At 40.1% G+C, this 57,671-nt stretch carries 52 protein-coding genes and 1 pseudogene (1 of these 53 running past the window's edge); 11 read left to right on the top strand and 42 right to left on the bottom strand.

Features of this window, described 5'->3' with window-relative positions; genetic code table 11:
• Positions 1 to 112 precede the first annotated feature (112 nt).
• The 12 genes and pseudogenes from R7190_RS20335 to R7190_RS20390 all read right to left on the bottom strand — a co-directional run bounded on the left by R7190_RS20335 (position 113) and on the right by R7190_RS20390 (position 13,212).
• Positions 113 to 565, bottom strand: coding sequence for a hypothetical protein (locus R7190_RS20335; protein WP_031847834.1), 453 nt, complete (start codon positions 563 to 565; stop codon positions 113 to 115).
• Positions 537 to 2,651, bottom strand: a complete 2,115-nt coding sequence (locus R7190_RS20340; RefSeq protein WP_083135615.1) for an integrase — start codon at positions 2,649 to 2,651, stop codon at positions 537 to 539. The genes R7190_RS20335 and R7190_RS20340 overlap by 29 nt, the downstream gene beginning before the upstream one ends.
• A gap of 9 nt (positions 2,652 to 2,660) precedes the next feature.
• Entirely contained in the window at positions 2,661 to 4,349 is a 1,689-nt protein-coding gene (locus R7190_RS20345) for a hypothetical protein (protein WP_083135616.1), read from the bottom strand.
• Positions 4,346 to 5,551, bottom strand: a pseudogene (locus R7190_RS20350) (site-specific integrase). The gene R7190_RS20345 and the pseudogene R7190_RS20350 overlap by 4 nt, the downstream one beginning before the upstream one ends.
• Before the next feature lie 118 nt (positions 5,552 to 5,669).
• The gene (locus R7190_RS20355; RefSeq protein ID WP_025634133.1) at positions 5,670 to 6,020 is read right to left on the bottom strand and encodes a hypothetical protein; all 351 of its coding nucleotides are present in this window, start codon (positions 6,018 to 6,020) and stop codon (positions 5,670 to 5,672) included.
• Positions 6,021 to 6,030: 10 nt separating this feature from the next.
• Positions 6,031 to 6,426: a hypothetical protein gene (locus R7190_RS20360; protein ID WP_206946967.1), complete on the bottom strand. Its 396-nt coding sequence runs from the start codon at positions 6,424 to 6,426 to the stop codon at positions 6,031 to 6,033.
• A 91-nt stretch (positions 6,427 to 6,517) separates the two neighbouring features.
• Positions 6,518 to 7,531 (bottom strand): recombination-associated protein RdgC, encoded by a 1,014-nt coding sequence (gene rdgC / locus R7190_RS20365; RefSeq protein ID WP_206946969.1) that lies wholly within the window; start codon positions 7,529 to 7,531, stop codon positions 6,518 to 6,520.
• Positions 7,524 to 8,522 carry a hypothetical protein gene (locus tag R7190_RS20370; RefSeq protein WP_054574958.1) on the bottom strand — a complete coding sequence of 333 codons (999 nt, stop codon included), beginning with the start codon at positions 8,520 to 8,522 and terminating at the stop codon, positions 7,524 to 7,526. The genes rdgC and R7190_RS20370 overlap by 8 nt, the downstream gene beginning before the upstream one ends.
• 13 nt (positions 8,523 to 8,535) lie before the next feature.
• Complete coding sequence (locus R7190_RS20375) at positions 8,536 to 11,097, bottom strand: DotA/TraY family protein (protein WP_206946971.1); 2,562 nt, start codon at positions 11,095 to 11,097, stop codon at positions 8,536 to 8,538.
• 8 nt (positions 11,098 to 11,105) lie between these two features.
• Positions 11,106 to 11,726 carry a hypothetical protein gene (locus R7190_RS20380; RefSeq protein ID WP_025634142.1) on the bottom strand — a complete coding sequence of 207 codons (621 nt, stop codon included), beginning with the start codon at positions 11,724 to 11,726 and terminating at the stop codon, positions 11,106 to 11,108.
• Between the two features lie 2 nt (positions 11,727 to 11,728).
• A complete protein-coding gene (locus R7190_RS20385; RefSeq protein WP_025634143.1) occupies positions 11,729 to 12,877 on the bottom strand; it encodes a hypothetical protein in 1,149 nt (382 codons plus the stop codon).
• A gap of 11 nt (positions 12,878 to 12,888) precedes the next feature.
• Positions 12,889 to 13,212: a hypothetical protein gene (locus tag R7190_RS20390; protein ID WP_025634145.1), complete on the bottom strand. Its 324-nt coding sequence runs from the start codon at positions 13,210 to 13,212 to the stop codon at positions 12,889 to 12,891.
• Between the two features lie 75 nt (positions 13,213 to 13,287).
• Between R7190_RS20390 and R7190_RS20395 the strand changes: the two genes are divergently transcribed.
• From R7190_RS20395 to R7190_RS20410, 4 genes are read left to right on the top strand one after another with little or no spacing between them, the layout of a single operon-like run.
• On the top strand, positions 13,288 to 13,806 hold the full coding sequence (locus tag R7190_RS20395) for a hypothetical protein (protein ID WP_025634146.1): 519 nt from the start codon (positions 13,288 to 13,290) through the stop codon (positions 13,804 to 13,806).
• A complete protein-coding gene (locus R7190_RS20400; RefSeq protein ID WP_025634147.1) occupies positions 13,799 to 14,590 on the top strand; it encodes a hypothetical protein in 792 nt (263 codons plus the stop codon). The genes R7190_RS20395 and R7190_RS20400 overlap by 8 nt, the downstream gene beginning before the upstream one ends.
• A 1-nt stretch (position 14,591) precedes the next feature.
• Positions 14,592 to 15,911: a toprim domain-containing protein gene (locus tag R7190_RS20405; RefSeq protein ID WP_025634149.1), complete on the top strand. Its 1,320-nt coding sequence runs from the start codon at positions 14,592 to 14,594 to the stop codon at positions 15,909 to 15,911.
• A 2-nt stretch (positions 15,912 to 15,913) separates the two neighbouring features.
• Positions 15,914 to 17,221, top strand: coding sequence for a hypothetical protein (locus R7190_RS20410; RefSeq protein WP_025634150.1), 1,308 nt, complete (start codon positions 15,914 to 15,916; stop codon positions 17,219 to 17,221).
• Between the two features lie 90 nt (positions 17,222 to 17,311).
• Here R7190_RS20410 and R7190_RS20415 read toward each other — a convergent pair whose 3' ends face one another.
• A complete protein-coding gene (locus R7190_RS20415; RefSeq protein ID WP_025634152.1) occupies positions 17,312 to 17,818 on the bottom strand; it encodes a hypothetical protein in 507 nt (168 codons plus the stop codon).
• A 72-nt stretch (positions 17,819 to 17,890) separates the two neighbouring features.
• Here R7190_RS20415 and R7190_RS20420 point away from each other — a divergent pair, with 72 nt between their 5' ends.
• The 6 genes from R7190_RS20420 to R7190_RS20445 are packed head-to-tail and all read left to right on the top strand — an operon-like array spanning position 17,891 to position 29,092.
• Positions 17,891 to 18,520 (top strand): hypothetical protein, encoded by a 630-nt coding sequence (locus tag R7190_RS20420; RefSeq protein WP_025634154.1) that lies wholly within the window; start codon positions 17,891 to 17,893, stop codon positions 18,518 to 18,520.
• A complete protein-coding gene (locus tag R7190_RS20425; RefSeq protein WP_025634155.1) occupies positions 18,517 to 19,542 on the top strand; it encodes a hypothetical protein in 1,026 nt (341 codons plus the stop codon). Before R7190_RS20420 ends, R7190_RS20425 begins: the two co-directional genes overlap by 4 nt.
• Positions 19,532 to 20,653, top strand: coding sequence for a hypothetical protein (locus tag R7190_RS20430; RefSeq protein WP_025634156.1), 1,122 nt, complete (start codon positions 19,532 to 19,534; stop codon positions 20,651 to 20,653). Before R7190_RS20425 ends, R7190_RS20430 begins: the two co-directional genes overlap by 11 nt.
• Before the next feature lie 2 nt (positions 20,654 to 20,655).
• A complete protein-coding gene (locus R7190_RS20435) occupies positions 20,656 to 22,140 on the top strand; it encodes a hypothetical protein (protein ID WP_025634158.1) in 1,485 nt (494 codons plus the stop codon).
• Between the two features lie 8 nt (positions 22,141 to 22,148).
• Entirely contained in the window at positions 22,149 to 28,313 is a 6,165-nt protein-coding gene (locus R7190_RS20440; protein WP_077202327.1) for a hypothetical protein, read from the top strand.
• A 2-nt stretch (positions 28,314 to 28,315) separates the two neighbouring features.
• The gene (locus tag R7190_RS20445; RefSeq protein WP_025634161.1) at positions 28,316 to 29,092 is read left to right on the top strand and encodes a prepilin peptidase; all 777 of its coding nucleotides are present in this window, start codon (positions 28,316 to 28,318) and stop codon (positions 29,090 to 29,092) included.
• A 66-nt stretch (positions 29,093 to 29,158) separates the two neighbouring features.
• On the opposite strand, the gene R7190_RS20450 is transcribed toward R7190_RS20445, so the two are convergent.
• The 3 genes from R7190_RS20450 to R7190_RS20460 are packed head-to-tail and all read right to left on the bottom strand — an operon-like array spanning position 29,159 to position 32,176.
• The gene (locus tag R7190_RS20450) at positions 29,159 to 29,602 is read right to left on the bottom strand and encodes a hypothetical protein (protein ID WP_025634162.1); all 444 of its coding nucleotides are present in this window, start codon (positions 29,600 to 29,602) and stop codon (positions 29,159 to 29,161) included.
• Positions 29,595 to 29,912 (bottom strand): hypothetical protein, encoded by a 318-nt coding sequence (locus tag R7190_RS20455; protein WP_025634163.1) that lies wholly within the window; start codon positions 29,910 to 29,912, stop codon positions 29,595 to 29,597. Before R7190_RS20455 ends, R7190_RS20450 begins: the two co-directional genes overlap by 8 nt.
• A 20-nt stretch (positions 29,913 to 29,932) precedes the next feature.
• Positions 29,933 to 32,176 carry a hypothetical protein gene (locus R7190_RS20460; protein ID WP_025634164.1) on the bottom strand — a complete coding sequence of 748 codons (2,244 nt, stop codon included), beginning with the start codon at positions 32,174 to 32,176 and terminating at the stop codon, positions 29,933 to 29,935.
• Positions 32,177 to 32,348: 172 nt separating this feature from the next.
• On the opposite strand from R7190_RS20460, the gene R7190_RS20465 reads away from it, so the two are divergent.
• A complete protein-coding gene (locus R7190_RS20465) occupies positions 32,349 to 33,068 on the top strand; it encodes a hypothetical protein (protein ID WP_025634165.1) in 720 nt (239 codons plus the stop codon).
• A 70-nt stretch (positions 33,069 to 33,138) separates the two neighbouring features.
• Here R7190_RS20465 and R7190_RS20470 read toward each other — a convergent pair whose 3' ends face one another.
• From R7190_RS20470 to R7190_RS20595, 26 genes are all read right to left on the bottom strand, one after another.
• Positions 33,139 to 33,795, bottom strand: a complete 657-nt coding sequence (locus R7190_RS20470; protein WP_025634166.1) for a hypothetical protein — start codon at positions 33,793 to 33,795, stop codon at positions 33,139 to 33,141.
• A 9-nt stretch (positions 33,796 to 33,804) separates the two neighbouring features.
• A complete protein-coding gene (locus R7190_RS20475; RefSeq protein ID WP_025634167.1) occupies positions 33,805 to 34,890 on the bottom strand; it encodes a ParM/StbA family protein in 1,086 nt (361 codons plus the stop codon).
• 1,873 nt (positions 34,891 to 36,763) lie between these two features.
• Positions 36,764 to 37,189, bottom strand: coding sequence for a hypothetical protein (locus R7190_RS20480; protein ID WP_025767165.1), 426 nt, complete (start codon positions 37,187 to 37,189; stop codon positions 36,764 to 36,766).
• Positions 37,190 to 37,712: 523 nt separating this feature from the next.
• Positions 37,713 to 37,958: a hypothetical protein gene (locus tag R7190_RS20485; RefSeq protein ID WP_025636793.1), complete on the bottom strand. Its 246-nt coding sequence runs from the start codon at positions 37,956 to 37,958 to the stop codon at positions 37,713 to 37,715.
• Positions 37,959 to 38,030: 72 nt separating this feature from the next.
• Entirely contained in the window at positions 38,031 to 38,471 is a 441-nt protein-coding gene (locus tag R7190_RS20490) for a hypothetical protein (RefSeq protein ID WP_025636794.1), read from the bottom strand.
• A 540-nt stretch (positions 38,472 to 39,011) separates the two neighbouring features.
• Entirely contained in the window at positions 39,012 to 39,386 is a 375-nt protein-coding gene (locus R7190_RS20495) for a hypothetical protein (protein ID WP_025636800.1), read from the bottom strand.
• A 10-nt stretch (positions 39,387 to 39,396) separates the two neighbouring features.
• A complete protein-coding gene (locus R7190_RS20500) occupies positions 39,397 to 39,735 on the bottom strand; it encodes a hypothetical protein (protein WP_025636798.1) in 339 nt (112 codons plus the stop codon).
• Between the two features lie 579 nt (positions 39,736 to 40,314).
• A complete protein-coding gene (locus R7190_RS20505) occupies positions 40,315 to 41,496 on the bottom strand; it encodes a DGQHR domain-containing protein (RefSeq protein ID WP_025636717.1) in 1,182 nt (393 codons plus the stop codon).
• A gap of 468 nt (positions 41,497 to 41,964) precedes the next feature.
• The gene (locus R7190_RS20510; protein ID WP_025636817.1) at positions 41,965 to 42,495 is read right to left on the bottom strand and encodes a hypothetical protein; all 531 of its coding nucleotides are present in this window, start codon (positions 42,493 to 42,495) and stop codon (positions 41,965 to 41,967) included.
• A 737-nt stretch (positions 42,496 to 43,232) separates the two neighbouring features.
• Entirely contained in the window at positions 43,233 to 43,544 is a 312-nt protein-coding gene (locus R7190_RS20515; protein ID WP_025636688.1) for a hypothetical protein, read from the bottom strand.
• 179 nt (positions 43,545 to 43,723) lie between these two features.
• Entirely contained in the window at positions 43,724 to 43,921 is a 198-nt protein-coding gene (locus tag R7190_RS20520) for a hypothetical protein (protein WP_025636691.1), read from the bottom strand.
• Complete coding sequence (locus R7190_RS20525; RefSeq protein WP_077202324.1) at positions 43,918 to 44,508, bottom strand: hypothetical protein; 591 nt, start codon at positions 44,506 to 44,508, stop codon at positions 43,918 to 43,920. Before R7190_RS20525 ends, R7190_RS20520 begins: the two co-directional genes overlap by 4 nt.
• Before the next feature lie 475 nt (positions 44,509 to 44,983).
• Positions 44,984 to 45,193, bottom strand: coding sequence for a hypothetical protein (locus R7190_RS20530; RefSeq protein ID WP_025636820.1), 210 nt, complete (start codon positions 45,191 to 45,193; stop codon positions 44,984 to 44,986).
• A 36-nt stretch (positions 45,194 to 45,229) separates the two neighbouring features.
• Entirely contained in the window at positions 45,230 to 45,523 is a 294-nt protein-coding gene (locus R7190_RS20535) for a hypothetical protein (RefSeq protein ID WP_025636822.1), read from the bottom strand.
• Positions 45,524 to 46,311: 788 nt separating this feature from the next.
• A complete protein-coding gene (locus R7190_RS20540) occupies positions 46,312 to 47,832 on the bottom strand; it encodes an LPD25 domain-containing protein (RefSeq protein ID WP_138058894.1) in 1,521 nt (506 codons plus the stop codon).
• 692 nt (positions 47,833 to 48,524) lie between these two features.
• Positions 48,525 to 48,956: a hypothetical protein gene (locus R7190_RS20545; RefSeq protein ID WP_025636572.1), complete on the bottom strand. Its 432-nt coding sequence runs from the start codon at positions 48,954 to 48,956 to the stop codon at positions 48,525 to 48,527.
• Positions 48,957 to 49,140: 184 nt separating this feature from the next.
• A complete protein-coding gene (locus tag R7190_RS20550) occupies positions 49,141 to 49,272 on the bottom strand; it encodes a hypothetical protein (RefSeq protein ID WP_254919935.1) in 132 nt (43 codons plus the stop codon).
• Positions 49,273 to 49,360: 88 nt separating this feature from the next.
• Positions 49,361 to 50,551 carry a class I SAM-dependent methyltransferase gene (locus tag R7190_RS20555; protein WP_025636575.1) on the bottom strand — a complete coding sequence of 397 codons (1,191 nt, stop codon included), beginning with the start codon at positions 50,549 to 50,551 and terminating at the stop codon, positions 49,361 to 49,363.
• 501 nt (positions 50,552 to 51,052) lie between these two features.
• The gene (locus R7190_RS20560; RefSeq protein WP_025636763.1) at positions 51,053 to 51,487 is read right to left on the bottom strand and encodes a hypothetical protein; all 435 of its coding nucleotides are present in this window, start codon (positions 51,485 to 51,487) and stop codon (positions 51,053 to 51,055) included.
• A 26-nt stretch (positions 51,488 to 51,513) separates the two neighbouring features.
• Complete coding sequence (locus tag R7190_RS20565; protein WP_025636765.1) at positions 51,514 to 51,906, bottom strand: hypothetical protein; 393 nt, start codon at positions 51,904 to 51,906, stop codon at positions 51,514 to 51,516.
• Between the two features lie 465 nt (positions 51,907 to 52,371).
• Positions 52,372 to 52,665, bottom strand: coding sequence for a hypothetical protein (locus R7190_RS20570; RefSeq protein ID WP_025636768.1), 294 nt, complete (start codon positions 52,663 to 52,665; stop codon positions 52,372 to 52,374).
• Positions 52,665 to 53,309 (bottom strand): hypothetical protein, encoded by a 645-nt coding sequence (locus R7190_RS20575; RefSeq protein ID WP_025636769.1) that lies wholly within the window; start codon positions 53,307 to 53,309, stop codon positions 52,665 to 52,667. The genes R7190_RS20570 and R7190_RS20575 overlap by 1 nt, the downstream gene beginning before the upstream one ends.
• Before the next feature lie 441 nt (positions 53,310 to 53,750).
• Complete coding sequence (locus tag R7190_RS20580; protein ID WP_025636716.1) at positions 53,751 to 54,446, bottom strand: hypothetical protein; 696 nt, start codon at positions 54,444 to 54,446, stop codon at positions 53,751 to 53,753.
• Between the two features lie 71 nt (positions 54,447 to 54,517).
• Positions 54,518 to 55,003 carry a hypothetical protein gene (locus tag R7190_RS20585; protein WP_025636715.1) on the bottom strand — a complete coding sequence of 162 codons (486 nt, stop codon included), beginning with the start codon at positions 55,001 to 55,003 and terminating at the stop codon, positions 54,518 to 54,520.
• Between the two features lie 514 nt (positions 55,004 to 55,517).
• Positions 55,518 to 56,591, bottom strand: coding sequence for a hypothetical protein (locus tag R7190_RS20590; protein ID WP_025636739.1), 1,074 nt, complete (start codon positions 56,589 to 56,591; stop codon positions 55,518 to 55,520).
• Positions 56,592 to 57,075: 484 nt separating this feature from the next.
• Positions 57,076 to 57,671, bottom strand: the end of a protein-coding gene (locus tag R7190_RS20595; RefSeq protein WP_025636632.1) for a DNA cytosine methyltransferase. Its footprint extends 1,261 nt past the window's final position; only the last 596 of its 1,857 coding nucleotides appear in the window; the start codon falls outside the window, past its right edge — the gene reads right to left on this strand; its stop codon occupies positions 57,076 to 57,078.

Genomic DNA, 57,671 nt, shown 5'->3' on the forward strand with positions numbered 1-57,671 from the left:
GCTTTATGATTATGTTCGAAGACCGACTCACTGAATACATGTAACCCCGACAGTTACACAGAATTATTTACAGGGTCGCACAATTAAGTAGTGAGAATACTTGATAACTATATCAATCGGGGTCACGATATTCTTTTGACGTATTTGATAGTTGAACGGTATCTGTAGATTCTAATTCAGCAACTTTGTATTGGTATTGCTGAATGATTAGGGCGAGTTGGTTATGCTGACTTGCCATATCAGCTAATTGAGTTTTGTACTCTTCGACTTGAGAACGATACTTCTCTTTTAACCTAGATTCATTTGCTAAACGCTCTCTTAGCTTTGATAGTTTTTCTTCAAACATGTTCTCAAGATTGTTCTTGGGAGAGCGCTTTGAGGCCGATTTTTTTATCTCATCAATGACTTCTTTGTAGTAGTAGGCCGAGCCATCACCTAGCCCTGCTTCTTCCTCTACCGCTTTGACAGAAATTTTTCTATTTGGAGCTATACGTTCGGTTTTCCCACTCAGAATACGCTTTAATGCATTTTCCAGCTCAACCCTCGTAATTTGGGACTTGCTCATACTGGTCGCTTCCTATGTCGAACTTTTCGAATGGAATTTTAAATCGGTGTAGTACTTTTTCTGCTGCTCTAATCTGCGTTATGAAATGAGAGTACATTGAGCTAGTTAAGGTACCGATAGCATCCATGTCTTTTACTTGTTGAGAGACCCAAGCATGACGCTTTTGCCAATTTTCAACTTGCTCTTGGCCAATGAGTTGGTTTTCACAATTCATGCAGTTTGCGGGTGAACTTATCTTATGCATCTGGCACTCATATCCAGCCATGCAATATGAGTGTAGCGTACCAACTAGAGTTAGACGACCGGCCTTGACGTGGTCATTTATCGAATCCCAAGCTTTATATTTTTTAGGGAGGGCCAACCGGTTCTTGTTGATAGCCCCAGCCATATGCCCCATAAGGTTGTTAGACTCCTTTCCTTCGTACCATTCGTGGATTTTTTGTGTTGTAGACTCTTGAATAACATCGTTGATGAATGACTTGAGTTCAGTATCGATCTGCAGTGCTTTGATTTTACTGGCAAGGCCTCCTTCTCCATACCATTCTGATGTGGGGAGATCTAAGTGCTTAAATTGTTGTTTTATTGCTATGTCGTGACAAAGGTTGTGTCGTTTGGAAAACACAGCAAATGTTCTCCTTAACTGATGAGTGCTTAGCGGCCAAATATTGCCAATTTTTAAAATTTCAGCTGCTTTCTTGGGTTCTCTATTAGGGTTAATAAGACGAAATTCATTTAGGTCATCTTCGGTGATTTTGGCATCTGCTTTTTGACATATGCGTCGAAAATGCCTTCTCATACTATTGTCTTGTATAATTACTGGTTTTAAGGATTTACGCCCTTGTCCCAACCACAAGCAAGATGAGTTATATTCGCTCATTGGGTCTTCATCTTCTAACAGTTGAATTCGCATATGCCGTGAGAGAGCTTCCGCAATATTGATGGCTTTTTCTGCAAGTTTGGTTGTTACCCACTCTGCTGGTTTTCCTTTCCCTTGAGCAAATTTGTGGTGTTCTGAGCGGAGAACATAGTATTTTCTACCATATACCTCTTTTTCTCGAAAGCTATTGGAGTTTAAGCAATATAGCTCAGAACGACGCATTCCTGTAAGGGCGCCACAGGTGATGAAGCAAATAGTTTGTAACTCAATGATTGCACTGTGGAAATTACGTATATCGTTGGGCAACTTGCTGCTTAGAGGAGTGTTTTCTAAATGAGCACTAATTATGGACTTATACTTAGAAGGCATGTGCTTGTTGACTTCGACTCTATAGTCATAAGATTCTTTATTCATCCATTGCCAAGTTCCACTTTCTATTTTCTCATCAACACGTCTTTTTCCTTCTACGTAGTTTTCTCTTAGGTCATGCAGTAATTCATGGATAGCTTCTCTATGTGGGTAGTACTCGTCAATTTTTCTAAAGCAATAACCGTAAACCCTTTCCATTATTCTCGTCGGCATAGCATAAAACTGATTAGTACCTTCCTCTTTAGTCTTACCTGTTAACTCAAAAGAGAACTTGGCTGAAGTTTGATCGGGTGGTATGGAAAAATTGATAGGAAGGTACTTGGCAACTCTTTGTATACTTGTCAATGTATTGTAAATAGCTTCCACTTGGGCGTTTTGATAGTCTTGGGCTTTAAGGTGGTTACGAAACTCAAGGAAGACAATATTAGACGAAAGGTCTCCAATAGAAGAAAACCCATTTTTTTCAAGAAATTTGTATACTTGAGCTAGTTTTGAAAAACGTGCGAGAAGGGTTGTTGGTTTAATCACTGCGCCTTTTCTGTGATGGCCTGAAATGTAGAGCCATGAGAAACAAATTAGTTTCATTTCTTTAGCCAAATTTTCGTTTGAAAATGAAGAAAAAATAACCTGCTTTTTGTGGACTATTCTGGTGTCTAAGTATGCAGAAAAGTTCCATTCCTCATCCCCAAAGTAGCTTTGAGCACTACCATCATACTTTTTTGTCACAACTACATTATTTAACTCTATAAAATGGTTGTTTACATATAAGTCGAGCACTCTTTTATATTCGGAAATATTTTCCTTGAGAATATTCTTAGGTAGTTCAAATAATGGAGTCATAGAGTGCCCTTAGAAATCTAAGTTAATGCCTTCAGGCCATAGAGGGTGTCTTCCTTCATTCTGTAGTTTTTTCTCTGCTAGTCTTTTTACTTTGGGGTGTATGGTAAACATTATTCGATTGATAGAGCTTAAAAGCTCAGAATAGTTTTTATTAAAGTGTTGTTCATTGAGATGGTGAACTTTGGAGTCAACGATGGAATCCCGGTAGCTCAATAGACACCAGATGTCTTCGATACTTTCAATGATGACTTGATTTTCACAGTTGAAACAATTCTGAATGTCAGAACATGCTAGGTGGTCGACGAGAAAGTCTTTAGGACTGAAATTATTCCTTCGTCTATATTTATCAGCTTGGTTGGAATAGACATCTTTACAACCAGTTCCAATGATCGTCTTTTGACTATGTTTATCTGCATATTTGTTAAGAAAATCCTCATAGGGAAGAACTTCTAGTCCTAGTTCTTTTTTTGCAAACTCTTTTGCATTGTTTATATCTGAGCATCTAGCTGCCCCTTCAATAGTGTGAGTTGCTGCAAGTAGTTGTTTCTGGTTTTCAACCTGATTACCTGAGGAGTAGTGTTTTGATAGTGTGTAAGGAGTATTACCTAAGAGCAACGCTGTTTCTGTGGCATTTCCGGTTTTCGATAAATATCGATAACTGCCACTGGCACGAAACTTTGACGCCATAGGGCGTAGTGGCTCACCTTCATCAGATTTGATAGCGAATGTTTCTTGCAGCCATTTTGAGAAGTTTTGTATGTGCCCTTGTTCCAAGGGAGCTATGTTTCCTTTTTTAGCACGCCAAAGGAGGTGAGGTTCTGAAGATATAAGACTACTCAGTTTCAACAACTGTTCAAAAAATCGAAGGGCAATCTTGGGAACATGGAATGTACCGTTATCACCAATAGATATAGATACGTATTTATTTGCTCGTGGCTTTAACACGCTTTGTTCAAACCACTTGCCACCTTCAAACACTTTTTCTTTAGGTTTTGTCATATTTAGCAGGACAGTCGTGTTACCCCATGTGTAATACGACAGCATGAAATAGGCAGCACTAAAACATTTTGTTATTGGGGAGGCAATCTCATGTGTATGTTGGTTATAGGTAAAGGATGCTGTTCTTTGATTGCCGGATGCATTTAAGTGAACTTCTGGACTATCCATTATTTGTTTGGAGATCTGTCTGAAAAAGGAGTGGATAATTTTGATCAAGGAAGATAGCTCTCTATCCGAGTAGCCTTGAGTTGGATTGGGTTCGGATCGAAATAAACTGTAAGGGGAAAACCACTCAGCGCTTGGGTTACCAAACATTTCCAAACATTTTTTAGAGCAAGAAATCATTTTTCTTGCAGAATTGACATTCATTGAAGAGATTCGAACTTGCTCTATTAAGTGTCGTTCCCATGATTCGACAGCTGTTGAGCTTTCTGGATTAAGTTTTTTCGAATCACAAAAACGAACGTACTTTGCAAAATCTCGCAGGTAGCTTTGTTTTGTTAGATCCGAGTATTCATTTGTCTCGCTGAATATTCGGTACCATCTAATAACATCGGAATCTCGATTTGCAGGTTCTGCGTGTTGTAAATTTCTTTTAAAAGCAACACCTTTGTAGAAAAAACGAGTGAAGTCATACGTGAACGTTTGTTTGACCCCGGTGCGAAGTTTTATGGTTAGTTGCGGAGGAGAATAAGTCATAGCATTGCTTCCTCTAATATTTGATCTAACATCACCATGGCGCTCTGGTTTGCTTTTTCTTTTCTTAGGTATCGGATGTACTTCCATGTTGTTTTATCATCTTTGTGTCCCATCCACCCCATAAGTAAAGCCATCGCATCTCCAACATCCGGATAATGTTCAAGTAATGAATCAAGACGGTAGGTGCCATAAGTCGCTCTTAAATCATGAGTTCGATGATTGAACCGGATATGGTGTTTGTCTTGGATACGATGTTTTAAGCGCCGAAAGTGCTGCTGGATGTTGTTACTGCAAAGAGGGTTACCTAAATTGTTGAGAAGGAGTGTTTTGTATTCTTTTTCAGACTTTTGGCTGCGTCTTAGTCGACGTTCACTAACTGAGTAATCATACATTTTACGCATTAATTGGTTGGGTATTTCTACTTTACGAGTTCTATTGAATTTTGTGTGTACGCCGTTGTGAACACCGATTTCAACTTCGTATCTATGAATATGTTGTCTAGGCATTTCAACAACCGACAACGGAAATGTACAAGCCTCTTCAACGCGCAACCCCGACTGAACTTGAAGAAGTTGATGAATCATGAATTCTTCAGAGCTTTCTAAAAGGCAATCCGCGAAGAAAACTAACTCTTGTCTAGAGAGTGGGTTAAGTTTTTGTTGTTCATTTCTTGTTGGCTTTCTGATCCTGAGATCAGTTGAGCGTATTGCAAACTTAGGTTTGTTATGACTCATCATTCCTGAGTTAGCAATATGGACTATTTGGTAGTTAAAGGGTTTATTCTCTTCAGTGAACGTTATGAATCTCTCATGAGCAGCCCATTCATAAAACTTGATGACATGAAGAATCTACATAGACGCTGTAGAAAAGGCGATCTCACCACACCTCGCTGCTTTTAATAGGTCATCATTTCGAAAGCGGTAGGTAGGTTTTAGGTAGTCGTTTACTGGGAAATTGTCCCAAGAGTAATTATTCGTTTCTAAGAATTGCCAATATCTTTTAAGAGCACGAACACTTGCTGTTATGTCGGCTGCTTTTCGAATGTTAACCAAATAATTGAACCAGAGATTAACCGGAAGCAGATATTCGTTGTCTTTAGAGTAGAACGTAGGAAACCCACTCAGATGAATGGAGGTTGATTTATATGACGTTGGGTATATTCGGGGAACATCAAAACTTTTCGAGTTTACAACGGTAACCATACTAGCCTCCATATGTACTAGATATACAGAGGCTAGTAGGTTTTCCAGACTTTACAAATCTACAGGGTGGATTTTCCAGACCATGATCTACATGGTAACAATATTTTCCCCTTGGTCGTTATACAGTTCCAATTTTCTTGATTTTAAAGTGTGGATTAGTTGCCAGCTTTTTATCTAGTCGAGGTGCTAACCACTCTTTAAACGCTTTTTTCCGTTCAGCTTTTCTAACATCTTCCACAGCAAATACTTTGTATTTTGCTTGGTTTTTTGGCTCGCCAAGCCACTTCTTGATAGCTGAATCTGTCCACAATCGATCTGTTTTTAGTCGAGTTACCGTAATCCAGTTTTTCGACCACTCAACAAAACGCTTTCGCTCTTTGATAGCTCGAATCTCTTGTTGGCTTTTAACCCAATTGGGATCGACAGCAAACTGCTTGTGGCCGATAAACCTACCGCGAGGCTTAGGCATCCTTTTCCCCCTACGACTGGTTAGATGGTTCACGGACTTTGAAGCCGTTTGGTCTAGTTAGTGAAACGGCATCACCAACCCTAGATACATTCCATGTTTCAATTAAGTTAACTTGGTCGTTTATAACTCGCACTTTGATGTTTTCATTTTCAGGATCTATTTTGATGCAATTATTGCCTCCAACTGAATGAGAGTACCCAAACAACCAATTTACGGACTCGTTGGGGCACTCTTCGAATCCATGAACATAACCAATTTCACTATCATCAATCTGTAGCTCAGCTACAGGTGAGATGTAGATAGTAATATCAGCCATTTGCTCATTGACCATTTCGTTATAATCATCTACTAGGTCACAAGCACTCAAAAGAGGCAGTGCGATAGCTAATGTTAATATGCTTTTCAATTTCATCATTTCCCCTTAAATTACGTTTCTTGTTTTCAGCTCATCTACGTGGCGTTCTTCACGATAAACACGAGATCATGGCCCTTATACATCAATCAATGCTTTCAACAAATCCCTCTATTAGCTCAGATGTATTCGATTGTGCACCACCAGCGAATCCAGTTGAGCTATTTAATGAAGGTAAGATTTCTTTTATAAGGTTCAATATTGACAGTCGAGTTAAAGTGTAGGAGGTCATATCTTTAACTCTTTTTGCTTCCATCTCCTGGGCGGGATTATTGATCTCCATTTCCTTATTGGCCGTTTTTATTTTCTCTTTTAACAGCCCTAGTTGCTTGATCTTAGAAAACTTTAATTCGTTATTAACAGTAAACCCTAAAGTGGCGTTCCATTCGCAAGATAGTTGAAGTGGGCGCTTTTGCGCTAGTAAATTAGCATTGATTTCATCTGACTCAATATCCTGGTTACTGTATCTCACCTTGTTCGCACCGTTCGCTCTATTCTCAAATGCAATATCACCATTTTTAATTGCCAACGTAGGCGGTAACTCCAGGCTGCTAAGCCAACTAGTAAATACACTCGAAACATCATTATTAACTGTTAGCGGGCTCGCAGGAAATGTTTTGAATGTAAGCCTGAATAAATCAATAATCGCTTCAACTTCTTTGTTTCCACTTGAACCGATAAAAAGAAACTTTAGCTCAGTATTAAACCAAACAATGATATCTTTGAAACGTGTAAGCGATTTCGGTATAAGAAGGTTTTCACACATTTCACGTAAATTCTTGACATCTTGTGAAGAAACCTTGGCATTTACTCCCCATGTCCTGGGGGAATCTTGTGCAAGCTGAATCATTTTCTGCCTGACAGCTTCATCCAATGTACTAGATGCAACAGACCTAAAGCGCTTTTCTATACGAAAAATGTAATCGTTTTCCAGCTTAATGTAAGGTTTATTTGATTGCAGTAACTCAGCCCAACCATATTTAGTCTTAATCGCACCAGTCAAAGGTTTAGCCTTCAACCTTTCAAACATTTCAGAGTGCAGATTTGGGTCCAAGTTGAAGTCTTCAGGTAACTTGTAAATCACAAAGGTTTTAAACATGATTTACCTCGGCTTTATTGGAAAGTGGCAGTAAACGCATAGGATCTTTTTTGATGGCAACTAAAAATGAATACACAGAACCAAAGCGATTGGTGTCATATTGCCAATATAAATGCAGGTAATGAAAATAGATAAAGGAAGTAAATGCACTTAGCAAGGTCAAATACATGGATGTCATTAGGTAACTAAATTGAACCTCCGAGGTTACTATCGTTACAATAATAAATTTGGCAACACTGTTTACAGCGAAGAAGCAAAAAGCCAATACGAAAAATAGCGTTAGCCAAATAGACAGCTGTAGGTTTCTGGCTTTGCCTTCAACCTGTTCATCATTCATGTCGAAACCAGCTTTAACAACCTCATCGAAAGGTACAAGATTGAAGTGTACGGGGGTCTCCATGAACGGAACCATTTTCATATGGGCGGGGACAGCTCTAACAAGTTCCATGTACGTAGTTGGCTTCACTTCGGTACGCTGAATGGTTAAATCATACCGTCCATCTTCCCCTTTTTTTAAAATCAAACGGTTCGCTGATTCAGAGGCTGTCAACTGAGGTAGATGAGGGCTAATTTCAAGCATATCGTTTGCTAGCTGCTCATTAGAATCACTGGGACGCTCCTCGTGTTTTAGAACCAACAAACGATTACTGTCTTTCTTAAAATCAGGAACACTTCCATTAGCCTCTGAAAGCACACTCGATTCAAACAAGCTATAACCATGTTTCAGTAGGTACTCTCTATTGACTTCGGTGTATGAGTCTAGATAAGGCAGGGACGTTAAAGGGTCAAAAGATTGCTGATAATCTCTTGCAGACTTTATTTCATTTAGTAGGCCTCCAGGGAGCCTGTATTCATTATGAATACTCTCCAGAGCTCTATCTATAGGGGTTATATGAACCCACTCAGTCCAAAACCTCAGTCTAAACATATTCCATGTCCAATCATTTGGGGTCTTGCTTGTGGCGTTTTTAAAAAAAGTTGAAAGTATCATAGATTACATAGTCCTATTTGCTTGCACTTGGTGGTCGTTCAGACTTTTCGCCATTTCCTGTGTTTCCATTTCCGTTATTACCACTGCCATTATTACCATTGCCTTGCTGATCCTGTTGAGGTTGTTGTTTCTGAAGTGAACCATTAAAAGCATCAGACATTTTGTTGAAGGTACCATTCGTTGCTGATAGGTACTGATCAGAATCACCAAATTGACCAATAGCATCTGTAGCAACCCAAGACATTAAATTGTTGGCAAATAAGTTCGGAGCTTTTAGACAATAAACAAGTAAACCAAATAGAACGATTGGATATCCTCCTGTAAGCATCACTAAATCAAAAAGATCCCAAGAGGAGGGTAGGTTAACTCCAATGGACTTCCACCAAACGCTATTAAGGAAAGCTAAGCTGAGGTTACACATTGCAAAACCAAGCATTAATCCAATTACATGAAGAGTCGGCCTCAGGAATATGGCTCCGTAGAGAGCTGCCATTCTTAGACCATGAACAGCCATTAGCCCTTCACCTGCAGCAGAGGATAATAAAGCACTGCCCAGGGCAATGCCTGCCAGAGCTTCGGCACAAATGATGAAAAAAGCGGTAACAACAAATAGGAATGTAATTATTGGCACCATTGGCAATACATTTCCTAGAATAAAAGCACCGATAAGGCTAGATACAACCAGTGGAGCGACTGTTTTAACGAAGAAGGCCAAAGGTATAGCGAATGGAGCTGACAAAGCAGAACTCTCGAGGGCACCTTTGATGACATCTGCGCCTTCAGTTGCCAATACAACGATGTACCAAATGTTCTTAAGCGCTTCACCTAACGTAGATAATAACGCCAAAGCATTTGTAGACCCTGTAACGTCGAATAGAGCTCCATCATAGTCAATGCCGCTCATCCCTGGCGTTTCTATTGCAGATGCCAGATTACCATTATAATTACCAAGGCTTAGAGCTGAGCTTAATATTCCGGAAGCAACAGATACTATTGCAGACTCGTTGCCAGTCGCCGCTGCTTTTGCGTTTTCATTTGTCGAGTGAACGGCCATTAGTGCGGACCAGTTATTCAACTTCTGCGCCTCAGGCCAATCTGATTTTATGTCTCCACTCATTGCAAGTTGTTCAGTTAAGTTCCAAGTGAACTTTGGAAAATTGCTTGCCAGCCAATACGTCTTACATTCGTTTGCTTCATCTATTTCATCATCAAGAGAGGAATCGAAAAGGTTTATACTTGGAATCCATGAGAATACAGAACGGCAAAAACTGGTTCTTTCCGGTATATTTGTACTCATTACATTGTCTAATGAAAAACCTACTCCAGATGAAGCTAATTGCATCATTCCATTCATACGACTAAACGCTAGAGGAGCCATCATCCAGCCCCCTTCTGTTAACTCTTCGACCAGCGAGGATGAGCCTGATATGCTGATATTCGCTTTAGAACTACCGCAACGACTTGCTTCATATTGACCCTGCCAAGACTGAGATAACTCCCCCATATAACCGCGCTCTACAACTTTAGACTTACACATTGCTAAATCAACGTGCGCTTTGAATAGGTTTTCAGCTAACTCTTTAGAGCCTAATTCATTGAGTAAATATTCACGATAATAAGAGTCATCACTTCTTCGCATTGCCGTTACATATTTTGATAAATCTGCGTTCTTCAGCCGCGATAACATACTCGATACAAGCGTGTGTAATTCTGACATGAAAGTGAACGTAGCCTCTGTACCGTAGTAGTTCGAGTAATATGCAAGCTTTTGCTCCACTGATGAGCTAGCTGTAGGTTTACGGGCGAAATCAAACCTGATTGAACCACAGGCTCCTCCACGAAATTCTAAAATAGCGCCAGTATTTTCAGCCCCATTCTTTCCTATAGGCTCATCGACATAATTAAGAGAAGAAGAAGACCCGCTTGAATTAGGGTACATTGAGCTGATTCGTGAAAATGATGGAAATGAGTCGGTTGGGAATATGCTAGATGTCCCATTTGAATTAATCGATTTTAAAGTGAATTTTCTATCATTTGAGCTTTCAAACAACTCAGCACAAGAAAGCATAGAAACCATAGTTTCTCCAACTGAGAACACTTCACCTACATTCGTAGACGCTATTTGCGCTCCAGTATGATTCACATAATCATTTACTCCAGCTTTCCAGAATACATCAGCTGCTCCCGCACCATGGACGATTACATACATCCCAGAAGCTTGTCCTACCGACACAAAGGAACCAGCAGCATGAATCATAGGCGCCAATGACCCCAACGCTATTGCAATTCTTAATGGAACGTATGGTGACATTTTCCCAAAGACATGACCTGTAGCAGCAGCATTCATCATGATGTGACCAGAGTTATATATTACATTTATTGATCCATAGAGTAGGGCTAAGAAATTGAGCCCCCCCAACATGACCATTAAAGGCGTCAATGTCGCTTCTACACTCTGATTACCAAAAAGGTGATGTACCCAACCACCGAATAAAATTGCTAAAAAGTTTGTTGTCGACCCTGTCTGAACATGAGCCTCTATACAAGTAAGAGTAAAATCTGCACAAGTTGCCATAGGGGACCTCAGTTCATGGTTGCAGCTGTGATAGTGTTGCTCAGTGATTGATAGAAGAAATCGATGTACACAAGGAAAATTCCGAACCCCATATGAACAACAATATGACTAAACTTAATTTGTCCTGACATCTGTGGATTGGCTAAGAGAGTTATTCCCATCACACCTCTGAAGTAAGATATAACTCCGTAAATAGACATGACCGCAAAACAAGCTCGTATAGCAATAGAACGAGTTTGCATCCCCGTTCCTACGGTAGAAACATTGACTAGGTTAGTAGCTCGCTGACTTATGTCATCAAACATTGCCGCAGAATAGGGAGTGCTAAAATCTAATCCTGAACCATGCCAAAATAGACTCCCCCAAGCAGCTATTCCTTCTCCAAATTTCCACATAAATGCTGAAGCTATAAAAACTGCCATTATCAATTTAGGTGAGGGAGGACTTCCATACATTTGGCTAACCATGGGGGACGACGTTCTTGTCCTCATGAGGGCAAGCCATAAATAGACACCCTGGACAAATAGATATAAACCCAGCCCCTGAGCTACTAGGATTATTCCATCAACTAAAATGACAAATTCATGCGTCAGAAACCGCTCTAGAACGTCAGTGACCTCTACAGCCATAATTAGTATTTCCTTGCATTTCCAGCTATTTCATTTAGCAGTTGAGTTTGTAAGCCTAAATTGAATTCGCTTGATAACTGGGAATCCAGTATATGACCCAGCAGAGCAAGGACCCTTGCATCAATTTGAGCGTTCATTCTTTGGACTTGTTCCACAGTGGTAAAATTAGCCTTGCAAGCTTGACCAGCTGGTGTGTTTAACCAATCATCCATTTCACGCTGGGTATTTACCATTGCGGCTTTGCGTGAATAACAAGACTTGTCACCACCATTTCCGTAGAGCTTTATTTGCTCAGGAGAGTTATAGAAATCAATATCAGCCTTTATTTGCTCAAGAATAGATTGAATAGGGCGCCCATTTTCATCACGAGGGTTGGTGAGCCCGTTAACTCTAAGAGCTGTATTAAATCCAGCTGTAGTTCTTAGATGACGTTTAAGCCATCGGTTGTAAGCCATCTTTGCATCTGCACCCGAGTTTTCATTGATAACTTGGTTATTCTCACCGCGGGGCATTTTATTTATTTCACCGGAGCTAAAAAGTACTTTAAGCATGGTGTCAGTGCGCTCTTTCTCATCAGTTGATTTGGAGTAGCCACCTTCACCCATGCCGGGTAAAACACCTTTTATATTTAATAAATCGAGTTCAACAGTATCTCCATGCGTAACGCCCTCTAAAAGTGATACAGACTCATCTGCTAATGATTGCAGCCCTGTTTCACATCTATCTCCTTCACAATCAATTTCATCTGAAAGCTGCACAGCAAAATCAAGGCTATTTGTCTGGGCTTCGCAATAAAAGTCATCTGTAGCTTCATAAAGTGCAGACACCGCTGCTATGCCATCACACATCAATGGTGAGGGTTCCATCTTTGCTTGAAGCTCAAGGTTAGAAGTTTCCGAAACACTGTTAGAAATGGCCTGTGTTGATGCGAGTTCGCGCATCGTATCTTGAGATGCTTTCCATTCCTCCATTAGTTCTGTCATTGTCATTTCAGAAATCTTTAAACCCTTTTCTTCAGCCCATAACATCGCATCTTGAGCACTTTGGCTGATTATCTGACCTAAGCCTGTTGGGTCTGTACAGATTACGGCGTTTGCTGTCCCTGGCAATAAGACCGCCAGGGATAAACTTAATAACGTTTTCTTAAACATTAGCGTGCTCTCTATAAATCAAACCCACCAATATCAAATGATAGGTCTTGAGTTGGTTGAGACGGTGAGTTTCCATCATTTGATGGTTTGGATGGAGTTGCTTCGTTGAATAGTTCGGAGAAGTCGAGTTCAGGCACTTGTGTATGTTCAATAGAATGACCAGTCTTCAACGCCCTATCCGTATTCAATGCGTATTCTGAAACACCAATTTGCAGACACATATGTTCGAACTTTGCATCGTTTAGTCCAACCTCGCGATTCGAGGCAGGGTGGTTTCTTAAGATATGCATTTGTGGGTCGACCAATGGGCCGATAATTGAGTTATTGAATTTCATTTCAACCTCTAATAGACTCGAAACTAATGTCATATTACAATAAAAAACAACATCAGCAAAACCCAAAAGTCACCTATGATTAGACTAACGTTCGATAAAAAATGGATAGATGAATACTGGCAAGAGGTTGAGCCAAAAGTAATGAGCAGCATTTCATCCTTTGAGGCCAGAGAAAGCTGGGTTGTTGAGGATCAGTCTCCATCATTAAGAGAACTTAATCGCATTGCTGAAAACCTACCTCAATTAGCAAATTTCCCATTGAATCAGGATGTGCAAGAGCAAGCCGATCGGTTACTCGTAATTTTGGGGTGCTTACCGCTAAAAACGTCTTTAGCTGCTTTTGGTTGGCTGGGGGCTTTTAGTCAAAACGATCACAAATGGAATTACATTGTCTCTATCCACGCGAACCAAACTCTAGCGAGTCAAAGTATAGAAAACCGAAACCGGTATAAGTTTGCCAAAATTCTTCACACAAGATTAAACCTCTTCAACTTTCTAATCGAATTCGACAAGCAATATATGAGTGAGGATGCAACTCGATTGGCACTGGCAACTCACAAAAGATTAATTCAGGAGAATACTAAGGATGGATAATAATAAAATTATTCGTTTTGCACTTCTAGCTTCAGTCATTGCAACTGTCACTCCCTTTAAGAGTGAAGCAGCAAGGGTATGTCGACAAAAAGTCTCATTGCCAGCACCTTCAGCTGGTATATGTGACGTAGATACAAGCAATCCTAAGATGGGAAACCCATTTGCTTATATAGACCCGACTCAAGGGTGTGATTTCTCTTTTAGTTTGCCAGGTCTACCTTCGTTTAGCCTCGATGGTTTACAAGGAGCTCTATGCGATACCATTCAGGATATTGGGCAGCAAGGCATTGACGACGCACTTGGCCCTGTACTTGATGCGATTCCAGATAGTGTAGACCTCGACCTAGATAATTTGATGGAAGGCATCTTCGATGATCAAATTGAGATGCAAAGTAAATTTTGCCCTGTCTATGACGACAAGGGAAAACTGGTTTCGTACGAATGTGCGTCTGATGGGAATGGTGGCGGTGACATTATAGACATAGAAGACCCTGATCATGGAGACAGAGAATGTTATACACAAAATGGAATTACATACTGTAAGGATGATGAAGGAGAGGTAACTGAACCAGACCCAGAACCTTATGACCCTGAGAAAGACCCAACTTTGCCAATATGCTCAGAGTTAGACAGTTTCTTTGACTCTGAAGGTAACTTAATACCTTGTAGAAACGGTACAAGCAGACAAGCCGTTTACCCTCAATCTGAACAAAACCTTCCTAGTTCATCAAGAGATACCAACCAATCTACCAAACCAAAATGGGATGTGAAAAAAGGGTGGTAATGTGAATTTAATACTTGTTGAAAGCAGCCTTAAATCGAAGCAAGTTAACTTGGCTCTAGGTGCACTAGGTATTCAAGAAGAGTTTACTTGCGGATTTACTATGGGGAGAGTTTTCGATTTTAAGGTCGGAGACCCTTCTCTAAAGTGGTCCCCAAGGAACTCTGACGTATACCAGTATCTGTCTACTCAAATTCAACGCTCAGACAATGTTATCGCTATGACAGATGCTGACGAACAAGGAGAGTACATCGCCTACCAATTGCAAACCATAGCAAATCAATATGGTCGTTCACTTGTGAAAGCCGATCTGAGTGAGTTATCACCTTTAGGCATAAAAACAGCACTGAGTAAGGTTAGGCCAATAAACCTAGACGTTGTAGCACAAGCACATACAGAACGACTATTAAATCTTAAAGTAGCCAATTATGGTATTAATCAGGGTATTGGACCAACGAGTATTCATAAGTTAATGGTTGCAAGCCATTTAATGGATACACCTACTCTTAATGTAGCTACATTCTTAGATGATGAAAGTTCCGTTAAAGCCCTAACTTACAACACTTCCCTAAAGTCAGCCGAGTCTGAATTAGTTGAAGTTCCAACGAAACCGCCATCAACCTTAAACATCTACCAGAACGTAGCAATACACTACGATACGCCTGTCTGTGATATCGCAAATAATCTTCAAGACTTATATCAATCTGGAAAGCTTTCATACGGGCGTGTGACCGAGAATTATTGGTATCCAAGTGCAGAGAACTCCGTAGAAGATACCCTAAGCGAGCTTTGTGTAGCTATAGACATGGAAAGATTTGCGGCATTAACAGAAAGAAACCAAGCCCACTCAGCTATTTATGTCGTTGATCATCGTTCCGTGTACAGCAAACATTCAGAAGTAGAAATGGTAACTGAATTTACAAAAAGTGCTTTGGGCTTGAGCGATAAAAAGACGTATCTAGCTGATGCTGGTGGACCTATTTTGTCAACTGAAGAACTAGTTCAGCCTGGTTTAAAACGCAGCTCCCCAGATATCCAGATCTTACAAAGCTTAAATGAACTTGGCCTATATAAGCCTTCTACCAGCCCAACTCTTTGTAGTTCCCTTAGCTCAGCTTTTTACATTAACTCACAACTGAACAAAGAAGCTCTAAAGTTTCAGTTTTCTATCACTAAGCGTCTTTTCCCTTCTCTCTTAGAACATATAGAGATGCGTCAAAATCCAATCACCCAACGAGTAAACCATAAAGTAGATGGGACGGAACTAACTATCACTAACAACATGGCCAACACCTTGTTTGATAATTTAACGATGAGTAGGTAATCATGATCAAATTCCATAAAAAGAAAGGTTTAGCACTATCATTAATGGCCTTAGCCAGTTTCTACGCTTTTGCTGAGTATAAAACTGATAAAGCACCTATAAAGAGTAATCCAACAAGTGAGGTTTATGTAAGTGGCTCGAGTACTTTGCCAATTGAACAACTCGTTGAAGAAAAAATGAGTGTAACCACATACAAAATAATTAAAATCATGGAAGACACTAACCTTTATGCCGCCTTCACAAACAAAGGGACATTCATTGTTGATAGCGATGTTAACTTTGCAATTAAGGGGAAAATGATTGATCTGTCCAATGGCGATAACATCCTTGGTCGTATATTCGGCGCACATAAGGATGAGATACAGTCAATAATCACCAAAGAGAAGGCAATAGTTGCTTTCACAGATAGCAGTCATAAAGCTTCAGTCAAATTGAGCGACACCAAGCCCAAGCCTCAACCAATTCCAGCTGAACCTTCTGAACATAACACCAACTTAAACAGCTCTCATGAAGAAAAGATAAACGAGATTTTACGTAAATCTCCAGGAGTTCAGGCGTTAATCAAAAGAAAGTTGGCCATGGAAGCGAAACAAGAACAGCTTGAGCATCAAGAAAGTTCTGATTCTAGCAAACAACAACCCGTAACTCAGTCATCTATTCCAAGCGTAAGCTCCGAAAAAACATCTAACACAATCATGGATGAATTAAAGAACATCGAGCCTCATATGCGTCAAAAGTTAGGACCTACATACGCTCCGATGCTTCTTCCAGCAATAGATGATGATAGCTTTATTGTTTATGAAAATGATGCAGATGTCCCTTATAAGGGAACTTTGACAGTTGCTACCGATTTTAGTTGTCCAGTATGTAAACAGCTACATACTCTAATTCCTTCTTTAAATGCTGAGGGTGTAAAGGTACGTTACATGCCTTATCCTAGAAAACGGATTATTGATTACCCATTCGAGAATAACTTTACAGTCGATCAGTATATATATCGTACTCACCAAGAGCCCCTTAATAGCTTTGGTGAGTTAGTGCTTAATGGATACTGCTCTGATGATAATAAAGCCGCATACAATGAACTCTTTTCTACTAAGAGCTTAAGAAACTTTCCAAGTAACATTTCGAAGAGTTGTGAAACTAAAATGAGGGAATTCAAGATTTTGGGCGATTTAATGTTCGCAGGTGGAACTCCCTACCTAGTTTGGGGAGACGAAGACACTCCAGCAAGTGAAAGGGGTTATATTCGCGGAGTTATGAGAAGTGATAGAACAATTTTCGATCTACTAAAACGAAAGGAAAGTTAGTAACTAGATAATAACTTTAGAGATCATCCCAAACCCTGAAACTTTATTTGGCCCATCTTGGGCCAAATTTTTATTCAATATAATAAAAGTCTAATCTATGGGAGTTACTACTATTGCATCCGCATCGTCAGACTCATGATTACCGTCATATGGCACTAGAGTAATTAGAGAGGCAGATTCTAACTTGTTACCAACGCTTGCTGTAACAGGTAGGCACATATGAAGTTGACGATTCTCACTCTTTGTCATGTTATGAACCCCTCTGCGAGATCGTTCAGAAACAATCACCTCCGTTTCGACTTCATAATGCAATTGCAATTCGTGACTACTTGATAAAGAGAGTGGTGTTGGTTCTACTTTGAACCCGGTAAACTCAATTTTCTTTACAGCATCCCAAACTTCACCTAGTGGCCAACCTAAATAGTGGTTGTGTTTTGAATCAATAGAATAAGCAATCATAGAAGACATACTCCTTGAAAGTCCTATTCTACCTTCCGACACTTCTTTAATTTCTAGGCTGAAGATAGAGTATAGCTCTATGTCTGCTCGCCCACTAACTGCAGCAATCCAGGCTGCATTTCCCTCATAGTCACCCATTTGACACCATTGTTTTTAATTGATGAATGTCTTATATTATACAACTATTACCCCCCGCGCAACGAGGCAAACATGAGGTTAGAAGATAGCCTACAAGACCATGTTTTTGATTCAATTAGTAGGTCATTAGGTCTAACTATCAATGAAAAGCAACACCTTCAATTTGCAGTTAACTGGAACACGAATGAGTTGATGCTTTCGTCTTACATGGCTGCTAATGCTCTTAACGGAACATCTACGTTTGACTGCCAGCTGCCTATTGTTTCTATTGATGAAGATGGGGATATAACATCGCTCGAACTCCCCCATGAAATTGATTGGAGCAAGCCAAAGCAACAGTCCCTTCTATCCATAATAGAGATGCACGGTATTCGTCTTGATAAAAGCGAACCTAGTGAAAACTTTAAGACATGGCTAAGGGTTGCACAGCTGAATGAACTACATAGTGTTATTAAGCGATCTGTTGAACACCATCGTAGCAGCAATTCACCGAATGCCCATCAGATTCCGTTGTTATTAGATAGAACAGACTATCTCTTCGAACCTTCGTCAGGTTTGGCCGTACCTAACACGCAATCAATGCTAAGTAATCGTGTTGAAAACCAGATAATCAACCAGACAACCTACAAGCACAATCTAATTCCAGATAACGAAATAGTGGTTAACCCAGCATTAGACATTTCTATTGGGGTGGAAAGATGAAGAAATTCTTTACAATTGGGGTGGCTATAGTTGCATTCATTCCGTACACAAGCCATGCATTCTTAGCTTGGACGATTGTAGATCCAGCCAAAACAGGTCAAAAAGCTAGTCAAACAGCCACTGATGGTATGACAGCAGCTGAAAGAGCGCTGACTAAGTCTCAAGAAATGGCAAACGAGATCAATAACGCGATTAAATCATTCCAAAACGACGACAACCTCAAAGCTTTCCATACAGCTACTGTATCAGGTAGTCACTCTGAAACGCACAATTTGCTAATGCAATCAAAGATGGAAGTTACACCAGGCCTTTGTGAATTTGTTGAGAGGGCGTATGTAGCTAATTTTGATGAACAAGGCTGTCTATTCTTTGATGATGATGGCCTAACTAGTTCACTAGTAATTGAGGGGGAGAAGGTACTTCCTGGAAAACTAGCCGAAGAAACCTTTGATAACCTTAAGTCCAGCATATCTCATAGAGCTCCTATTGGCGCACCTAACCTTCACGAAGAATACACAATCCTTCTAAATGACACCTTTGGGCAAGCAGTATTGAGTGAGTTATCGCACGAAGACCGTTTAGCTATGGATCAGTTAGTTGGTCTATTAACAACTCAAAATCAATCTACGATCCCTCACCCAAAAGACATGAAAGGTTCTGACGATGAACTCAGATTAACTAGAAAACTGAATAGATACCTTCGAAGTGACTTAGCGATTGCCACTATGAAATCGAGTTATATAAAACGCTCCCAATTGAGCGATATGAACTCTATTCAGTCAGATATATGGCAAGGCAGAACGGAAGAGCTTAGCGATATGAAATCCTTAGGAATGCCTGTAGAGACAGTTAATGGGCTGTCTCCTAGGCCGACCAGCGAAAGTGTTGCTCGGATGGATGCAATTCAATCAGCACGATTAGCAAGATACCTTTTGGCCTACTACGAATCACTACTTACAAGAGAAGCCAACCTTGCTCTTAAGACTCAAATTTTAGCGGAGTTAGCAGAAAATGGACTATAACAAACACTCAATAACAGACCTTATTAACAGCATCCCGCTAGAGTCTATTAGGCTTGAAACACCTGACTTTGAATTCGCAAGCCAAGGACAGAGCTTAAGCACCTCTTCTGTAGCTCCCAATTTACCAGAAACTATCAACTTCACTCCAATATCAGAAATAACACCTGACACACCAATAAAACGGTATTCATTTTCACCTACCGTTAACATTGAAAGTACTGGTATCGATGCTGGTGGTATTACAAATGTAGCTGCGAGCTTAAAAAATTCAGCTATTGAGCACTCCGTAGGAAAAGGATCACCTTCAACTGAAGAGCATGTATTGAAGCATACTGAACCTGCTGAGGAAAAGCATATAAAAACAAAAGAAGAACCCCCAGAACAAAAAACTGCATCCCCAGACCAACCAGCAACTATTGAACGTAATGTTGAGAATGAAAACGTTCCTAAACAGGATGAAGAGAAACCAAATAATAGAAAAAAAACTACCCCACCAAGTAAGGAAAACGGAAGGGAGCAGGATAGTGTACAAAATAAAGAAAACAAGAAGGTCGACCAGTACAACCAAAACATAAATACAAATAGGAACTCTTATGGCCTATTTAACCTCAACCATAACGGCTCCAAAGCTCAAGGTGGGCCTTCTTTCTTAACAAACTCCTACAACAAATTAAAAGGAGAACAGCCAGGGTTGAAACAAATCAACAGTGTCATTGATAGGTCAAGAGATCTTCAACAGTCCTACCTGGACCTAAAAGGACTGATTGCAGAAGGAGCACCAGCTTCAACACTTAAAAAAGCTGAGAAAAACTTCGAGAAGATAGCTAGTGACCTAAATAAAAGTGTTTCAAAAGTTCAAAAGGGATTGGACAACCTTGGTCCTAATGCGATTGACCAACTAGGCAAAGCCGTAGGCCAAGACAAGCTATCCCAATGTAAAAAATCACTTGAAACTGCAACTAAATTACTTTCTGGAGAAAACGTTCAGGAAGTAGGTATGCAGACTAGCAAGATTGTCCAGAAAGCTGCGGAAAACATGCACAAAACTGTTGAAAACATTACAAATACAATTAACACAACCATCAACATGCTTGGGTTAGGAAGAGGTTAACGATGAGCAATTTTATTGAGTTAATGGAAAGTGAAAACGTACCAACAAACTTTAAATTTCTTCTAGGATTCCATCAAGAGACCAGCAAGCTTTCGCACTTCGGAATCGCAAAGCACATTGGTTTACTAGATCAATACATTGAAGATAGCGTTGACTTAGGTTTGCTTAACAATATGACGCTTGAAGAACTATGCATTCAGTTTCCTCACCTAAATATGAGTAAAGAAAAGTTATCTATCTTGAAATCAGGAGTACCTTACTTCAATGGCTTGTATCAACTAGAAATAAACAAAGAAGCCTACAAGTATAAGGACCTCTATGACTATTGCACTGATGGTAAATCAATTGTTCTGAACCTAAACAATAAACCCATAATATTTTTGCCTAGCGAAAATGATTACTATCAACTACAGCTCGATATTAGTAGCAAAAACCACTCTAACGAAATCGTTTTTTGGCTTGATTGCGCTGGCTTATTACCTACAACAGCCACCGAATCATCGGCTCCCGGTACAGGGATCGCCATACAAGAACAAGTCATGGCAAATAACTACTATATAGCCATAGCACCTGAAAGTGAGATTGTTCGTAACCTTTCTAGGATAGACTCCAGTGTATTCTCGAAAGTTAATGAAAAGCTATATGAAGACCAATTACCACATCAGGCCGAAGGGTGTATTGAATTTCTTTCTTTTGCGGAAAAGCACCTGATACACAAGATCCACTTCAATATTATAGATAGCTCTATCAATAGAGTCGTCTGTCTAAATCAAATGGTTACTGAATCTTTTGATTGGACTTCTCTAGGTATGTATCAGGGGTTAAAGCTATTTTTGCAAGAATCCGGCATACCTACCAAAGCTTTAAATGAAACCCCGTATTCAGGTTTCACGGTTATAGAAATGCTTACATCAGAACATACTGATGAAAGCTTTGAATGCGGCATTAAAATAAACTCAATCCCTATCCCTGGCGGCTATACCCTAATTTTGGACATGATGTACACATCTGAGTTTGAGATAGAGACAAATCAGACAAGCACTCCTGAAATTCAAGAGGGAATTGTTCAGTTAAGCTTCGGGAGTATTAAACAAGATCCACTTGGTGGAATGATCAATAGCGTACGAGAGCATTTGAATGAAGAAAATGGAGATACATTTCTAGCGTATGAAGATTCATTTCCTATCTACTTAACAGATCTTGTTCACACAAACCTCTCAGGTGATATCAATAGTTTACTCTCACAGTACGCTTCTTCAGGTATGCAGTTCCTAATAATTGGAGAAATCTCTAGCGAATTCATTGCCAATACTGCACTGATTGCAGCACAAAATGGCTTTATGGTGTTCGGATGGGTTTATTCGGCCACAGAGTCAGGCGCACTAAAAAAATTCACGTATAAACAATCTATTTATAGACAAAGCGAACCTCATGCACTTGGGCAACTCGTTAGACCTATCCAAATTGAACATGAAACTAGCGAGTAGGGGGAACTATGAATCACAATACACCTAGTAACATTGTAGAAAGACTAGAAGCAAGTCTCCGAGGCACGGTCTATGCCACTAAAAAAGACCGTAACAAAACTATTTTGAGAGATTATGGACATCCATTCGGACGCTCCAAGAACTCAATGGGTGCTAGTTTAAAGCTTTCCGATTACGTGAATGGAAAGTCAAAAAGTCTCAATGAAACTTATTCGAGGGAATTTGCAGAAGTTCATTGGGCTAAAGCCGCTGCATTGGCCATCCATCTAACATCTGGATTTGAAGTCTATTCAAAAAATGGTATTTCTGAATTCTTTGAAGAGCGTAAAAAGCTCGGAAAAATTGCAAGTGAGCTCAGGGCTACCGGAGACGATGTATATAAAAATCCTGAGTATGTGGCCGCTAAAAACAAAGCATATGAAGCATGGCAACGTAGGTTTAGTCCAGAACACAACTCAGCATCAATCTTAGATAAAACTCACAAAGCTCAAGATTCACTTTTAAGTGAGTTCTCTAGCCAAGCAGTTAAACTTGGGTACATAGATCATTCTTCACTTTTTAGATTAGAGAAGCTAGTTAGAGAAAACATAAAGTCTCTAAATAACGGGGTTCATGAAAATGAACTAGCTAATCCTGCTCAAATGTATCAACACAAAGCTGAACTTTATGAGCTAATGTTGAGCGAAACGTATCAAGCAGACACTAAATCACTGCAGCTTCTTGGTAAAAATATGTTTCAAGAGCACTTAAGTGAGATACAAAGTTACGCAGATAGTCAAAAGTACACAAGCTCTAGTGGTAAGCGCGTTGATTTTGACATTGACCTAAACTCATACGCTGACTCTCCAACTATTGGTGAAAATGGTGCAAAAGTCGGAGGTATCGCTAAGGAATTCCACCACAAAGGCGGTAAAAAGTCAGAATGGTCGGTTGCAGCTGGGATTAGGGTTTTTTACAACGACAAAAATCCGAGTGACATAACGCCAACGGTCTCACTTGCCGTCGGTATTTCGCTTATAGGTCGAGACTCTACATTTATCAGTTTTAAACCTGACTTCAAAGGCTGGTGCGAACGTCTACCTTGTGCCCCTTTGGGTAACGAGGCAAACCTAACAGCTGAGCAAGCTCGTCTTGCTCACGAAACTCGTCAAAAAGAACTAGCGGATAAAATAGCTGCCTCCGCAAAAGAAGCAGAGCTTAAGCATCAACAGAAGATGCAAGAGATAGCTGAAGCTAACGCTAAACGTGAGATCGAGGTTAAAACCTTAATTGATGCCAATTTCGAAAAACCAGAACTCACTAAAGATTCCGTAAAAGGCACTTATATCCAAAAAAAACATTTGGAGGCCTTACTAAACTATCCAGAACTCCATGGTCTGATGAGACTAACATCTTTATACGACCAACCAGCGGTTAGCATTCAAATGGGCCCTAATGTGGAGGAGACTAGAGGGTTACAGTTCTTAGCCCATAATGGCTCTCCCTGGAACAAAGAAAATCCCACTAACAAAATGTTTGAAGTCATGAATGACGACATGAAAAACAATTTTGTTCAACTCGGCAATATTACACCTAAGACAACGATCATAACGAGTGAAGGCTTTGCTAATGGAGGGTCTTTGTTTATCGCCGCTAAGGAACGTGGTTTAGATGTTGCTGTTGTTTGTGCGATGTTTGCTAATAATATCTCTCACGCAATAAAGCGGTACAGCCAGGACTACCCTAACAACCCCCTATTAAACGCCTCAGATAATGACTGTTTTTTAAAAGCCCCTACGAGTGAACACTCGATTAGAGCTCTTAATTTGAATACAGGCGCGAAGGTCGCTCTTCAAGCTTACGACGAATTTGGGGTAAAAAGCTTTAGCGTTGATTGGGAAAAGTTAGATGTACTTCCAGAAGCCACTGCAATTAAGGCTACAGACTACAATAATTTATTCGATATTTTTGAATATGATAAAGCTATAGAAGTTATGGGAGACCAGTTAGAGCTGGTAATAAGCAACAATACTACACCATCAAAAGAGTATGTCGCTCCCAGGAAATTTCTGGATGCAGAAAGAGATAAATTCACTGATATCTTTGATGCATATGGCATCGATGGGACCCTACTAACCACTAGCTTTCCCGTTGGAATGCAATTCGAAACTCCAAAAGCAGTATCCGTAGAACAAGAGCGAATAGATCACCGAGTCTCTGAGCTACCTGTTCAAGAAGCTAACGTAGCTCCTAATGAACATAATATAGAACGAATAGTGTCATATTCGCTACAACGTCACATCGACGGAGATTGGCAAACTATTGAGAAAGCAGACACCGCTAAAGAAATTTTAATAAACCTAGAAATTGAAAAGGGACACGCAGTTCAGATAGCTTATGAGAAGTTTTCTCAAGCTGAAAAAAACCTTGATAGTGCTTACACCAAAGCTCTCGAATATGTTGGTTCAACATACAGATGCTTTGACGAGGAATCAAAAGTACCTTTTACTTCCGCAGATACATACAACGATATTAGGGATATTCAATTGGCCCATGATGTCGTTTTGCTTGTTGAGAATGAAACGGGAACATTTGCTAGACCAATAAGAGTTTCTGAAGATGGTGAGCTTGTTATCGGAGGTAGCAAAGGGCTGAAACAACCGAGATACAACAGCAGAGCAGACCTTGCACAAGACATCAACGCTGTAGTCGAATCAATATATTTTAGTAACAATAATTATCAGTGGCTTACTGATCAAAACTTTGTATTACGAGATATTGATGCAGATGGTAAGCCAGACAGAACTACTTCAAGGACATTTGAGGAAGAATTCGGCCTCAGCGTATCGGAAGTAATGTCTACATTAGTGGACCCAAGGTCGATACAAGCAAAGCTCGAAAACTCAAATCAGACAATCAAAATAAATTGTACGACGACAAACGAACTTGAACCAGTAACTGAATTAGAAATTGACAGTAATGAAGTTGCTTATGAGCTTGACAGAATCAGCTCTCAACCAAACATTATTGATATCGATACATCTGCTTTTTCTAGTGCAGATCAAAACTTCTATATCGAACCCGCTGAGCGGCAGTCAAAACCTTACACAGTTAAATCATTTGCACCTAATGGAGCTGTAAACGGTAACTATGAGTTCGATTCATTGGCTCTTGCAGAGAATAAAATTGACGCATTGAATGGCACTAAATTCACCATACCTACAACCGTTTACTATATTTCAAAGCATGGTGAAACGCCTATATCAACAACAATCGACCCTGTGGATTTACCGCTATTGCAGCCAAAAGCACCACTGCAAGAGGAACCTGGTCAACTTTCTCGAGAACTAGAAACCTGCTTAGTACAAATTGATTCAACAGATTGGGGGACGTACGAACTCCCAATATCAAATGATACCCCGATAATGTTGAACCAAGAGGGTAGCTGGGTTAATGCATCAACTGGAGAGCCGACAAAGACTCTTAGCTTAATTGAGCTATACAACATCGAAAACGCCCATACAGAAGGTTTAGATAACGATAATGAATTAACCTTAGATAGTACCAACTTCGCAGAGCTTGCTGCCGATGGTGGCTTCGATATTGATTTCAGAGAACAATATACAGGCTTGGACCATGATCTTATTGAAACCACACATGAAATAGAACCCATTGTCGATGATTTCAACTTTGATATTGACACATTAGCTAACCTTGACATGAATGAACTGGAACCTGAAATAGAGGGAGCCCAGTTAGAACAGCTCAAAGAAAATATAGTTGATGCTATTGACCTAGAAACAGACAACGAGCCTGTAAACCACGAGCAAGAACTGACTAACCCTGACGCTTGGTCCGATGAACTCACTCACGGCAATCATAACCTGGAAGAGAGCATTGAGGTTGAGGCAGAAACGGATAGCCCAGAATTACTCGATAATGCAGATGACTGGTTGGATGAATTATCTGAACTTGACGCCCCATCGTTTAAACCCTCAACAATCGACCCATTAGAGAGCGATATGCCTGATTTTTCAGGTATGGAAGACGTTGAATGGGGTCTTGATGATTTCGGCATAGATGAGGAAGAGCAAACCATTAGTGTTGCTGGCTCAGAACATGTTGAAAACCAGGGCACAATAGATTTGTTTGAGTTAGCTGACCAAGAAGTGGAAGTCCAATCCGTATCTAACGAACAGCCATCATCTGTAAGTCAAGCAGAAAGACACAGTATAGATACGACAATCAATGACGTAAGTATTGAATTGGGTCAAGTTGACCCCAAGTCCGATGGACTGGATCTTAAGCATCAGAAAACTACAGGGGTAGGCGAGCGTTCCTTGGCTGAGCAATCTATGGAGAAGATTGATAGAACGACAGATGTGCTTGTCAACTCTACAACAAGACCACCAAACAGCGATGAACAAGTAATAAAAACTAATACTGGGGCAAAATCATTAAGTCAGCTAGTGTTAGATGAACTAAATGCTACAAGTATTAACTTTAGTGACCAGTTCACACCAAAAGATACTTTTGTTGGAATTTCAAGCTTTACGACGGTAGGTGCCTGGGCCGATAGTTCGAAATATTGGAAATCAACAACCACTGTAGAAGCCTCTACTTTGAATGTTAGAAGTGAAATCGATTTACCTTTAGTAGACGTAGAAGCTCCAGATGTTAATGTGCCAACAACAGAACAATTAACGTCTATATTCGATAAATCTAAGCAGAAAGCTTGGAATGAACAACGAGCCGCAAACTCAATCCAGGCGCAAGTCGAAATGTTTGAGGAAATTGCGCTTTCTGAGAACCAAAACTTTAATGCGAACCTAGATGTTGCACCAGACCTTGATGGTACTTCCTCTTCCTATAACCCTAATAGTGAACAGACATCCTCAGATGCGATACCGTCAAAAGACACAACAAGCCCTGACATAGAAAATACAGCTCCTGCAAACGAGATAAAGGATGAATCCAGAAATGGACAACACCAAAGTGAGATAGAAAAGGAACTTTTAAAAGTACTTCAGTCACTCAAATCCTCAGATAAGGAGAGTGTGGCCCATCTTACTGGACTACTTACAAACATAGCTGAGAGTGCAGCCAAAAATGCCATAGACGTCCATGACGTTAAAAGTAGAATTGAGACACCACATAAAGTAGAAGTGACTAACCAATCAGAGGAGCCTATCCAGGTTGTAACCAAAACATTCTCGGAGACAACAAAGGTCAATATTAATGACTTCGACTTCGATGATAATCCTGATGTAAAAGCTTATGTGAAACTTGCTAATGAACTTGTAGGCGACAAAGGACAGTCAGCTATACAAAAGAAAGCAGCCTTCCTATACGCATCAAAGACATCTCCAGAATCAGATACCAAAGAGCTAACTCAAAAAGCACTTGAAGTATTGGTATCAATAAAAAAACCTGAAGACAACTTAGCTAAACAAGAATATGCATCTAAAGCTAGTGAAATAGGCAATTGGTTGGCGACTGAAGCTAGAGTGGGGATGATGATCGAATCTACACGCAATGAGCAAGGCTACGTGACGAAATTTTCTGCTCTTGATAAAAAGCTACACGCAAAGGTACATGAATATCTTACCACGCCTTCAAGCCCAATTAAGGGCGCTAATGACCCTATATACTTTAGTCGAATTTGTCTAAAGGACGCTATTGAAAAACGTCAAATACCTGAGGATACGCTTAGGCAAGCTCTTTTCGGCATATGGAATAGCCCTGTGGGTAATACAGGTGAACTATCTAAATACTACAACAAAGTTGCTACCAGACTGCACGAAACTGGAGTAAGGAAGGTAGTTAACGATCTTAAAGAGAAAGGTATTATTGAGAATGACCCTAGTAGTAGACAAAATCTACTGTATGAAGACCCACTAGATGGGACACAAAAGTCCTTAAAGATTTCAAGTTTAAAATCTGCAGCAGCTGGTTTGGTAGCAGAACGTGAAATACAAGCTGCAAAAGAAATGCCTCGAACAGCGAAGAAGAATCAACGTGAGCCATACAGCTACTTCGTAGCTAAAGCATTTGAGAATCTAACTGAAATTAGTACTCCTTTAAAAACGGAGATTGATTTAGATAAGCCATGGAGAGCAACATTGCGAAGAGGTGATGGTTCGCGTTCTGATATGAACTCCAAAGAGCAAGAAACTATGGAGATTACAAGATAACAATGATTTCTTATCTGTTCCTGGTAATTACTGGTAGTCTCATTGCAAAGATCACTTATGTCATAGCTGGATTACTGCCACAAATTGAAGAAGATGAGATCAGAAATGATCTCATCACCTATTATCCTGAATACTCTTTAGAACCAAGTAACCGTGAAGGACGGTTTGACTTCACTAGCTTATGCAAAAGTGTTGGATACTGGGTACCTTTCTCCTGCATTGCTGGTGGCCTGAAGGGAAACAACCAAACTTATAAAGAGGTATTTGTATTAGAAATTACCGTAGCCGCTTCAACGGTGACTCTATACCAAATAGCAACTTCATTTGAGCAGTTTCTTTTAATGCTCATTTTCTTTTGCCTAACAGCAATGGCGTTTTTGGTTGACCTAGCGAGTCAATTTCTACCAGAAAAACTAACAAATTTCATTTTATGGTCTGGTTTGGTTCTGGCTTGTACAGAGTATGGCTATCTATCTTCCGAAGAATCGCTTAGCGGTGCTTTATTAGGGTATGGGCTTCTTTACCTTTTCAATACTATGCATAAAGTGCTTTACAAAAATATTGGAATGGCAAATGGTGATTTAAGGCTGGGGGCTGGTATAGGGGCTTGGGCTGGCGTAGAGATAACAATGCTCACAATACTCTTTATGTTTGTGTTCATCGTCATAACATACATAAGAGGAACGAGAGGGCAGTATCCACTGGGGCCATATATAGTGATAAGCTCTTACATAGCATTCATAGTCAACAATCCCAGTTTTTTAACTATTAATTTTTAAATTAAAGCAGCTATCGTAGCTGCTTTATTTTCTAATATGAATAGTAATATGGGCCCTACCAAACCACTACCTCATGTTACTTTCATCCAACCCATATTCTGTCTCCGCTAAATCGAGTAGCAGATTTAAAAACTCATCATTCGTTGAAGACTTAGCTACTCTCTTACATAAGGAATCAAACCTTTTTTTGGTAAGCTTAGACAGTGCCATTGTGGTTGTTGAAGTTTTATCACGAGATTTCGCAGCATGAAACAAACCGACGAACTTATCTACTCTAGACTCTGGAAAGAAAACCAATAATTGCATGAAAGTAGACCGAATCTTCTGTACATCCGTTTCATCAATTTTATTAAGCTGAGATTGAATTGCTTTAGATGTTGTACGAAAACCATCCGGGTCATTGCAGTGGTTAAGTGCCAAAAAATTATCGTTAGCATCCAGAATCCACTTTAAAAACTGGTAGTTATTTGGCCCACGTATGTTAACTTTTTTGCTTAATGAATTAGACATGAGTATCGGCCTTTTTATACAGCGTGAAAAACACGGTCGTCCATAACCAAGCTAAAACGTAAAATCCCTCGCCGGGAGGAGCTGTAAGCAAACATCCAATAGATACAATTACCACTGCAACCTCAACGGCCTTTAAGAGGGTAGGAGATAGTACTCCACCTTTGAACTTATGAATGATGCATAGCAAACCAAGTACAAATGCCGACGTCATAAAGACTAAGACTGCATTTCCTTCAACAACTGATGACACCAAACTTACGGTAGCAAATAGGGCAAGTAACATCATAAATTTGTTAAAAATCTTTAGCATTTGTACTCCTGATCTCTTAGTTATATATACTCAAAGTCAGCATGCTTAGAAGCTTCAGTACCTACGTACGAGTATTCCGCTTTTCTCACACGAACAAAGAGGGGGCTATAGCTATTATGTTGGTTGAAGTGGCCAACAGCATGGTTTCTTTCGTCAGCGATAGCTCTTTCGATTAAAGCTGATTTAAACTCGCTATACGTAGTGCTCCTATTACCATCGGAATCCTCAGGTAACTCCAAAATCAAATTCAATATCAAATCTGAAAATTTATCATTTGGTTCTGGTAGCTCAGAGTCGAGTCTATCGAGTAAGGAAATCGAATCTGATATCACACGGTAGATTAGAATATCAGTAAATTTAAGCTTCTCGAGATCATTAGAAAACTCAGAATCGATGCCTTCAACTCTGTTTAGAATTGAGCCGAGAACATCGTTAATAGCAACGTCTGACTTGGATTTGAGTATTTCTTCATCAACCTCACTACTTTTGAGTGACATCAGAGTAGAACAAAGCTCATCGACAACGATTTGAATTGATTTTTCATAAATTGAGTCTCTTGTAGTTAGCAATCGCTCGCAGAATGACATGTGTCTTTCAGCAATATGAATCCTTTCAAGTTCTGAGTTCAACAAAGATCTCCTAGATTCACCTGCCTTTTCATACTGAGAAACTTTTCTGTTTAATCGTTGCAGTTCCTCTTGTAACTTATCAACTCTTAACGAGAAATCAGAGCACTCTGCTTTTAACAAACGTAAGTCAGAAGAGGTTGATTCAAGAGATTCGATTTTCTCAAGCTTCACCTTCTTATCTGCCTTAGCTTTTCTCAACTGTGTACGATTAGATGCAATTGAAGCGTTAGCTTTCTTGGCTCGTTCAATATATAAACTGGCAAGTTCAATTAGTCTTAGATAAAGAGGTTGTCGAGCGCCTTTATAAATGCTTCTTTGAGATTCAATAGCGCTTCTAGTGCATCTCTTTAAAGAGTCAACGCTATCCCTATTAAAAAGCACGAGCTGGTCTTTCTTAAGAATAATGTCCTTAGCAATAAAATCTTCAAAACGTTCGTCATACAGCTTTGCTGTCCTCTCAGATATCTCTTTTATGCTTTTCTCGCGGAATTCAGAGTTACTTAACGTTTGGTTTGGTGCATTCTTTAGTACGTCCATCATTATTTCTTCTGAACGACGAAGAGAAACATCAACGTTATCCAGTAACAGCTCAGTAGGACGAAGAGTATTGCTCTCATCAATCGTGCATAATCCCGCTCTAACGAAATACATTAAAGCGTCTTGCACTTTGAAAGGTATGTCAGAACCATAAGAGACATTATTCAATAAATTTGAGCGCTCTTGTAGAAACTCTAAATCTGAGTCACTTCTTAATGCGCGAGCTTGGGCCCGTACTGCTCTTGATATTTGGCATGAAAATAGGGCAATTGAAATCTCATCAACAACTTTAAAAATCTTAGCTGCAAATCTTGTAATCCTATTATCTAAAGAGTTAGTTAGGGTCAAGTAGCCTAATCGCTCATCTAGCCACATGAAATCCTTATGACAGATAAGCAAAGAGTGAGCTAATTCCTCTCTTTTATGTACAGGCAGCTTTTTAGGCATGAGAGGTAGTAAGATTTGCTCTTGTATCATCCCATTGAACTTTACAGCTCGTTCTGCGTGGTTAAGAAGGTTTTCTAACTTAACGTTAAAGTTGTTTGGAATAAGGAAAAGCGTAGACTCTTTAGTATTTCTCTCACGACCCTTTATACGTGTGTCATTGAACTCAAAATAGAGCCTCTTAATTTTGAGTTGTCTCGTGTCGACTTTTGGTCTGAACTCTAGGATTTTCATCAGCCCCAAAACATTAAATGGTTTTTCACTAAATGCTTCTTGATGTCCAAGCTTGGGGTTAAAACTCTGATATTTGGGATCGGCTAAACGTTGGGCAAGTAGCCCAATTTCAATTGGGACCTGAGAGTACAGGTAATCAAACAGATTTTCGAAAAACTCATCCCACGATTTAACTAGTTCCTTGCCAAACGAATCTACAAGTACACTCTTGATGACACGGATTCTTTCGGTACTAACAGTTGCTTCTGGGTACTCCACGTCAAGAAATTCTTTAATCTGAGCTTGAGTATGTGGACCCTCACCATTTAGCCCTAGTGCCAACTCTAAAATTCGGGCGTTGCGTTTGGGATTCTCTAGTAGTTCAATCTTTTGAACAATGTCTGCCAGCCTAGAGATAAGTAACTTTTTGGTTTTTGGCATTCTTATCACCTTAAATCAAAGGTTTACTACTTTTGTATTTATTATATTGCGGTAATAACCATATTGCTAAGAATTCTATTATATATTATAGCAAATGTTAAGTCAGCTTTGTGTTAATAAAATTAGATATATGCTATAAATGGACTATAAACAATAGAAAGTGGAGTTCACAATGACTGTAGAGCTAGAAGAGTTAAAAAGCCCTTGGGTGGAACTGTATGAACAATGTTTAGAATCAGCATACGATTACCCTTACAGTGACTTAGAAGGTTTCCCTGGCTTATACGCCAGAAGACTTAAAACAGCAATTTTGCTAAAACAAAATAGGAACAAAAAAATCAGTATAACTGAAGCAAGTACGATTGCAGATAGAGCAGCAAAACACACCCTAGTCGAACTTAGGGCTAAGTTCACAGAGCGTTGTAGTTTTTCACACATCAAAAACGAGCTCAGAAAGGGTAGTGCTAGCCAGATTCCAGGAAGAAAAATAATAGACAATGGTATGGCTGCAAAATTCATGAACATTGTCGTTGGTTTCCCTACCTATAAACTAAGTTCTAACGAGATTAAATTTCTCCTTTCGAAATTCGATAGTGACTTAGTACACTACGATAGTGAGAAGTGGTACATAACGATCAAGGTTTTTGAATTGCATTTAGAAGAGGCGGAACCGACACCACAAGAGATGGCTGTTCTGGATAGCGTTGCACGATCTTCAATTCCTAGCATTATTGCATACACATTGGACTCAGATTACAAGATCGACTGGAAGGACTTTTTTAACGCTGTTAAAGCAAGAGTTAAAGAAACAGTTAAACAAGGTTTTAATAGGTTCAAAAGTCGGAAAGGGGACTTAGACAATGAACAAATTGAGGCTCTCTTTGACGAATAAAATCGCTACCAACTCCTTTCAAAAGTGGGGCTTAACTAAACAGTGCTAAGCCCCATTAGCCCCATTTTTCTTAAGCTATCAGCAATGACTCCATGTTGAAATTATCAATAGCTAAGCTATCAGAGACACCATCTTTACTTTCAAGATAATCATCTTTCGTAGAAAAAGCATCTGGCTGTTCAGTTTGCCCCTCAACAGCTCTAAAGCCAATAGGGTGGTTTGAAAGCTTTTCAATACTTGAAGCTATTTTAGCCAAATGTTGCTCAACATTTTCGAGTGTCTTGTACTCATTACACTTAAACCTTTCTTTATTACTTTGGTTTTGAAGGAAATGAATAGCAGAATTCATCATATTGATAGCATGTTGGTTGACATCATTAAGAGCTTGCTTGGGATCGTTTTCGGAATGTGCAGACAAATAAGTATGAACGAGACCTTGGTGATACACAGAAGAATCCGTTATGTGTATGCTAGCTCTTCTCTTTACTTTATCAATGTGTAACCCTAAGTTGCGGCACCAATCCCAGTCTCTGATCTCATGAGGGAGGATGTTATCAAAATAATACATAAGCTTATCGAACTCACCCTCTTCGATGAAATACCCAATTCTAATTAACTCTTCGACTAACGATTTGAGAGTTATTGATTTTGAATTCGCTAACTCTCGGCATTCTGTTGAGTAATCATTTGGTATCCTTATTTCCACTTTTAATGAAAAGCGCCCCATGACCTTTGCCTACTTATTCTTTTTGTTGTTTTGGTACCAAAGCTCTGCAAACAACTCAAGGCCCCAAGCGTTTAGCTTGTCTGCTTCATCTGGTATGAGGAATGAGTTGTTATCTTTACCGTAATACTCTTCAATTAAAGGTGTAATTTCTTCACGCAATGCGGCAATAGTACCTCCAATGAATATGATTAAATCAATATCTACAGCTTTAGATAAGGTATCAGTGATTGCGCCAAAAATCTTACTAGCTAGCTCCTTCCGTGCATTCTCTGCCCATTCTGAATGATCTTTTTCAACCCCCCGAACTGTAACAATACCTTCATCAATTAACTTACGGCACTGCTGATGTGTGGGTGTGGTGAAACCTAAATCGTAAAGGTAGTTGGATGCTTTTTTGACAATCTGATTGAACCCGATGTCCTGGGTGACAGAACGATCCATATCAATAGTTCCATCGTCAAACACAGCTATATCAGTTGTTTTACCACCAGGATCAGCGATTGCGATCGTTTTTCCTATGTATTCAGGGTTATGTACCAACATCCCTGAATCATCTCTCTTAAATAGGAATACACGAAGGGCTGCTAGTGCTTCGGGCTGAACAAGTAGAGCTTCAATATTTGACTTCCGCAGCTTCGATTCCGGGTCAGTACCTAAGTGATCAAAAGATCTCTGCATAGAGAGCATCTTTTGCTTAACATTGTTTTCGTTGACGGACCCATCTGTTTTAAAGAACTGTCTTAATGGCATTCCAGTACAAAGAACGTACTTTTTATTGAGTAACTCATCTCCAAATTGATTTAAGCCATGCTGCAGTAAAACCTGAGCTGCTTCACTATTGGAGAAGTCATCGTTCCTGGGAATAGGTTGTTTTACCTCACCAATGGTGTAAGCGTTACCTGTAACAGCAGAAGTAAATTTCGTTTGAACAGGAGCATTACTTGATACTGAAAAGGTTTCATCTAGTACCGCAAAACGTTCAGTCGAACGTTGGATGTGTGTAGGAAAGGAGGTTTTAACAGATTCAGCTGAGATCTTATGTTGGGCATTACCGTCATCATACCCAATAAATAGTGTTGAACAGTCGTTAAACATAGTAAAATATCTCTATTGTTTTTTAGTGATAAATGCAATATATAGCATGTCTGTGACAACCTCAAATATTTTCACTTTAGGAGGCAGGTGTTGATTGAAGACTGGCGAGAGAAGTTAAAGGAGAACTTGGAGAGAAATTACCAAATAGAAGTATCATCTCTCTATATATCGAAAAAGAATCGAATGGTATATGTACAATTTTCTGACAGTTCAAATGTACAAAAATACTTAGGTTTAAATTTAGACCTAGTCGATGTAGTGATTAGACAAAATACATGGGAATATTGCCAGAATAGCAAGGTATCAACGTTAATTGAAAAACGACATAGAGTAAAACTACCAAAGAATAAAATGAGTAAATATTGCTTCGAATCTTAGTAAGAGTAATCGAAAACTAAGTTATTTTTTATCAGAAGATCTATTTAACTTTAGTTAAATAGATCTTCTGATAACCTATTTTATGGTAAATGGCCATTATGTTTAATACTCACAAATTTCAAATTCACAGGGGAAAGAGATTTCACATAGTCAACTTTCAAAAGGAGGTATCTAACTTATTGATATTTGGTAGGTGGTAACAACTACGTGTACAAAATTCCAATCGTCGCGAATTTAACATAACATAGATAATATACACTAAGAGTGTAAGAGCAATTTTAATATGTCCTCTTATACTTAATGAACATGCAGAGCTTTGAGTACCTCAACCGATGCTAAATCCCATGATTGACCGAGACTTTAATCGTATTACAGTGATGCAAAATGTTCGCGAACACCGCCTTCGTCAAATCGACGATTTAGGCTGCAAATATATATAATTTAAGCCCTCGACAATTGGAAGCTTATGTAGTCAGTTAAGCCAGTTTGGTGCTTCTACGTTAGCACATACGTCAAGAGCCGAATCAAGCAACCGACGTTTTCTTTGCCTAATCATCTGAACATCATGGGAGCTCAATACTTTGATTTGTAGCTAACATTCGCTTGTGAGGTTCTAACGGAACAACACAACTTGGCTCTGACTGTCTATACACTAAGTCAGTTGATGACAGTCGATGGCCCCACGTGCCACACTAGCCATTTGCTTGCCAACCTCGTTATTCACATAGGTCAAATAATAAATAGTATTTTCAATTTCTGAATACAAAGGTGGAAGGTTATCATTAAGGTTCCAACCTCATTTTAAAGTAAATTGTTCTGAGCTCCTTGCTCTAAGTAGACCTCAGTTGCTCTCCCCAACATCCCCCTGGCCTTCACTCAAAATATTCACATTATTTCAAAAGATACGTCTCTTAACATCTTAAAAATGGACGCACCTATCGCTTTGGCAACATCACACATTGAGCTGTCTAAAGCTAAAACATGCTCTTAAGTTGATAACTTAAGATAAATCCACCACAGCACTTAATTACTCACAGTTGTAGATATGCCCTGGCAAAGGGTCTTTTTTGTCCTGACCGATTAGTGGCTATTTGGTGGGACTGTAATGGCAATTGGATGGCATTAATCAAGCTAATATACCCGATGGACATTTAATAAGTGAGTAAAGCATTACGTCACAGTGAGAGTAATCGGACACTTAAAGGTCATAGAAAGGAGCCCAAAAGGACAGTGTAATTTTTGATATTTACAAATATGGGAGAAAAACAAGTCTGTTAAACAAAACGCAGACCCTTCTTTAGAATTAAAATATTTTAATACTTTTAAATTTAAAATAATTAAAAGGGCTTCGCCAAAATATAGATCGAAATAATCAATGTCAAGTTCTTTGATATTGCATTGTGATCGGGGGATGACGGGTTGGCTGGGGCCGAGCTGTCGGGGGTGACCCCCAAGAAGCGGGAAATTAAGCATTTAGGGCTTTAGCCCTAAGTGCTTAAATGGATAATTCGCTATATCCAGAGTGATCAATTGACTCTGTCATGGTGATCTTGCGACCAAAGAATGACCACTCTAATTTACGTACTAAACGTGTTTTGTACTGGACTTCTGAAATTACAGAAGGCGTAGTTTCCACACCAAACGTTTCTCTCAGTAACTCTTGTGCCTTAGCAACTATTGACCCCTGCGTAATCTCGAATTGAAGATCGAACAACTTTTCTTTCACAAGGTCTCCGATAGGTGTTTCTGAGGCTTTGCCGAATTCATATTTTATTCCCAGTTCACAGTAGACAGCGTTTGGAGTTTTTTTCTGAAATTCCGCGCTAAAGAATCTCCCCTGAGTTAAACCCATATCGTTATCACCAACTTGACCAATAATCTTGCCGTTAGTGATGTAGAAGTTATGAACTGTTACTTTCATTTTTTGTCCCGCCAGTAGTATTCCCAACTGTTTCCATTATACCAAAACCAGATTAAAATACCACATTAAAACACAAACAAAAGTAAAATATACTTAACTATTATTATTGACTTTTATCCAGACAAAGACGACACAATAGGGCTCGATAGAGGGTTAGCTTTTTAGGCGAAGCCGTTAAGAAAAGCGTTGAAATTTCTTTTAGCTGCCGAAGGCAGATCATTTAGGCCACCAGCCCCCTGCCATAGCAATGACAACGGGGTTTATGTTGGCATTGCTATGGCGCTGGAGGTCTAGCAGCCTTGAGCGATACATTGAAATGCATCAAACCTTATTACTGCACTAAGGATGACAACGTCTTTTTGTTGGCGTCCATAGTGAATTAGGTTTGATTGAAATTTCAATGACAACACTTAGCGAGGAACGAGCTTTAGTGATGTAGGGGTAAGTCCGGCGGGTGGGCCTCGGTGGCGACTAGGGGGAACCCCTATTAGTGGAGAGCGTCCAATTGAAACAAATTTACTTGTTACAATTGGATAGTTATTAGTATTAAAATTAAAAGTATCGCCAATTTTACTCTTTGCTTTGTACTCGTTTTCGTTTTGATAGTTTCTACAATTTTATCTATTAGACCGAAAGCCTCTGCAAACCCAACAATTAGTACAAATACTGTAAAAGCATCAGCCACATTTGAGAAACCCAAACGCTCAAAAATAAATGTTAGAGCGTCAGCTACTGCGTAAATGCGTAATAACAATGCTGCTAAATTCAATATGTTCCCCCTACCCTTAATATATTCCTTTTCAATTAGCTAGTATGTTCAATTGATATATGTCAGATATCACTAGATAAGTTTGAAACTAGATAATAATGAATCTGGCTCATTGGTCTGTTCGATTATTAAGGGTTGTCCTGACACATCCCATTCATAAGTAGAAACCGTCTTTCCCCTAAACTGTTTCATCACTTTTAACCTAGGTTCATTAAACTTCTTCCCTAGAAGAAACTTACCTATTGAAATTACTTTTGATAAAGAAGAACCACGATGCCCTTCCTCTGATAAGCAACTTAGGATTTCTACGATATTATGTCTTGTGTCGATATCCGAGTTAGTACCTAAGATAAAAGCTATGTCTGAGTCCATGTATATTGAATCATTGATCACCTTTTCATAGGTAATCGAAATAAACTTACCCTCTACTAAACCGACATTGTTTTTCCCAACATAACCGAATAAACGACTGCAAATAATGGTGTAATTATTGATGATAACTTCTAATTTCATACTGCCCCCAAGCCTATGATATTTATTTGTTCAGAGTATGTATTATAAATAAACGCAACTATAAATACCATATTAGAACACACAATAAAGTAAAATATACTTAACTATTCTAGTTGACTTTAGACCGGACAAAGACGACACAATAGGGCTCGACAGAGGGTCAGCTTTTTAGGCGAAGCCGTTAAGAAAAGCGATACAAAAGCTTCTAGCTCGCCGAAGGCGATTCATTTAGACCACCAGCACCCTGCCATAGCAATGACAACGGGGTTTATGTTGGCATTGCTATGGCGCTGGAGGTCTAACAGCCTTGAGCGATACATTGAAATTCATCAAACCTTACCACTGCACTATGGATGACAACGGATTTTTGTTGGCGTCCATAGTGATTTAGGTTTGAATGAAATTTCAATGACAGCACTTAGCGAGGCACGAGCTTTAGTGATGTAGGGGTAAGTCCGGCGGGTGGGCCTCGGTGGCGACTAGGGGGAACCCCTGTTAGTGGAGAGCAAATATTGCCCAGTAAATCTGAGCAATATTTATCTATTGATGGTCGAATGACAACGCTGCTCTTTCAAGCTCCTTCTCTAGCTCCACAAGGCGTGTCGGAAGTAACGCAAAAGAAAACAAGGTCAATAATGATTCGATTGAATCCCGCCATTGAGCCGTTGACTGAAGTATTTCTAGAACCCCGAAATCTGCACAAATCTGTTTTAGCTTAACTTCATTGTTAGCTTTTTCTTCACGCTTAAGGGCAACCTTCAAGAATTCATCGAATTTATTCTGAGACATTTCTTTGACTGAAACAAAGCCAGTTCCTTTTTCTGTCCATACCATTAGATGCGGTTCTCCGCTGAATACACTGATCTGGTCTTTATAGTGCTTACTAATTAGCTCAATCTGTTTCTCAGTTCTCATAGTGGTGCCCCTACTTCAATAAACTAATGTGATTTGGTTTGTTACTCAATAGCTCTGCGATCTCAAACTGCTCCGCTACATACTCGACATTAGGGATTAAGGTAGGCTCCCATGTACTAAGCGCGACCTTTCTGCCTTGTTGAACATCATCAACAATGTTGTCTAGACTTTTGACGCTACATACCTCATACAAGCTTGTACCAAATTCATCATTCTCTACTACACATGTAGCGAACGTGCCAACGTCCTTAGATTCAATGATTAATAGACGTACTTCTGACTCCTGTTTAACCCCGCCTACTATATGACCAATAGTCACTTTTTCAATGTTTTGAATAACTGTCTTCATAATGCCCCCAAGCAATTTAACAATATAAACAGTAACTTACTTGTATTTATTATATCAAACCACCCAGTTAAATACCACATAATAACACGATGTATTGAAAAATAAGTATTGTCCTTTCGATTGACATTAGCCCCGACAAAGGCGACACAATAGGGCTCGATAGAGGGTCAGCTTTTTAGGCGAAGCCGTTAAGAAAAGCGATACAAATGCTTCTAGCTCGCCGAAGGCGATTCATTTAGACCACCAGCACCCTGCCATAGCAATGACAACGGGGTTTATGTTGGCATTTCTATGGCGCTGGAGGTCTAGCAGCCTTGAGCGAGATAAACTTTTGCACCCTAGGGTAGCAATCTGAATGACAAATTCTTTTCTTTGGCAATCAGATTGCTCTAGGGTTTCATTAAATGAAGCACTTGAAGAGGAACGATTCTTAGTGCTTAGGGGTAAGTCCGGCGGGTGGGCCTCGGTGGCGACTAGGGGAAACCCCTGTTAGTGGAGAGAAAATTGTGAATGCGTTATATTGTTTACTCGCAACAAAAAGCCCTGAACTTAGTCAGGGCTTCTCTAATTAAAGCTTGGTTAAGCGGCTTGTTCTGTTGCTCCATTAATGTCACCACTATCATCGCTCATACTTTGAGAACCAAAGTACTGATCCTCTAACTTTTGCCGTGCTTCAGAAAGTGGTACACCCAGGGTTGTAAGGAGTTTATTTGCAGCCAAGTCAATGCTAGTTTTATTCACTGACATATTGCCACTCTTGTCATCTATGATGCGGCCAGTAAAGTCAGACGTACCTAGATCGCGTGAGTAGTTAAGTTCTTCAAGCTTATCCCACTGAACTGCTTCGAGAGAGCCATAGTGATTCATTGCGATATTTCCAGCTACTGCAACAGCCTTTAGTGTAGCTACATGAGTTAGAATACAGGTATTACGGAATTCTTCTGCTGACGTATCGCTGAATGCTAAGCCTCCCCAACCCATGGCTCTAGAAACAGTAGTCCAAAACTCGTTTGCTAGCTGGTACTTTGAATCAGAGATTTCTTTTACTTCCTTACTCAACCCCAGCAGGATTTGGTTGATATCTTTGATAGCTTTCAAAGGAAAGTACTTTTCAGACTTCTTGGTGATCGTATTGTGCTCCATATCAACCAGGTCTTTAAACGCAACGCAGTTCTCAGTTATGTAACGAGCTAAACATGGAAGAGGGTCACGTGTATTAAAGGCATCTGAAATACTTTGTTGAGGTTTGGCCAAGTTTTGGTTGATGTCACAAAAGCCCAACTGCCTCTCTTTAAGTGTCAAGTTCGTATATAGCATAATAGGAACATCTACGTTCTCTAGATCAAAACCTAACTCGGCGAGTTCATCACACAACATTTCTAGAGCGAAGTCGATTCCAACAGAACGATGTTGGCCATCGAATAGCTTAATGGAACTATCCATAGATATATGAAGTAGACCAACTCGCGCTCCTTCCATAACCTCTTCAAATTCAGGCTTTTTATCTTTCTTCGACACAACCACACCAATGATAGTTGGGATGATGTAAAAACGCTTATAGTTGTTCACAAGGTATTTCGCGAAATCTTTCGCTCGCTTCATATTTACCTCTCGCTGGCTACGTTTAAGTACACTACCCTTGTTATCGATGTTTAGTAGTGAGACCAATACTGAAGCTGGAACATTCACTAGATGAAATGGTTTGAATTGCTTACCTACAGTACAAGGAAGTGAGTATGCGAAGTTTTTATCAATTGACATATTTTAGCCCCCAAGCTATTTAAAAATCAGTTAACATGAAAACTATGCCTTTGTTTTCATGTATTTATTATACACCCTCACCCAAAAAAATACCACATTGTAACACCAAATATTTAATAATTATTGTTGCCTTTTTTGATTGACATTAGCCCCGACAAAGGCGACACAATAGGGCTCGATAGAGGGTCAGCTTTTTAGGCGAAGCCGTTAAGAAAAGCGATACAAATGCTTCTAGCTCGCCGAAGGCGAATCATATGGCCACCAGCATTCTGCTAGGACGGTGACAACGGGGGTTTGTTGGCAACGACCTAGCGCTGGAGGTCAACAGCCTTGAGCGGCAGCACTTAGTGAGGAACGAACCTTAGCGCTGCAGGGGTAAGTCCGGCGGGTGGGCCTCGGTGGCGACTAGGGGAACCCTGTTAGTGGAGAGCAAATCAACAACCTGCCGCTTTGGGCAGGTTGTTGATATCAAGCACAACAAGAGTCTACTGATACACCTTCTAGGTATTGATGAGCCTTACCAATGTCTGACCAGTAAGTCAGCTTTTTGAGCCTCATTGATGGGAACTGCGTTAATGACCAGATTTTATCAAAAGCGCTATTTGCCTTTTCTTCGTCATCATACGCTGAATGAATACTCCCAGTTATTGAGTTGTATAAGACGATAGCGTTATATTGTTTTGTGTTTGTTGACTTACTAACAGTACCAAATTCTGTTGCTGTGCCTGGTTCACATGAGCCTAGCTTGATTGTTTTTTTAGTGTCCTCTTTCTGTCCTACTTCATAAGCCGATGCTAGTTGAAGAGTACCAGCAACGCCTCCATTGCAAGCTGCTTCAGTGTCAGCTGGTAGGAATAAACCCCCATTGATACAAACAACCGCCTTTAACTCTTCGCAGTACATCACTGATAAGCGCTGGTTCGTGTTAGGGATGAATACCATAGCAGGTATAAAAGTTTCCTCTCCAGTAACCATATGTGTAAAAGTATTTAATTCCATACATGCCCCCAAGCATTTAAATAATTGATTAAACTGGCGTTATTATATACTAACCCTTACAAATATACCATATGATAACACAATATTTTATAAATTATTGTTCCCATATTTTATTGACTTTGGGAAGGACAAAGGCAACACAATAGGGCTCGATAGAGGGTCAGCTTTTTAGGCGAAGCCGTTAAGAAAAGCGATACAAATTCTTTTTGCTCGCCGAAGGCGATTCATATGGCCACCAGCATTCTGCTAGGACGGTGACAACGGGGGTTTGTTGGCATCGTCCTAGCGCTGGTGGACAACAGCCTTGAGCGGCAGAACTTGGTGAGGGACGAGCCTTAGGGATGCAGGGGTAAGTCCGGCGGGTGGGCCTCGGTGGCGACTAGGGGGGACCCCTCTTAGTGGAGAGCTAAAATCTCACAAACCCACCTAATAAAAAGAGGCTCCCTTGGGAGCCTCTTTTTAGCGTATGATAAAAATCATCGATATAGTCATGTTTGAGTAATCAAGCACTCTTTATGACCAAATAGTGTAAAACACCCTGAATATGTCAAATGTTCATTCCCGGTAAATCTATTCAGATACACTCTCATTTGAACTAGGTAGTAACCGGTATCAAAATGCTCGTTGCAAACTTCACAGTCGCCAAACTTACATGTACCACTGCCAAGCTGTGTTAGCCTATACACATGTCGTAGATCACTTGTATCAGTCATCACTCAATTACCTTGTAGTTTAATCTATCCTAGAACTGTAAAGCCTTTAAGTTTTGCAAACTTGTTTGACACACTAAATCCTTTGACGACATCTAAAGGTAATCTCTGTCTTTTTATTATCCACCATGCTTTTCTTATGTGTAGCAATGCGAGTCTACGTTTTTTATTTATCGTCTCTTCTTGCTTTGTTGGTCCGCAATTTCGTAGGTAACTAAGAAGCAAACAATACAGACCATCTAAGCATTCGACCTGAAACCAGATGTCACTGCCAAAACTTGGAATGTCCTCCAGTTCGAAACAAACCTGTTGCTTTCCATCAATTTCTCTAAATTTCATATTGCCCCCAAGCAATTGCTAACAACTATTATATATTATAGCAAGTGGCCGAGTTAAATACCACATTTATACACATGTAATTTTGGTAGTCTATTGAGAGCTTTGATATTGAAAGAGACTGATATTATGTTTTCTTCTGGCTTAAGGCTCGATAGCGGACCTGAGCCGCTATCATAAGGTTATTTTATTCTTAGATGCTCACCACGCTCATCCGGCTTTAGAGTGAAGAGTATGTAATCAACCTGCTCTATACAGATCTCATAATCATCGTTGATTAGTAGCACCTCCCTATCATCAGTACTGGATGTGTATTGCTGGGTAACCTTCCCTTTTAATACTTTATCTTTATTGAATACCTTTAATCCTACTAATCTCATACATTCTCCTTACTAGCAGTGATTGAATGATGAACGGCCTCCTTATGGAGTTCTAATATCTCCTTGCTTGTAAGGTAGCTATGAATCTCATTTATTTTCTTAATTACTTCAGAATGATCGTTGAAAAGTTGTTTGCGCTTATCCCATACGACTTCGTGGTGTGCTAGCTGTCCTGGTAGTGTCTTGTCATGAATGCCATAGACATATGTCCCTTCTCTGATTTTCTTTTTGACCAGCATCTTAGACATTAAAAAAATGATGAGTAGGTCCGTTTCTATGATCTGAGTAGTGAGGATAATACCGAAGAATAGACAGTCCTCCCGGTCTACGTCATCGATGTGAATCCCATTGTAACCATTCGAAAAGTAATACACTGGACTGCCTGGTTCCAGATTGTATGAAAAATAGAGATATGCATTTTCATTCTTCTGGAACAGCTCTTTCCTTCTCGCAATCTGAGTACCATATTGATCCATGTAATTATAGTTACAGATGTGCATTTCAGGGCACAACGATATGGTCTTTCCGCAGGTAGTTATGTACTTCTTTCTCTTGCTTATAGATAAGCTGCTTATTGTTTTGGTCATATTGCCCCCAAGCAATTGTTTTTCAAATGTATTGTTACATTAGCAATTAAAGAAATTATACTAAAACATGCCATAAGATACCACATTCACACACCTAATATGGTTAAATATACTTAACTATATTGATTGACTTTACCTCGGACAAAGGCGACACAATGGGGCTCGACAGAGGGTCAGCTTTTTAGGCGAAGCCGTTAAGAAAAGCGATACAAATGCTTTTAGCTCGCCGAAGGCGATTCTAATGGCCACCAGCATTCTGCTAGGACGGTGACAACGGGGGTTTGTTGGCAATGTCCTGGCGCTGGTGGACAACAGCCTTGAGCGGCAATACTTGGCGAGGCACGAGACCTAGCATTGCAAGGGTAAGTCCGGCGGGTGGGCCTCGGTGGCGACTAGGGGGAACCCCTGTTAGTGGAGAGCAGGTAAGCCGCAATGTTTACTCATTGCGGCTTACCTGGGGTCAAGTACCCATTAATTAGTAAACACTTAGGTTTATTACTTCCGTACCGCTTTCAGCCAATGTGGCAATTTCTGGCTCAATATCTACCAGTTGGTCATATACTGAAAGCTCCTTGGCAGCGGCTATGTCTAGATAATATTCAGTTTTATCGGGGGTAGTAGCAATTGCATTCGTCTCTGGCAACGATTCAGCTTGAAAAGCTGCTATTGGTAAGTACTTAAACATGTCTTTCCTCCTAACATTTACAAATGATCTTGCTTGTCAGATGACACTCATTGCTCTTTCGTAGAACAGACAGAAGTTCGCTCTGTCTGTTTGAATTCTCTCTTTAACCTTATCTTGCGTTGATTCTCTTAGCGCATCTAACACCTTTACTAATATGGAAGCAGTGAATGCGTCTATCAGTAGTGGTTGAAGACCTAGTTCTTTAGATTCATCAGTAAAAGAAATTGTTGTGAGTGATTTATTGATTAATTCATTTGGCCAAACAAAGAGCATTGCTTGGCCTTGAGCGACTTTTTTAAGATTATCGTAATTGCAGAACTCTGTTTTCATATTGCCCCCAAGCAATTGTTTTCAAATAGATAGTTACATAAGCAACTAAGGAAATTATACTAAAACACGCCCTAAAATACCACATTTACACATTTTACATAGTAAAATATACTGAACTATATTGATTGACTTTGGACCGGACAAAGGCAACACAATAGGGCTCGATAGAGGGTCAGCTTTTTAGGCGAAGCCGTTAAGAAAAGCGATACAAATGCTTCTAGCTCGCCGAAGGCGAATCATATGGCCACCAGCATTCTGCTAGGACGGTGACAACGGGGGTTTGTTGGCAACGACCTAGCGCTGGAGGTCAACAGCCTTGAGCGGCAGCACTTAGTGAGGAACGAACCTTAGCGCTGCAGGGGTAAGTCCGGCGGGTGGGCCTCGGTGGCGACTAGGGGTATCCCCTATTAGTGGAGAGAAATTTTTATGTTTCGATTGTAGTTGATTGGTTTTATGTACACCAGAGAAAAAAAAGCCCCGACAATATTGCCGGGGCTGGTCGCTTGGGGAGCGGTTATTCTGGTGCTGGTTCTCTATATACCAGCAATCTTCCACTAATTGACTTTTGATTGCTCTTTCCCTTATGGGGGACACAGATAGAGTACAAGGAAAAATGTTTAGCCTTCACCACTTCTGTTAGGCATTGGCTTTTAAACCTACGCTCGAGAATGTTCAGGCTGTCTTCTAAAGTATGCGAAAGAGGTTCAGGCTTTCTCTCTACTGCTGACCCACCTAAATTGTAATAATATAATTTCCACATAAAAAACAACCCAAAACCAATACCAAGTCTAATGTACATTCAAGCTAATGTTTGCTTCAAGTTCGAGTGTGAAAATCGTATCTTCATAGCTATAAACCACAGTGTTATTACTAACGATTGGTTCTGACATTAAGAACAACTCTGACATATCGAGAAATGACTGCTTATCTATCTGTTCCTGTGGAAAGCTACCCACCTGTACTGTGATAACCTTAGTAAATCCAATCCATTTCTTTACATCTTCATGTTGCTTTTTCTTATTGGCAATCATAGATTTGATGTAGCTACTTCCTTGCCCTTCCTTCTCTTTTCCACTTTCGACGCTGACGACTTCGGAATGATTAAGCTTGATAGGCTCCTTGTTAGAGTTGTCTTGCTGACCATTACTAGATGGCTCGTTAAGGCATGAGTAATCAGCCAACATACCAATGCATTTGAAGAAGCCATTTACATCCGAACGGTCAGTAAAATGAAAACCTGGGATAGCGCCATCAGATTTAAACTTTGAGTAATACCCATTGTTCTCCTTAGCCACTGAAAGCAACGACTTAAAAACATCAGGGCTTTGTTTTTCTTCGAAGTTCACCACGAAAACTAAATGGCCTTTTTTTGTGTGATGCATCACCTCAATTGGCTTGGCCTTCCCAACAATAGAGTTCTTAAGGTCTACTTCGGATTGATTACTACTGTTTTCTGTTTTCTTGCCAGTAACCTTCTTTTCTGGAATAGCTATTTCTCCATAAGGAACACTTGATTTTTTATCGTTCGTGTTGAGCACTATCTTTCTAATTTCTATACCGCAACGAATGTAATCTTTATTTGTCAGATAAAAGCCTCGTCCCATAGAATACTTTTCTCTGTGCTCTGTACTAAGCTCTTTGTCGGATAGGGCTGCGGTGTCTTGGTGGTTTAGCGCTGCTTTACGCATCTCAGAAAATAGATCTCGGGTGTGCTTTGACCATGCCAGGATGATGGTTCTATTAGTTTGTGTTTCATAATAATCAGTATAAGGGTCTGATCTATCACTCATAGAGGTAAATTTGGCAACGATAACCGCCTGGGCATCTTCAGGGATAGATAAGTTGTCCTGGAAAGCCTCTACCGCTTTCCGATGTTCCATTATGCGCTTTTGCCTTTCTTCGTATGCTTTCTTTTCTTCCTCTTCCTTGCGCTTAGCTTCTTCGGCAATAATAGAGGAATAAAGTGCCTTGTTCTTGCTGTTGTCGATATCTTCTAAATCGACCTTAGTTAGAAAACCAAACTCAAGCAGCTCTTCTCGTGTCAATCGCTCCTTGAATTCTTCTACATACGATTTCAACTTCCCTAGGCGCTCTTTTATACTTTTGTCGCAACCACGACCCAGGCTTAGGTCAATATTGAAAATCGTGCCAGAATCGAAAGTTACCTTAACATCTGTCTTTTCATACCCTAGTTCGCATTTTGCAGCTACTTCATGAGCAAGTTGTTCAAAATCTTCGATAGAGTAATCTTTCTCTTCAAGCATTTTTGATTCAGAAAATAATACAGTAACTGAAATTGGTTTAATCATCGTTGCCCCCAAGCATCGGAAAAATAGATTAAGAATAAGTTGTTCTCTTAACTTAAAAACATTATAACTCACACCCCCAATAAATACCATATTAACACACTATAAATAGTAAAATATACTTAACTTTATTTATTGACTTTGGCCCGAACAAGGGCGTCACAATAGGGCTCGATAGAGGGTCAGCTTTTTAGGCGAAGCCGTTAAGAAAAGCGATACAAATGCTTTTTGCTCGCCGAAGGCGATTCATATGGCCACCAGCATTCTGCTAGGACGGTGACAACGGGGGTTTGTTGGCATCGTACTAGCGCTGGTGGACAACAGCCTTGAGCGGCAGCACTTGGTGAGGAACGAGCCTTAGGGATGCAGGGGTAAGTCCGGCGGGTGGGCCTCGGTGGCGACTAGGGGGAACCCCTATTAGTGGAGAGAAAATTCATCTCAATATCTTGTTCACAGGACAAAAAAAAACTCAGTGCTTAACACTGAGTTTTTTTGAGGGGTTTTGAAGTATCTCTACTACTTTTGGTTCAGATGATGAACCGTTGGTATTGAGGTATATTTCACGTTCTCATCGATTTGACCCACCGCGCTGACCGAGGGAGAAAGTGCTGCTATTAATAAGAAAGCGATAATATTGTTACTCATAAGATTAGCTCCTAGTTGCCGAACGAAATAAAACTTTATACTGGTAATCCTCAAGAAACTTTAGCTCGAGGTCGAAGGCTTAAAATTCTCGTGTAAATAGCATATTTCTGTTTTGCCAAATCTTTAGTAGTAACATGTGAGCTCTTACCTAACTTAGGTTCTGTTTGACTGTCAGTGCCTAGCATTTCTTTTAACACTTCAAGCTCAGCCTCGAGGGTGTCATTTGATGAAATGTATCCAATATAGTTGAATACATCCTGGGAAGAGAAACTTAAGCCATCAGCTTTCTGGTGCTCATGCCGGGAGATATAGCAGCGCTTACCGTTAATGATATCGATATGATAAGCCTCTACAATGCGGTCACCGTATCCATCATCCCAGCCATTATCTTTGTTACGGCCATATAGCCGTGAATGTCTGTAATGAAACTTGAGAAATTGCTTCATTTCTTCAAAAGAAATGAGAATATTATTGTGTCTCATATTGCCCCCAAGCAATTGAATTTATTAACAAGCCATGTAAAGAGTATAACAAAACACGAATTAAAATACCACATTATAACATCTATGTTGTGGTATTTTTTCTATTACTCTGTTCGTCTTTAGTGAATTCCTGGGGTGACATGGCCCTTAAAAAATCTAAGGCCATGGCATTCTCAATTAACCACTAAATTTCTGTGCTGCCTATCCATTGCTCGCCTAGATAGACATCTGCATAATCGTATTCAAACTTAGAGCAGCACTCCTCTAAATCTTCGTAGGTCCAACCATCAGCTGGAGCTGGTACCAACTCCTTCAAGATAAAATTTTCCCCATAGCAATATAGATTAGATGCCTCTAGTCCAGTAATTAAACAGCTCTCGCCTTCTTTAGGTCTTGCTATACATTTAACACTCATTAGATTTACCTTTTGAAATCACTATTTTTACAGTCTTCACTTGTGTACCAGATTCGGAGAAAGTCCCTTCTTTACAACTAGTGACCGATGCGCCCAGCTCCTTCAGCCATTCTTGGAATTCTCTTTGAATTCTACGGGTCCCGTTAACCGCTCCATCACTTGCTATGGTAACTAAGCGGCCACCGATGTCTAAGTGATTGAACATCTTTCTTATATGCTTAATGTCCTGGTGCTTATTGAATGGGGGGTTAGCCAAAATACGGTCGAACTTATTACCCTCAGGGTACTCCATAAAGTCCATACAGTGAGTTGCGTATCTATGATGCTTAAGCATGTCGAAGTTCTGAGGGTTCAGCTCGATAGCAACACCATTATCACTAATTCGAGCCATACGATTTGCACACCTACCATCGCCGCAACTAGGTTCCATCCATCTATGTTCAGGCCTGAGATCTAAGTCAATCATCATTTCATCTGCTAGAGTGTCCGGAGAGAAAAACATTTGGTATTTTTTCTTATCATTGAGCTCTTCTCCTTCGATAAGTTTCTTTTGTATATCAACTACGTTTCTATACTCGAAATGAAATGCACCTTTTTTGTATTTGCCTCCAGCCTTAAGTAATAAGTTCTTTATCGCTTTGTAGTGCTTCAGCTGCTTTTGAGGTAATACTAGTGTGTTGTCTATTGGTAGAAGCAATGACAGTTCATGTTCAATGGAGTGATCATCAGATTGCTCTTTCTCATTAAGTTTGTTGAAAAAGAAATGGTCATGTGCATGCTTGATTACAGTCAAAGTATCCTCACTGATGAAGTGAATGTCTGGGTGGAAACCAAGAGCGTTCAAAAAATTGGCTTTATCAATGATCTTATTGCCTGTTACCTGGCGAGTATCGCACTCATTTCTCTCCAGCCATTGGTAATAGAAAGTGTCTTCTAAGGGTGCCGACATTTTCATATTGTTGATAATGAACAGACTCTTTAAGCAATTGGGCTTTGTATCGCTGTGAACAACTATTGCTCTTGAGGGACGACTAGCACCAAATTTTTTTTTGTATTCCGCTTTACTAGGGGTGTCTAGAAGTACGGAAGAGCCGCAGTCATAAAGCACCTCAACATTTCCTAATGATTGTGAAAGAATGAATGACAGACCATCTTCGTCTATAAATGTTGTAATTTCCATAATGCCCCCAAGCAATATATCTAATTGATTAACTGGTAATAATTATATCTAACCCCATAGACAAATACCATATTTAAACACTAAATAAAGTAAAATATAATTAACTAATCACATTGACTTTGCCCCGGACAAAGGCGTCACAATAGGGCTCGATAGAGGGTCAGCTTTTTAGGCGAAGCCGTTAAGAAAAGCGATACAAATGCTTTTTGCTTGCCGAAGGCGATTCATATGGCCACCAGCATTCTGCTAGGACGGTGACAACGGGGGTTGGTTGGAATCGTACTAGCGCTGGTGGACAACAGCCTTGAGCGGCAGAACTTGGTGAGGGACGAGCCCTAGTGATGCTGGGGTAAGTCCGGCGGGTGGGCCTCGGTGGCGACTAGGGGAACCCCCTATTAGTGGAGAGCAATTTTAAGTTTCTATTTTAGTTCTATGATTTCATTAACACGAGAGACAAAAAAAACCCCGACAATATTGCCGGGGCTGGTCGCTTGGGGAGCGTTAATCCCTGGTAGGTTCTGAGTCTAATGCTTTAACATAAACAGCATCAGCAACACCGTTTTCACACATTGAAGTAGCTGAAAAATTGTCTTTTGTGGTTTGACTGTAAAGTTCACTGTATTGCGAGTTACTGAGCCAGATCAGGCTGTTATCATCGTCCAAACCTAAAAATCCTTTGGTTGGTGAGTAGATACGATAAAAAGAGCTCAGCTCATAGGTTTTAAATACCCTGCTATCTGGTAATGAGAACCAATAGCAGTCCCAATCTAAGTGAATATAGGCTTGCCTCTCTTGACACGGTTGTGAGAAACCTATCACTTTGAAGCCTTGCAGAACTAAGCCATAACCATTAACGACAATGACCTCCTCTCCAGAAGTAAACCTTGATTCGCACAATGGTATTGAAGTTAAGCTATTTTCAATATATTTCAGCATGGATATTCCTCTCTTACTCCTTGAGATTAAGCTATTAAGCCAGTAAACAAATCTTGCTCTAGCTCTTTGGATGAGAACTGAAATCCTTGACTGATATTGAATTCCCGGTCAGCTACCAAATCGACAAAAAAGTCATGAACATTTTCATTTTTACAACACTCTTTAATGTTCTGGGCTGCAATATAGGCTGCATGCTTAGGATTGATAGCACTGACAACGAAAGCTTTGCTCTCTGAAGAGCCAAATCGAACTGAAGTTAAAAACTCCGTATATTGGTCAAACTCATTGCCCCGCAAAACAACTTTAATTTCACTACCCTTTGAAGTCTCAAGTTTTACATAAGAGAATCCATCTTCCAGCACTTCAAGTAGTGCTCCCTTGCAACCTTTAAATGCACCTTCAGTTACGATAATTTTCATAAAGCCCCCAAGCCCTGAATATCAATCAACGATTAAAGCATTTCTGCCCCAATCCATAATAGCCATTATACCAAATAGACTATTAAATACCACATAACAACACTAAATTTAGTTAAATATATTTAACTTTATTTATTGACTTTTGGCCGGACAAAGGCGACACAATAGGGCTCGATAGAGGGTCAGCTTTTTAGGCGAAGCCGTTAGGAAAAGCGATACAAATGCTTTTTGCTCGCCGAAGGCGATTCATATGGCCACCAGCATTCTGCTAGGACGGTGACAACGGGGGTTTGTTGGCATCGTACTAGCGCTGGTGGACAACAGCCTTGAGCGGCAGCACTTGGTGAGGAACGAGCCTTAGGGATGCAGGGGTAAGTCCGGCGGGTGGGCCTCGGTGGCGACTAGGGGGAACCCCTATTAGTGGAGAGCAATTTAGCCACCGAGACGATGGCTAAATTCTATAGGTTAGGACCACTCAAAGATCGGCAATGATCGCTCTTCTCCTGCATCTGAATCTAACTCTACACACTTAAAACCCAATTGGGCTGCTTTCGAAAGAATAAAATTTAGCTCGTCAGAATATTCTTTACGGATATTTAAATCGTGTTGTGTATGCAATTTAATGAAATAGCCCGTATTTCGTTTTGCTACTAATGAAAATTCTTCCTTAGAGATTTCATCAAGGGCAACTACATCTCCTTCCTTTATATGGCCAGTGCTAAGCTCAACTGTTGTATATTGGTTGTTGATATCAAACATTAGCCTTCCCCTTGGTCTAAATTGATGTTCGAGTGTGAACAAATGACCATCCTAAATGCGCCCTTTGTTTTGAGCTCTATTACGTGGGAAAAGACTTCTTTCGCCTCAAAAAACAACTCATCTTTAAAATATCCTTTTTGATACGTACCTCGGAGTGTACGAAACCCATCAAACTCCGGTACTCCCTTAATTCCTCGGTCCGTATTAGAGCGAGCTGAAACAACGACTATGCCGCCCTCTTGACTACAGAGCTTAGCTAGGTTTTTCCAGACCTGTTTTCTGGGTAAAGGGGGCAATACATTGGTGCAATATCCACAATATACAAATGAGTAATGCGCTTTAAGAATGTCTAGATCAGGACAAAATGTGTAATCGTACTCTGCACACATACCTGATAAATCGTATATAGCTTGAGTGTCCTTACTTTCTTGTTCACGCCCTTTCGCATAGTTCAAAGCTGGGGCTGACACTAAATGAGGGAACTGTGAGAGAAACTGTTTTAATGGGGCACTAACAGATTTACGTGCGATTGAAGTTTTTGAGGAGACCTCGAACTCCTTCTTGATCTCTTCAGGTGTTTGATAAAAGGATTCTGATTCAAATTGTTCTGAAACGGGTACTAACTTTAATGCTAAATTTTCCATACTGCCCCCAAGCAATGTATATCATTGATTAACTGTTAATAATTATATCTAACCTCACACATAAATACCATATTAATACACATATGATTGTTAAATATAATTAACTATATTTGTTGACTTTGGCCCGGACAAAGGGGCCACAATGGGGCTCGACAGAGGGAAAGCTTTTTAGGCGAAGTCGTTAAGAAAAGCGATACAAATGCTTTTAGCTCGCCGAAGGCGAATCATATGGCCACCAGAATTCTGCTAGGACGGTGACAACGGGGGTTGGTTGGCAATGTCCTAGCGCTGGTGGACAACAGCCTTGAGCGGCAATACTTGGCGAGGCACGAGGCCTAGCATTGCAAGGGGTAAGTCCGGCGGGTGGGCCTCGGTGGCGACTAGGGGGGACCCCTGTTAGTGGAGAGCGCTTGACTGGCCATAATGACCAGTCAAATTTTTCTACAGTATATATAAATCGTAGTAGCTAGCTTCTTCAGCTGTAAGCTTATACCCAGGCTCTACAGAGTGGGTAGATACGCGATCTTTACTACATTTAATGGCTTTAAGTGTGTTATTGATCTCACTGCAAGCATCAACAACAAACAGATCTGGGATAAAGCCATTCTTAAAAAAGCTTGATTGTTTATTGCGGATCATCTTTAGGAAGACTGTTTCAATTTTAGGTGGTAGCCCGTAAACAAGTGCATGCCTTACAGTCATTAAATTTATGAACTCATGAAGTATTTCGTGGAATGTAAATCGACCTACTTGGTGTTCTGAGGATTCTGTAAAAGCGGTACACTTGTAAATCAGATTGGTAAGGAGATTACATGTAATGTAATCAACCTCTAAAAGTTGGCCTTTGCATTCAGATTTTTTGATTCCTAAATCTTGTACTTGATTGACCCACTCCAGGTAAGGGAGCACCGTATTTAAATCATCCAGTAAGTACCCAAGTTTGGTTTCGAATTCACGTACCTGTTTGTACCAGCATGCTAGCACCTTGTCGGAATTTCCGTATTTGCTCTGAATAGGTTGGGTTCGGATGCTTCTAAGACGTTTGCCTTGAATAGCATTTACGCACTTGAATGCTAGTGTAAGTGCTTTTTTTACTTGTGCCTTCTTTTCTTCGTTGATCTTTATGATTCTGTCCATACTGCCCCCAAGCAACTTTTTATAAAAAAGAGGGCCATTGAGCCCTCTATACACGTTAGATTTACCGATTACTATTCTTGACGGAACGGATCAATTACAAAGCCAAGCGCGTCTAGGGGTTGGCTATTGTATGCAGTAAGTGCTTCGCGACCTAAATCCAGTTCGTATCCAGAGCCAACAAAGTCATCACCTACAAAGCCACAAATAACATTGTTTGAGATACCTTCGATACCTTCCCAAGCTCTCCCGGTCCAATATTGCGATTCGACAATCCAAACACCTTCACGATGAACGCGCACTCTAAAAGCACTTTCACTTCGCTTAAGTTCTTCTTTACTTATATCGATGTTCACATCAGGATTAAATAGGTCACCAGATAGAGCTTTTAAATCTACATACTGGTCTTCTTGTTTAATGAATCGGATTTTCCCTAATCGAACAGCTAGGGCTACTTTGTCTATTTCGCCGTTTCTCTCCGTGGATGTTTCAGTCTTTTCGGGTGTCAGCTGATTAAGTAATGAAATGACTACTTTCTTATCGAATGATGAAATCTTCATATTGCCCCCAAGCAATTGTTTTAAAATAGATAGTTACATAAGCAACTAAGGAAATTATACTAAAATACGCCCTAAAATACCACATTTAAACATTAAATATAGTTAAGTATATTTAACTATATTGGTTGACTTTACCCCGGACAAAGGCGATACAATGGGGCTCGACAGAGGGACAGCTTTTTAGGCGAAGCCGTTAAGAAAAGCGATACAAATGCTTTTAGCTCGCCGAAGGCGATTCATGTGGCCACCAGCTTTCTGCTAGGACGGTGACAACGGGGTTTTGTTGGCATCGTACTAGCGCTGGTGGACAACAGCCTTGAGCGGCAGAACTTGGTGAGGGACGAGCCCTAGTGATGCTGGGGTAAGTCCGGCGGGTGGGCCTCGGTGGCGACTAGGGGTATCCCCTATTAGTGGAGAGAAATTTTCTTGCAAGGTCTCTATTTCTTTTATTGAATTTATACGGACAAAAAAAAGCCCCTGCTTTGTAAGCAAGGGCTTTTCGCTTGGGGAGCGTTTAATCAAATGTTTGAGGATCTAGCTGTTCAAGAAATGGTACTACGTCTCTCTTAAATACCGCCTCAGCATTCACAGTATGAGCGCGAACCCATGCATTATTTCGGGTTGGTGAGAATTTGAAGCTAAACTTTCTTAGTCTTTGGGTAACCTCTTTCGGTGGCCTACCACCTAACCAAATACCAATGCGCCCATCAATAACCCCGTGCTTAATTCCATTTTCTAATTCACCTTCTAATGAGTTTGAATTTCGACTTTCTTCGACTCGCTCTGCTTCGACTAAACGTTGTTTTAATCGTCGGATATTAGCATTTGAGTTTGCTAAGCTAAATCGTCCCCAAGTGTTTACTATTGGATTTGGCTCCAAAAACGTTTTAAGGAGGTTTTGAGGTATACCACGTTCAAGCATCTTGTTTTCAAGTACAGCAGCACTATTATCTGTAAGCTCTCCATTTTCAGACGCTTTATATGCAGCTGGCACTAAACGATTAGCTATTTTCATGTAGCCATGCATTGTTTCCGCTTCACTAATTTTAATTCTTAATTGCTCAACCGGGTTATCTGATGACATTTTGACAACTGAACCATCCCCATCGGGGAACAGTTTCTTTGCAATGGCTTTTAAGGCTCTCTGAGGATAATCTGCATATTGATTAAGCTTATCCCTACTATTCTTATTGGCCTTTTCTGCTTTCGCCACAGGGAATCTCGCTGGCCCTGTTACATGCCATGAGATACATTTGGACTCTGCACTTATGTACTCATCGAAGTAGCGTTTTAACTTTCTTTGAAATTCTTCAAACTCAATTTCAACAATTTCTTCCACTGAACAATTAAACGCCTTCGATGGTGCGCTTTCCGAAGTGGACTTGATCAGCTCATGAAGTGAAATTTTGAATGTCCGTAATGCGTTGCAGTAGTCAACTACTGCTTGAGCGGCGTGACGCTCAGGAAATTGAGATTGGCCATTAAAAGCTCGCTCAATTGATGAAGGATCAAGCTGGCTCTTATATTCAAGCAGATCCTTGTCTTCTCCAATGTATTCCTCGATTTTTTTATTAACTAAATTTTGCATCTGTAGCCCCCAAGCTATCTATGTTTAACAAATGATTTAACGTATTTATTTGATGTGTTAATTATACTAACAACCCCCAATAAATACCATATTAACACACAAATAAATGTTAAATATAATTAACTATTTAGATTGACTCTGGCCTGGACAAAGGGGCCACAATGGGGCTCGACAGAGGGAAAGCTTTTTAGGCGAAGCCGTTAAGAAAAGCGATACAAATGCTTTTAGCTCGCCGAAGGCGAATCATATTGCCACCAGCATTCTGCTAGGACGGTGACAACGGGGGTTTGTTGGCATCGTACTAGCGCTGGTGGACAACAGCCATGAGCGGCAATACTTGGCGAGGAACGAGACTTAGTAATGCAAGGGGTAAGTCCGGCGGGTGGGCCTCGGTGGCGACTAGGGGGAACCCCTGTTAGTGGAGAGAAATTCATAACCTGCAATAAAAAAGAGCTCTATTGCAGGTCGATATTCTATTTAGATTCTATGCCGCCATTCGCTCGTATTGTGTGTTTAACACATTGTTAAGCCACTTACCAACCCATTCACCAACCCAACAAAAGGCCGAGTAAATCACCGACTGGCCCAAACATTCGTGGGCTAGTCCTACGGTCAGATCGCGAACGAACGATTCTGGTATTTGCTTGCACTTGGCATGTTCAACAGTTGTAAATAACCTAGCTAATTTACCATTGCTATGGATTAGAAATGGATCGGTAGATCGACACTTTTGGTATGATTTGGTTATGCACCCTACCTTTGTAGCAGTAGGCTTAAGCCACTGGAGTCGAAAGCCTTTCTTTTGAGCAATGTCTCTCTTTTCCTTTTCCACTAAATATGTATAGGGCTTATAGCTTTCATGAGTTTCAGGTATATCATCGAGTACATCAGCTAAGCAGCTATATTTATAAGTTGTCCTTACCTTTTGGGGCATAAAGTCCTTTAAACCCTCTTTGAAGGAGCTGCAGTATCCAATACCACAAAGCCTCTTTCTATCTTCAAGTGCACCAAACTGAGAACCTGCTAATGTCATATTTATAAAGTTGTACCCAAACACTTTACTAAACGTATCTACGATAA

The sequence above is a fragment of the Vibrio sp. 1078-1 genome (assembly GCF_033340475.1).

What these genes read in the sequence shown, in the direction of transcription:
- R7190_RS20375 (WP_206946971.1), bottom strand. Translation starts at nt 11,097, where the DNA reads ATGGCAACTTGTGCAGATTTTACTCTTACTTGTATAGAGGCTCATGTT.
- R7190_RS20465 (WP_025634165.1), top strand. Translation starts at nt 32,349, where the DNA reads ATGACTGTAGAGCTAGAAGAGTTAAAAAGCCCTTGGGTGGAACTGTAT.
- R7190_RS20545 (WP_025636572.1), bottom strand. Translation starts at nt 48,956, where the DNA reads ATGAGACACAATAATATTCTCATTTCTTTTGAAGAAATGAAGCAATTT.
- R7190_RS20380 (WP_025634142.1), bottom strand. Translation starts at nt 11,726, where the DNA reads ATGGCTGTAGAGGTCACTGACGTTCTAGAGCGGTTTCTGACGCATGAA.
- R7190_RS20495 (WP_025636800.1), bottom strand. Translation starts at nt 39,386, where the DNA reads ATGAGAACTGAGAAACAGATTGAGCTAATTAGTAAGCACTATAAAGAC.
- R7190_RS20585 (WP_025636715.1), bottom strand. Translation starts at nt 55,003, where the DNA reads ATGAAGATTTCATCATTCGATAAGAAAGTAGTCATTTCATTACTTAAT.
- R7190_RS20570 (WP_025636768.1), bottom strand. Translation starts at nt 52,665, where the DNA reads ATGTTTGATATCAACAACCAATATACAACAGTTGAGCTTAGCACTGGC.
- R7190_RS20345 (WP_083135616.1), bottom strand. Translation starts at nt 4,349, where the DNA reads ATGACTTATTCTCCTCCGCAACTAACCATAAAACTTCGCACCGGGGTC.
- R7190_RS20410 (WP_025634150.1), top strand. Translation starts at nt 15,914, where the DNA reads ATGATCAAATTCCATAAAAAGAAAGGTTTAGCACTATCATTAATGGCC.
- R7190_RS20435 (WP_025634158.1), top strand. Translation starts at nt 20,656, where the DNA reads ATGAGCAATTTTATTGAGTTAATGGAAAGTGAAAACGTACCAACAAAC.
- R7190_RS20425 (WP_025634155.1), top strand. Translation starts at nt 18,517, where the DNA reads ATGAAGAAATTCTTTACAATTGGGGTGGCTATAGTTGCATTCATTCCG.
- R7190_RS20565 (WP_025636765.1), bottom strand. Translation starts at nt 51,906, where the DNA reads ATGAAAATTATCGTAACTGAAGGTGCATTTAAAGGTTGCAAGGGAGCA.
- R7190_RS20460 (WP_025634164.1), bottom strand. Translation starts at nt 32,176, where the DNA reads ATGCCAAAAACCAAAAAGTTACTTATCTCTAGGCTGGCAGACATTGTT.
- R7190_RS20445 (WP_025634161.1), top strand. Translation starts at nt 28,316, where the DNA reads ATGATTTCTTATCTGTTCCTGGTAATTACTGGTAGTCTCATTGCAAAG.
- R7190_RS20470 (WP_025634166.1), bottom strand. Translation starts at nt 33,795, where the DNA reads ATGGGGCGCTTTTCATTAAAAGTGGAAATAAGGATACCAAATGATTAC.
- R7190_RS20340 (WP_083135615.1), bottom strand. Translation starts at nt 2,651, where the DNA reads ATGACTCCATTATTTGAACTACCTAAGAATATTCTCAAGGAAAATATT.
- R7190_RS20370 (WP_054574958.1), bottom strand. Translation starts at nt 8,522, where the DNA reads ATGATACTTTCAACTTTTTTTAAAAACGCCACAAGCAAGACCCCAAAT.
- R7190_RS20400 (WP_025634147.1), top strand. Translation starts at nt 13,799, where the DNA reads ATGGATAATAATAAAATTATTCGTTTTGCACTTCTAGCTTCAGTCATT.
- R7190_RS20455 (WP_025634163.1), bottom strand. Translation starts at nt 29,912, where the DNA reads ATGCTAAAGATTTTTAACAAATTTATGATGTTACTTGCCCTATTTGCT.
- R7190_RS20540 (WP_138058894.1), bottom strand. Translation starts at nt 47,832, where the DNA reads ATGATTAAACCAATTTCAGTTACTGTATTATTTTCTGAATCAAAAATG.
- rdgC (WP_206946969.1), bottom strand. Translation starts at nt 7,531, where the DNA reads ATGTTTAAAACCTTTGTGATTTACAAGTTACCTGAAGACTTCAACTTG.
- R7190_RS20475 (WP_025634167.1), bottom strand. Translation starts at nt 34,890, where the DNA reads ATGTTTAACGACTGTTCAACACTATTTATTGGGTATGATGACGGTAAT.
- R7190_RS20415 (WP_025634152.1), bottom strand. Translation starts at nt 17,818, where the DNA reads ATGGGTGACTATGAGGGAAATGCAGCCTGGATTGCTGCAGTTAGTGGG.
- R7190_RS20555 (WP_025636575.1), bottom strand. Translation starts at nt 50,551, where the DNA reads ATGGAAATTACAACATTTATAGACGAAGATGGTCTGTCATTCATTCTT.
- R7190_RS20575 (WP_025636769.1), bottom strand. Translation starts at nt 53,309, where the DNA reads ATGGAAAATTTAGCATTAAAGTTAGTACCCGTTTCAGAACAATTTGAA.
- R7190_RS20430 (WP_025634156.1), top strand. Translation starts at nt 19,532, where the DNA reads ATGGACTATAACAAACACTCAATAACAGACCTTATTAACAGCATCCCG.
- R7190_RS20580 (WP_025636716.1), bottom strand. Translation starts at nt 54,446, where the DNA reads ATGGACAGAATCATAAAGATCAACGAAGAAAAGAAGGCACAAGTAAAA.
- R7190_RS20390 (WP_025634145.1), bottom strand. Translation starts at nt 13,212, where the DNA reads ATGAAATTCAATAACTCAATTATCGGCCCATTGGTCGACCCACAAATG.
- R7190_RS20395 (WP_025634146.1), top strand. Translation starts at nt 13,288, where the DNA reads ATGATTAGACTAACGTTCGATAAAAAATGGATAGATGAATACTGGCAA.
- R7190_RS20440 (WP_077202327.1), top strand. Translation starts at nt 22,149, where the DNA reads ATGAATCACAATACACCTAGTAACATTGTAGAAAGACTAGAAGCAAGT.
- R7190_RS20520 (WP_025636691.1), bottom strand. Translation starts at nt 43,921, where the DNA reads ATGAGATTAGTAGGATTAAAGGTATTCAATAAAGATAAAGTATTAAAA.
- R7190_RS20515 (WP_025636688.1), bottom strand. Translation starts at nt 43,544, where the DNA reads ATGAAATTTAGAGAAATTGATGGAAAGCAACAGGTTTGTTTCGAACTG.
- R7190_RS20490 (WP_025636794.1), bottom strand. Translation starts at nt 38,471, where the DNA reads ATGAAATTAGAAGTTATCATCAATAATTACACCATTATTTGCAGTCGT.
- R7190_RS20590 (WP_025636739.1), bottom strand. Translation starts at nt 56,591, where the DNA reads ATGCAAAATTTAGTTAATAAAAAAATCGAGGAATACATTGGAGAAGAC.
- R7190_RS20355 (WP_025634133.1), bottom strand. Translation starts at nt 6,020, where the DNA reads ATGCCTAAGCCTCGCGGTAGGTTTATCGGCCACAAGCAGTTTGCTGTC.
- R7190_RS20385 (WP_025634143.1), bottom strand. Translation starts at nt 12,877, where the DNA reads ATGTTTAAGAAAACGTTATTAAGTTTATCCCTGGCGGTCTTATTGCCA.
- R7190_RS20500 (WP_025636798.1), bottom strand. Translation starts at nt 39,735, where the DNA reads ATGAAGACAGTTATTCAAAACATTGAAAAAGTGACTATTGGTCATATA.
- R7190_RS20335 (WP_031847834.1), bottom strand. Translation starts at nt 565, where the DNA reads ATGAGCAAGTCCCAAATTACGAGGGTTGAGCTGGAAAATGCATTAAAG.
- R7190_RS20450 (WP_025634162.1), bottom strand. Translation starts at nt 29,602, where the DNA reads ATGTCTAATTCATTAAGCAAAAAAGTTAACATACGTGGGCCAAATAAC.
- R7190_RS20510 (WP_025636817.1), bottom strand. Translation starts at nt 42,495, where the DNA reads ATGGAATTAAATACTTTTACACATATGGTTACTGGAGAGGAAACTTTT.
- R7190_RS20530 (WP_025636820.1), bottom strand. Translation starts at nt 45,193, where the DNA reads ATGTTTAAGTACTTACCAATAGCAGCTTTTCAAGCTGAATCGTTGCCA.
- R7190_RS20505 (WP_025636717.1), bottom strand. Translation starts at nt 41,496, where the DNA reads ATGTCAATTGATAAAAACTTCGCATACTCACTTCCTTGTACTGTAGGT.
- R7190_RS20480 (WP_025767165.1), bottom strand. Translation starts at nt 37,189, where the DNA reads ATGAAAGTAACAGTTCATAACTTCTACATCACTAACGGCAAGATTATT.
- R7190_RS20535 (WP_025636822.1), bottom strand. Translation starts at nt 45,523, where the DNA reads ATGAAAACAGAGTTCTGCAATTACGATAATCTTAAAAAAGTCGCTCAA.
- R7190_RS20560 (WP_025636763.1), bottom strand. Translation starts at nt 51,487, where the DNA reads ATGCTGAAATATATTGAAAATAGCTTAACTTCAATACCATTGTGCGAA.
- R7190_RS20525 (WP_077202324.1), bottom strand. Translation starts at nt 44,508, where the DNA reads ATGACCAAAACAATAAGCAGCTTATCTATAAGCAAGAGAAAGAAGTAC.
- R7190_RS20420 (WP_025634154.1), top strand. Translation starts at nt 17,891, where the DNA reads ATGAGGTTAGAAGATAGCCTACAAGACCATGTTTTTGATTCAATTAGT.